The organism is Salibacterium aidingense DSM 18341 (assembly GCF_000429685.1).
Lineage (GTDB): Bacteria > Bacillota > Bacilli > Bacillales > Marinococcaceae > Salibacterium > Salibacterium aidingense.
The window spans coordinates 286,891-344,561 of record NZ_AUCI01000002.1 but is presented as its reverse complement, the minus strand read 5'-3'; the positions used below and the strand labels follow the sequence as shown (position 1 = coordinate 344,561).

Below are 57,671 nucleotides of genomic sequence, written 5' to 3'. Positions count from 1 at the left end.
CCTCCATTGTTTCATCATATCTTGATATGTTTGCCAGGGTTGTTCTGCTGATGTAATACTGCGGCCGACAACAATCGCATCGCTGCCGAGATTTCTCGCTTTGGCAGGGGTCACCACTCTTTTCTGATCATTTCTGTCCTGCTCCTTCATACGAATTCCCGGTGTTACTGCTTTCATGTTCCTGCCAGCATGCTCTTTTATAGCGGGAGCTTCCAGAGCAGAACAGACAATTCCCTGTAAACCGGCCTGTTTTGCATTTACAGCATAGTGTATAACCGTTTCTTCCAGCCCTGCTGGAATTCCAAGCTCCTCCTGCATCATTTTTTCTGTCGTACTTGTTAACTGAGTAACAGCAACACAATCGGGAACGGAATCCGCAGCGGGTGTTCCTGTTTCCAGCCCTTCCCTGGCCGCTTCCATCATCCTGATCCCTCCGGCTGCATGCACTGTAATCAAATCAACATTCAGCGCAGCCAGCTGCCGGGCCGCACTTTGAACAGTGCTGGGGATATCGTGAAGTTTTAAATCCAAAAAGATACGGTGTCCCTTCTCTTTCCACGCCTCTACCAAGGACGGGCCTTCCTGGTAAAACAACTCCATACCAACTTTTAAAAATAATGGAGTCCCGGTGAACGAGTCAAGAAAAGATTCGGCGGCCGTCCTGTCTTTAAAATCCATTGCGATAATAAGTGGTTTATTCAACGGAATGCACCTCTTTCGGCTGAAGATCATATAGATGGGTGTATTGCTCCTGTGCCAGCCATTTCTCCAGCCCCCGGCTTAATTCCGGACAAATAAACGGATTTGTGAAATTGGCGGTGCCGACTGCCACCGCATCCGCTCCGGCTATAATAAAATCGATAATGTCTTCTACATCGGAAATCCCGCCCATTCCTATGAGAGGCAGCTGCGTCTGTCTTCGTACTTCATGTATCATTCGTACAGCAATTGGTTTCACGGCAGGGCCGGATAAACCGCCTGCCTGATTCGCAAGCAGGGGTTTTCTGGACTTTCTGTCTATTTTCATCCCGGAAAGTGTATTTATGAGAGTTAATCCATCTGCACCGGCTCGTTCCACCGCCTTCGCGATGTCAGTAATGTCCGTTACATTGGGAGAAAGCTTGACGTAAACTGGCACGCTTGAAACAGCCTTTACCCGTTCAGTTAGTTCTGCTGCCAATGACGGGTCTGTCCCAAACGCGATCCCGCCCTCTTTTACATTGGGACACGAAATGTTCAGCTCAAGGGCATTCACTCTGCCTGTACCGGAAAGGTCGGCGGCTACTTCCTCATAATCTTCCATGGTCGTTCCGGCGATATTAGCAAGCAATGGTGTTTCAATGGATTTTAGTTTGGGCAGTTTTTCTGAAATAACCTTCTGCAGGCCCGGGTTTTGCAGGCCAATCGCATTCAGCATACCGGCTGCTGTCTCCGCTACTCGAGGCGTTTCATTTCCAAACCGCGGTTCTCGGGTTGTTGCTTTTAATGCAATTGCTCCAAGCTCATTCAGATCGTACAAACTGCCCATCTCTTCTCCAAAGCCAAAGCACCCGGAAGCCGGCATGATCGGATTTTTCATCGACAGTCCTGGTAGTTCCACCGCTATCCGGCTCATAAGACCACCTCTTTCCATGGGAATACCGGCCCGTCGCTGCAAACCTTGCGGTAATCACTTCCGTCAGGATCCTGACGGGTATGGCAGACACAGGCCAGACACACTCCAATACCGCATCCCATCCGTTCTTCTAAAGATATACATCCTTCTGCTTCCGGGTATTTCGTTTCCAGTGCTTTCAGCATTGGCACAGGACCACACGCAAATATACGATCAAAGGCAAGTTTTTCTTTTTCCATTACATCTGTCACAAAACCGGCCGTTCCATAACTTCCATCAGCGGTACTGACAAAAACTCTGCCGATGTCTCGAAACGGATCTTCGTAAAAGACAGTGCCTTTATCGGAGAACCCGATCACCGTCGTAACATCCACCCCTTTTTCTTTCAAGGCATGACCTGTATCATACAACGGCGGCACGCCGACCCCGCCTCCAGCAAGCAGCACCTTTTCTCCGGGAGAAACGTCGGAAACAGGGAACCCATGTCCCAGCGGACCGATCACATCAAGCGTACTGCCTTTGGAACAGGCAGAAAGAAGTCTGGTTCCTTCCCCTTCCGCCCGGTAAATCACGGTTAGGTATTCCTCGGCTTTGTTTGTTTTACAGATGCTGAGCGGCCTGCGCAGCAGGGGGAAAGGCTGAGGGGATGTATGAATATGCAGAAATTGTCCCGGTTCCGTAATATCTTGTACAAGAAGCCCTCCCAGTTTCATTTCAAATATATCACGGGCAATTTCCTTGTTTTCAAGGACTATCATATCTTCTTTTCTCATACAGTCACCTCATTGGTAACATTTGTTTTACGCTCTTGCATGGCAGGCATTGCTTCTGCAGAAAAGGTGAACATTTCCAATACCTTCAAGAGAGCATCGGCCGTATCCATCGAAGTCATACAAACCACTTCATTTTCCACCGCCTCCCTGCGGATGCGGAAACCGTCCCGCGCCGGCTGTTTTCCTTTTGTGAGTGTATTAATGACAAACTGAGCACTGCCTTCCCGAATAAGATCCAGCAAATTCGGGGATTCTTCCGATACTTTATTCACCGTGGACACAGGAACGTGATGTTTACGCAAATATGCTGCGGTCCCCTCTGTCGCAAGCAGTGTATAGCCAATTTCATGAAAACGGCGGGCAAGCGTCAGCGCTTCTTCTTTATCTTTGTCAGCAATCGTAAATAATACGGAGCCATGGGACGGAATATTCATACCGGAAGCGAGCAGTCCCTTATATAAAGCTTTCTCCAGTGAAGCGTCCCTTCCGATTACTTCCCCGGTTGATTTCATTTCCGGTCCAAGCGAAATATCGACACGCCGGAGCTTTGCAAACGAAAAAACTGGCACTTTAACCGAAACGTCTTGTTTTTCCGGGAGCATCCCATCGGCATACCCCTGCCGGACAAGGCTGTTTCCTGTCATTACTCTCGTTGCTATCGAAGCGATCGGAACCCCGGTAATTTTACTCAAGAAAGGAACCGTTCTGCTGGCTCTCGGATTCACTTCCAGGACATAGACTTCATTTTCGTGAATCACAAACTGAATGTTTAGAAGTCCTTTTATGTTTAATCCTTTCCCGATGGCAACAGTACGTTCCGTCAGTTTCCGTTTCAGGTCGTCCGACAGCGTCTGCGGCGGGTATACGGCAATGGAGTCCCCGGAATGTACCCCGGCACGTTCAATATGCTCCATAATTCCCGGTATGAATACGGTCTCTCCATCTGAAACAGCATCGACTTCCACTTCTTTTCCCACCATATACCGGTCAATCAAAACAGGGTGTTTTTCATTTACTTTCACGGCTCGGTCCATATATGATCGTAATTCTGATTCACTGTCGACGATTTCCATAGCGCGGCCGCCCAGCACATAAGAAGGACGGACAAGCACGGGATAATGAATCTCGGCAGCAATTTTTTCAGCTTCCTGTGTGGAGACTGCCGTTTTACCGAGCGGCTGCGGAATTCCAAGCTGCTGAAGGGTATATTCAAATTTATCTCTGTCCTCAGCTCTATCCATGTCTTCCAGTGTCGTACCAAGGATAGAAACGCCTCTCTCATGAAGGCCGTCGGCCAGGTTGACGGCCGTTTGCCCGCCGAACTGGACAATGACCCCTTCCGGCTGTTCCTGCTCCACAACATGCATGACATCTTCTACCGTTAACGGTTCGAAATACAATTTATCTGATACGCTGAAATCCGTAGATACTGTTTCCGGATTATTGTTCATTATAATTGCTTCATACCCCTCATCCTGCAGGGCCCAGACGGTATGAACCGTCGCATAATCAAACTCGATTCCCTGACCGATCCGGATGGGTCCCGAACCAAGCACAAGAACGGAAGGACGGCTGCTTCGCCCGCTTTCATTTTCCTGCTCATACGTGGAGTAATAGTACGGTGTTTCGGATTCAAATTCAGCTGCACAAGTATCCACCATTTTATAAACCGGCATCAGGTTTTTATGACGGCGGAATGCGTAAACCTCCTTCTCGCTCCAATTCCAGAGGGAAGCAATTTCTGTATCGGCTATTCCTATTTTTTTAGCAAACCAAAGCATTTCTGTATCGCCGGGATGATAAGAAAGCTCTTCCCGCATACGAACAATACCTAATAACTTTTCGAGGAAAAACGGATCAATGCCTGTCAATTTTTGTACATGTTCCACGGTCCATGCCCTTCGAAACGCCTCCCCAATGACGAATAGTCGTTCGTCTTCCGCTTTCTGGAGTTTTGTGGTTAACGTTTCATCACTGTAATCCCGGTAGACAGGAACGCAGAGATGGGATTTATCTATTTCCAGCGAACGGATGCCTTTCATGAGCGATTCTTCAAAATTACGGCCGATGGCCATTACTTCCCCGGTTGCTTTCATTTGCGTCCCCAGTTTACGGTTGGCTGCCTCAAATTTATCAAAAGGCCAGCGCGGGATTTTCGTCACAATGTAATCGAGCGCAGGCTCAAAGCTGGCATAGGTTGTACCGGTAATCGGGTTTTTCAGTTCATCCAGGCGGTACCCGGCGGCGATCTTGGCAGCCAGTTTGGCAATTGGATAACCGGTCGCCTTTGAAGCAAGGGCAGAGGACCGGCTGACGCGGGGGTTTACTTCAATAAGATAATACTCAAAGCTATATGGAGACAGAGCAAACTGCACGTTACAGCCGCCTTCTATTTCCAGGGAACGAATTACTTTTAGGGAAGAATTTCTCAGCATTTGATATTCTCTGTCTGACAACGTCTGGCTTGGAGCCGTTACAATGGAGTCACCGGTATGTATACCAACCGGGTCAACATTTTCCATATTACAGACGACAATGCATTCTCCCGAGGCGTCACGCATCACTTCATATTCCACTTCTTTAAAACCTGCAATACTCTTTTCAATCAAACACTGCGTCACCGGGCTGTATTTCAGTCCTGTTCCGACGGTTTCGGCAAGCTCCTGTGCATCGTGGACCAGGCCTCCGCCGGTTCCTCCCAATGTGTAGGCCGGCCTTACAATAACAGGAAATCCTATTTTTTCCACAAAACGTTCTGCTTCCTCCAAAGAATGAATGATGTCGCTTTCCGGTACAGGTTCCTGTAACTCCCGCATTAAGGAGCGGAACACTTCCCTGTCTTCTGCCTTTTCTATAGCTTCCAGTTCTGATCCGAGAAGCGATATCCGGTGTTCTTCCAGCACCCCTTCTTTATATAATTCCATCGCCATATTAAGTCCGGTCTGGCCTCCAAGTGTCGGCAGAAGAGCATCAGGCTTTTCCTTACGGATGACCCGTGTTACAAATTCGAGACTGATTGGTTCCATGTAAACTTTATCTGCCATTGTTGTATCTGTCATGATTGTGGCTGGGTTGGAATTAACTAGAATCACTTCGTATCCTTCTTCTTTTAACGCCTGGCAGGCTTGAGTTCCGGCATAATCGAATTCCGCTGCCTGGCCTATAATAATAGGTCCGGAGCCGATCACTAATATTTTCTGGATATCTGTTCGTTTTGGCATCGCTTTCTCTCCTTTAGACTTGAGGTGTTTTCGCCCGGTGTTTATCGATCATGGCGGTGAATTCGTCAAACAAATCGTTGGAATCTTCCGGGCCGGGAGATGCTTCCGGATGATACTGAACACTAAACGCAGGATAGTGATTATGGGCTACCCCCTCTACTGTCCCGTCGTTTACATTGACATGGGTCAACTGGAGATCCGTCCCCATCAACGAATCCCTGTCTATCGTATAGCCATGGTTTTGAGATGTCATATCAACTCTTCCGCTCCGCACATCTTTAACGGGATGATTGGCTCCACGGTGGCCGAATTTCAGCTTCGAAGAAGATGCTCCACAGGCGAGGCTGAGCAGCTGATGGCCAAGACAAATTCCGAAAATGGGAAGATGACCGATCAGTTTTTTCAGAGTCTCTACCGCTTCCGGCACATCCTCCGGATCTCCTGGTCCGTTACTCAGCATAACGCCATCCGGATTGAGTTTAAAAATGTCTTCTGCAAGGGAGTTGTATGGGAGAACAAAGACATCACAGCCGCGCTTGATCAGGTTACGGGCAATACCGTGTTTGGCTCCATAATCCATCAACACTACTCTCCGGCCCGTTCCGGGGGCATGATACGCATGCTGCGTCGATACTTTCTTTACCTTGTTGCGCGTGGGTTGAAAGGCCCGCAGTTCTTCCAGTATTTCTTTTTCCTCTTCCTGCTCCCCAAACAATCTTCCGTATAACGTACCGTGCTCTCGAATCATTCTTGTTAACATCCGTGTATCCACTCCTGCCAGAGCAGGGATGTCCTTTTCTTTCAACCATTCATCCAAATTCGCTGCGCTGCGGAAATTGCTTGGATGAGCTGCTGACTCTTTTACAATAAGTCCCCCGGCTGAAGGATTCAATGTTTCAAAATCATCCCGGTTAATACCGTAATTTCCTATTAAAGGGTAGGTAAGGGTAACAATCTGGTCACAGTAGGAAGGATCCGACAAAATTTCCTGATATCCAGTCATACTAGTATTGAAAACAACCTCTCCGGTTGTCTGCCGCAGACTTCCCAATGCCTCTCCTGTCAACACTATTCCGTTTTCAAGCATTAATTTACGTTTTCTCATCGCGGGTTTTGCTCCTTCCCTTTCAAATGCTGCATTTCTACTGTAAGCCGGCACAGTGCCCTTTTCCTATCGTTTCCATAACGTCCCTTTGTATTTTTCCAGTACATCCCATAAAACCGCCATCCGGACAAACACTCCGTTCTTCATTTGTTTAAAAATTCTGGAGCGAGGGGATTCAACGAGGGCATCTGCCAGTTCTACATTGCGGTTTATCGGGGCCGGGTGCATAATGATACTGTTTTTCTTCATTCGTGATGCTTTTTCTTCATTTAACCCATATCGTTCATGATATTTTTCAGGGCCGGCCACCATTTTCACGGCATGTCTCTCATGCTGAATTCTCAGCATCATCATAACGTCAGCCAGTTCCACGGCTTCATCCATCGGTACATAACGGGGCAGCATCTCCTCATTCATCCATTCTTTGGGTCCGCTCACGTATACATCTGCTCCCAGGCGCTCCAATACTTCCATGTTCGAGCGCGCCACCCTGCTGTGAAATATATCCCCGGCAATGACAACCTTAATATTTTCAAACGTTCCAAACTCCTGCTTTATAGTAAGAAGATCCAGGAAGGACTGGGTGGGATGATGACCGCATCCATCGCCTCCATTAATAATAGGAATGTGAATATGATCCCGCAGTTCATCAAAATACCTCTCTTTTCCGTGACGGATAACAATAACATCGGCCCCTATGCTTTCCAGCGTTTTCACAGTATCATATAAACTTTCTCCCTTTTTAACACTGGAGGTATCTGCTTCAAAATGAAGTAAATCAAGTCCTAAATTCCGCTCGGCTGCTTCAAAACTTATTTTTGTTCGAGTGCTCGGTTCAAAAAATAAATTAGCAGCATACAACCGTTGAAATGGATATTTTTCAGGATTATCAGCAAAACACTGCGCCTTGTGAAGCAGGTCATGAATTTCTTGTTTCCCCCAGTCTTCCATTGTGAGTACATGAGACAGTTGAAATCTTTTTCCTTCTTTTTGCTTCAACCCTGAGGCCATGCCTTTCTCCTCCTTTTTGTTATCAATCCACCGCCATGACAAAAGCCCCCCTGAGACTCTTCAGGGGGGCTGCCGGAATGTTTCCTCCGAATCACCCTTCCGAGTCTCTCTGTACTCTTCTTAAAGGATGGCATGTTAAGCTGCTTGGTCCTCTTTCATTTTTTCCTCAAGCGAGGCGAACATCGCCCCGTTACCAAATCCATACTGTTTTCCAGGAAGAACCCAGTTAAGAATGATTCCAATAATGGTGGACAAAGCCATTCCGGCAACTTCCAAATTTTCATTGATCTCAATAAAAGCTCCGCCGATACCGATAACAAGAATCACAGAAGCGATAATTAAATTGCGTTTAATCCCCAGATCTATTTGATTATCAATCAGCATGCGCATCCCCGACGAAGCAATGATGCCGAATAATAGTATCGACACCCCGCCCATGACGGCTCCCGGAATACTTGCAATCACTGCTTCTACTTTTCCGATAAATCCGAAAGCTATTGCCATTACAGCTGCCCCACCGATAACAAACACACTAAATACTTTCGTAATCGCAAGCACCCCAATATTTTCTCCATAGGTGGTATTTGGAGGTCCTCCAACGAGAGAAGCAATAATGGTCGCGGCTCCATCTCCCATAATAGATCGGTGAAGCCCCGGTTTTTTGACAAAATTGGTGCCTGTTACCTTGCTTAATACGAGCTGGTCACCAATATGTTCGGCCAAGGTGACAAGAGCAATCGGCGCCATAATAAGGATAATGCTCCAGGACCACTCCGGCTGAAAGGTAACAAACGGAACAACCAAATCCGGCACACGAACCCAGGGGGCTTCTGCGATTTGACGGAAATCAACCAGCCCCATAAAGGAGGCAGTCACGTAGCCTCCGGTGATGCCGAATAAGATAGGTATTAAATTGAAAAAACCTCGGAAAAAAACGGAGACAACAATCGTAATGAAAAGCGTAACCAAAGCTACATTGAAATGGAGCATGGGCTGCACATACTGACCGGTTTCCTCATTAAAATTCATTGCCATTTCGATGGCGGTACCGGCCAGTCCCAGACCAATCACCATGATAACCGGTCCTGTCACAATGGGAGGGAGCAGGTTCATCAGCCACTGAATCCCCGTTGCTTTTATCATAAGGGACGTCATTCCATACACGAGTCCGGCAGCAAAGGTTCCAATCATGACCCCTTCCGGTCCGCCCAGAGACATCGCAGCAATAACCGGCATGATAAATGCAAAAGACGATCCTAAATAGGCAGGAATCTGCCCTTTTGTTATGACAAGATACGCAAGCGTTCCAAGCCCGCTTGACAGTAAAGCGACAGCCGGACTCAATCCGGTTAATACGGGAACAAGAATCGTCGCACCAAACATCGCAAATAAATGCTGCAGGCTTAAAATGAACCATTGATTCCACGTCGGCTTTTCCTTTATGTGTAATTTCACCTGTTTATCTTCCATCTGTATCTCTCCCTGTATTTTGATGTTTCTGCCGGAAACGGGCAAAAAAAATCTTTGCCCTAATCGGCAAAGAGGTACAAATGACAAACAGGAAAAGATCTTTTTCCCCGCTTTTATTCATACCCCTTTTCAGTCTCACTGGACTGATTTAAAGTGGGTGCTATACTGTAATATTTCTGATAGTTACTTCATTCAAACTGTCCGTTTCGTTAAGTTTAACCGCGATAATTTCTCCTTTGGAGGTCGGAATGTTTTTTCCTATATAATCCGGCCTTATCGGCAGTTCCCGATGCCCCCTGTCAATAAGGACAGCAAGCTGTATCTGGGAAGGACGACCGAGATCCATTACCGCATCCATCGCAGCCCGAACGGTTCGGCCCGTATAAAGTACATCATCGACCAGAATAATATTTTTATCCTCTACATCAACCGGCAGATCCGTGCCTTTTAACTCAGGATCGGAACTTTGGGAATGATAGGTTAAATCATCACGGTAAAGCGTTATATCCGCTTCCCCGACTGGTATCGGACTGCCCTCAATTCTGGCAATATTTTCAGCGATGCGGTTGGCAATATGAATGCCTCTCGTTTTAATTCCGACAAGCACACAGTCCTCAATCCCCTTGTTTTTCTCAATGATCTCATGGGATATTCTTGTCAACGCACGCCGTATCGCCTGTTCATCCAACAATACTCTTCCTTCGTCATACACTTTTTTTCTTCACATCCTTTTTCCAGGTGATTCTTTCTCATAAAAAATCCTCCCGCCCGTAAGGGTGAGAGGATGGATAACCTGACATTCTACACACGTCGTCCGCGTAACGACCGCGTGTTCCTGCTCCTTCTCAGCCTCACGGGACTGTCTTTAAAGGAAAACCATATTGTTTGTATTGATTATGTCAGATTATGCGGAACGGGTCAATACCCTTTTCGAATATTATCCAGAATCTGCGTTAGTTCAAACGGCAGCGGGGCCTCCCAGGACATGGGCGTTCCTTCGGCCGGATGATAAAGGGCCAGCCTGCCGGCATGAAGCGCCTGGCCTGAAAGAGAAAGAGTTTTGGCCCGCCCGTATTTCGGATCGCCGGCAAGGGGGTGGCCGATATATGCTAGATGCACTCGAATCTGATGAGTTCTGCCCGTTTCCAGTTTACACTCGATAAAGGAATAATCCTTCCAGCGTTCGAGAACGTTGAAATGAGTAACCGCGTCCTTTGCATTTTTCTCCAGGACCGCCATCTTTTGTCTGTCTTTCGGATCCCTGCCAATAGGGGCTTCTATCGTTCCGGTATCATGCGGAATAGTGCCATGCACTATCGCTTTGTACACTCGTTCTATTTTTTTCTTCTGCATCTGTCTCTTCAGCTGAATGTGGGCTTCATCCCGTTTTGCTGCTACAAGCAGACCAGAAGTATCTTTATCTATGCGGTGTACAATACCCGGCCGCCATTCTCCATTGCATTGGGACAGCGAACCGCAATGGAACAGCAGCGCATTCACTAGCGTCCCGGACGTATGGCCCGGCGCCGGATGAACGACCATCCCTCTGGGTTTATTCACCACGATAATATCCTCATCTTCATAATAAATGTCCAGAGGGATGTCTTCCGCCGTTAATTCCTCAACTGGTTCTTCTTCCGGATACAGCACCACTGTATCACGGTCCCGGAGAACATAATTGCTTTTTACTGCTTCCCCGTTAACAATAATCCGGCCGTTTTTCGCCCAGTGTTGCAGCTTCGTCCTCGACCAGTCCTCCTGGCGGGTTACTAAAAATTTATCCACCCGTTGACCGGCTTCCTGTTCTGTTATACTCCACTTCAATTCATCCATTCGTTTTGTTCCTCTTTTCTTTCCATTCCTCTGCCGCCATTTTCAAAACCAGGATAAGGACCCCGATAACCAGTGCTGAATCCGCTACATTAAAAATCGGATAATTATAGGAAAAAATATAGACGTTTAGAAAATCTACGACTTCTCCAAACAGCAGGCGGTCAATAAAGTTGCCGAGCGCTCCTCCCAAAATCAAGGCGAGAGGAATACCATACCACTTACTATGTTTTCCGTATTTATTCAAATAATAAACAATGGCCGCCGCAACAATGACGGTAACAATGTAAAACAGCCACATTTGGTTCTGCAGCATTCCAAATGCAGCTCCAGCATTACGATGGGAGGTTAAATAAAAAAATCCCGGGATGATTTCTATGCTTTCGGCAATGTCCATGGAGCGGGCCACGAACCATTTTGTTATCTGGTCAACCGCCATCGTTAACAGAGCCAGTCCATAATATAATAATTTTTTCATTTCAATTGAACACCTGCTTTTCCGTCGTACCCAGCGACAATTTTGAATGAAGAGCCTGTCCGGATGGACCCATCTCCGGACAGGTTCGTGTCGTTATTCAGAAATTTCGATATGGCTGTAATGCTCCTTCACAATATCGGTGCATTTTTTACAAAGACCAGGATGAGCAGGGTCGGTTCCCACATCTTTTGTGACTGTCCAGCAGCGTTCGCACGTTTCCCCTTCTGCCGGCATTACTTCTACGGCTACGTGCTCGTACCGCTCTGCGGTTTCTGGAACTTCTTTCTCCGCAGCCAGTTCTGCTTTTGAAACGATGAACAACTGTTCCAGCTCATTTTCTCCAGACAGGAGACGCTGTACCGGTTCACTTGGGTAAATGGTTACCGCCGCTGTTAATGATTTGCCGATTTCCTTGCGGTTTCTTGCATTTTCCAGGGCTTTTAAAACTTCATCCCGGACTTCCATCAGCGTATCCCATTTATGACGAAGCTCTGTTCCACCGCTGACATCAACCGGTTCCGGCATATCTGTCAACTGCGGTGATTCAGCGTCCGTCCCCGGGATGAACTCCCACACTTCATCAGCAGTGTGCGGAATAATCGGCGAAGTTAATTGGACAAGCGCCATCAATGTATCATACATTACGGTTTGGACCGCCCGTCGTTTCGGATCGTTTTCCGGTTGAATGTATAGAGTATCTTTAGCAATATCCATATAAAACGAGCTTAGTTCAATCGTACAATAGTTATGAAGGGAATGATACACTTGAGCGAATTCATACTCATCATACCCGGATTTTGTTTTGTCAATAAGATCATTCAAACGAAGCATCATATAACGGTCGAGTTCCGAAAGCTGATCCCAAGGTACACGGTTTTGGGCAGGATCAAAGTCGCGGAGATTACCGAGAAGAAACCGGAACGTATTCCTCATTTTACGATATACTTCTGCCACCTGTTTTAATATGGCATCCGAAATACGAACATCAGCCTGGTAATCCACAGAGGCTACCCACATACGGAGAATATCCGCTCCCAGCTGTTTCATAACATTATTTGGAACCACTACATTGCCCAGTGATTTACTCATCTTACGGCCATCCCCATCCAGGGCAAAGCCGTGACTGATAATCATATCGTAAGGGGAGGCGCCGTTTGTGGCTACACTGGTTGAGAGAGAGGAATTGAACCAGCCTCTGTACTGATCAGAGCCTTCCAGATAAACATCAGCCGGCCGTCTGAGTTCTTCCCGTTCTTCCAGTACCGCTTCATGAGAAGAACCGCTGTCAAACCAGACGTCCATGATATCCATTTCTCTCGTGAACCGTCCATTCGGACTGCGTGCAGAGGTGTACCCCTCCGGCAGCAGATCTTTTGTATCCCATTCAAACCAGATATTGGACCCGTGCTCCCGAAATAAGCGGGAGACATGTTGAATGGTTTCATCTGTTACAATAGCACTGTCATCTTCTTCATAAAAGATAGGAATTGGCACTCCCCACGCCCGTTGTCTGGATATACACCAATCTCCACGGTCCCGGACCATATTATAAAGACGGGTCTCTCCCCATTTCGGCAGCCATGTTACCCGGCGGACCGCTTCAAGCAGATCATCCCGGACGTTCTCAATCGAGGCAAACCACTGCGCTGTCGCCCGGAAGATCACCGGTTTTTTCGTCCGCCAGTCATGCGGATAAGAGTGGGTAACAAATGTAAGCTTAAGCAAGGCATTTACCTCATCCAGCTTTTCCGTTATCGGTTTATTCGCGTTATCGTAAAATTCCCCTTCAAAACCGGGGGCTTCCTCCGTAAAATATCCCTTATCGTCTACCGGGCACAATGTTTCGAGCCCGTACTGCTGAGCTACCACGTAGTCATCTTCCCCGTGGCCGGGTGCGGTGTGGACACAGCCTGTTCCAGCATCCAACGTCACGTGATCCCCAAGAATAACCATCGAATCACGTCCGTAAATAGGATGCGACGCCGTCAAATGCTCCAACTGTCTGCCTTTCATTGTTTTAAGCACCTGCGGATTGTCCCATTCCAGTTCTTTTTCCAATTCTTCCACAAGATCGCGGGCCACGATGTACTTATCTTCCCGCACCTGGACCACACAATATTCCAGGTCTGGATGGAGTGCTATGGCAAGATTGGCCGGGATGGTCCACGGAGTTGTTGTCCAGATAATAAATTTTTCGTCCCCATCCAACATATGTTTCCCATCTTGTACTTCAAATGCCACATAAATGGAAGGCGATCGTTTATCGTGATACTCAATTTCTGCCTCCGCAAGAGCGGATTCAGAAGAAGGAGACCAAAACACCGGCTTTTTTCCCTTATAAATGTAGCCGCGTTTTGCCATCTCCCCAAAAACCTTAATCTGCTGGGCTTCATACTCTTTGGTCAGCGTAACATACGGATTATCCCAATCGCCCCGTACCCCAAGCCGTTTGAACTGTTCGCGCTGGCGGTCCAGCTGATCCAGGGCATATTCTTCGCAAGCCTTTCTGAATTCAGCAACGGACATCTTTTTACGATCCACTTTTTTATTTTTTGTTAACGCCGTTTCTATCGGAAGGCCGTGAGTATCCCAGCCGGGAACATACGGGGCATGAAACCCATTCATTGATTTGTAGCGAACAATGATGTCTTTTAAAATTTTATTCAAGGCATGCCCCATGTGAATGTCTCCATTTGCATATGGCGGTCCGTCATGGAGCACAAACAGCGGTCTTCCTTTCGTCCGCTCCTGTACCTTCTCGTACATTTTCTCTTCGTCCCACTGTTTCTGCCGGTCCGGCTCACGATTGGGAAGATTGCCCTTCATTGGAAATTGGGTTTTTGGCATTAACAACGTTTCTTTATAGCTCATCTTCTAACCTCCTGTTTTATCCACCTGTATAAAAAAACCTCCCCGCCCCCGGAAAGGGACGAGAAGGTTCTCGCGGTACCACCCTATTTGTATGACAAGATTACGTATGTATCCATCATCCTCTTTTACCGGTATAACGGCCGGCGGCCGCCGCCGCCTCCATCATTCGGCGCCGGGACTCCAGGGTGATGTCCTCTATGGGGCCGCTGCTGTGCTTTCACCATCCACAGCTCGCTGGTAGCGGCTGACCAAAAAAGTGCGTCCCTCTCAACATCTCATTTTTATTTTCTTTTGCTTTAAAAGTATAGAACAAAAAAGGCTTCTCAGTCAACCTGATCGGCATTTCCGGCATAAACGCTCTGCCGGTTTTCGCCCTCTTCCTGGTGGGTATCCACGACCCCGTCCCAGTCATCGTTATGAAGCATTTCCAACTGCGCTTCGATTAACATTTTAAAACGGGTCCGATACACGGAAGCCTGCTTTTTCAATTCTTCAATTTCAAGTTCTATCTTTCTTGATTTATTCAGGGCATCATTAATAATCCGGTCTGCATTTTTTTCTGCTTCTTTAATAATCAACTGTGATTCTTTCTTGGCATTCCGCTTTACTTCTTCTGCAGATTCCTGGGCCACCAAAATGGACTTATTGAGTGTTTCTTCAATGTTGGAAAAATGCTCCAGGCGTTCCTCGAGCTCGTTTACTTTTGAAAACAATTCATTTTTTTCCTGCATGACATTTTCATAATCCTTGATGACTTGATCAAGAAATTCGTTTACTTCATCTTCATCATATCCGCGGAATCCTCTTGTGAATTCTTTATTATGAATATCTAATGGCGTTAAAGGCAAACCGCCGCACCTCCTTCTATTTTCTCCATCCCTCTTCTTTGTTGTTTCGACAGCTTTTCCAATAATCCTGCTTTAAAAGCTTCAGGTATCTTTCTTTTTTCCATAAACAACTTTGCAGCGGTCCTTTTTTGTCTTTCCCAGACAATCCATTACTTTCCGTCTTCCCTGCCCGCGGACGGAAACATAGTCCCCTGTCTGCAGGACAAACGAAGGCTTATCCACCGTACGCCAATTTACTTTCACCCGGCCTTTTTCAATATAAGGCAGTGTTTTCCCGCGGGAAAGTTTGTACATCTCCGCCATCATCGCATCCAGCCGGAATGAAGAAACAGTCGTATGTATTTCCTCCCAGTCATCTTTTTCCTTCAGCATCTTATCAAAAGATATCGGTTCCGTTGCAATCGAGGCTTTTCCAATTTGGTTTAGGTTCATTTCAATAAAAAGAGCTGTATCACCGGCTGTGACGAATTGAAAAAACCCGTCCCCTTTTAAAATGTCTCCGTATTTTCCGCGTTTCAGCCCCAGCCCTGTAAGAGCTCCTAACACATCAGGATGCGAAAGGGTTATAAATTTTTCCGGATATGCGGCCTGGAAAAGACAAAGGTCAAAATCGTTTCTCGTGATCTCTTCATAAAAAGGATAAAGCACTGCCCGTTTACGCTCGCAGTACTCATTTCCTCCCCAAAAAGAAAGATATACGGTTTCGTCTCTGCCGACAACAGAAGCAAGAATATCCTGTTCTCTGGGATCTAGAAAATCGGTCAGTCTACGTTCATACGTCGTTTCTACTGTTTTTTTCCATTCCAGGGCCTGTTCTACAAAGGGATGTTCCTCTTTACGAAAATGCTCCAGCATAGACATACCTAGAAAAACAACGCCCGGACCCCGTAAGTTGCAAAATGCAGGGCTACGATCGCAACAATCGGGGATATATCAATCATCCCAAGAGGTGGAATAAGCCGGCGGAACGGTTCTAAATAGGGTTCCACAATGGAACCGAGCATTTGTCCGAAGGAGGATTCCCGGGCATTGGGAAACCAGGACAAAAGAATATAAATAATAATGAGATACGAATATATTTGCATCCCAAACAATAACAGACTGCCTATGGTACTCATATCAACACATTCTCCTTACATTTATTTACTGATCGGAATCATACAGAATTTCCGATATATCTCCGGAAACATCCACATTATCCGGGGTACAAAGGAAATTGTTTGTACCGATTTTCTGAATATCCCCGCCAATAGCATAAACAGTACCACTCAAAAAATCAACAATTCTTCTGGCCTGATTTGCCTCGACTCGTTGCACATTAATGATAACAGACTTGCGGTTTTTTAAGTGATCGGCAATCTCCTGAGCTTCCTCATACTGACGCGGTTCAAAAAGAATAACCTTGGAAGACTGCTGCACACTCTGCAGACTAACGACATTTTTACTTTTGCCGTCCCCCGCCGGCTCGGAATCGAGTCTCTCTTCAGAAACTTCATATTCCTGCTCCATTACATCATCTTCCAGCTCAAAAAACCGCTTGAATTTGGATTTGAAGCTCATTGGCTTCCCTCCTTGTCATACTGAAATCCAAAACCGGTCAAAATGATTCCTCTCCCACTAAACGGGTTCCGATACGGACAAACGTTGCTCCTTCTTCCACCGCGACAGGATAATCATTAGACATTCCCATTGACAAATGCAGACACGGAGCATGCGGATAGTCCCTATCCCTTATCTCATCCCGCAGATATCGGAGTTTCCTGAAAACAGGACGGGTCTTTTCCGTATCGCTTTCAAAGGGGGCCATTGTCATTAATCCAATAACAGTAACCGCAGGATAATCCTTAAGACGCTCTATAAAATCAAAGACTTCCTCAGGAGGCAGCCCTTCCTTTGACTGCTCCCCTGAAACATTAACCTGTAAAAAGCATTTCAGGGTTTTTCCCTCCGGGCACCTCTTCTGAAATTCTTTGGCAAGAGAAAGCCTGTCCAGGGAATGAAAATAATCGTATTTATCCACAATCTCTTTTACTTTTCTGGATTGAAGGGTCCCGATAAAATGCAGGGAGGCCCGGGCACTGCAGGCTTCCCATTTTTCAAGCGCTCCCTCCAGTCTATTTTCTCCTATGTGTTCAATACCTGCATCTACTGCTTCCAGTGCACGCGCCGCAGAAACATATTTAGTGACAGCTATAATATGGATATGAGACCGGTCTCTGCCGGAACGTACGCAGGCTGTCTGAATAGTCTGCTCAATCTGCTGCAGCTTCTCTTTTACATCCACGACAGGTCTTCCCCTTTCCTTATTTTTCTTGATGAAGACCGATAAATGCCATCATTCTGCCGGACTGTCCATGATCTCTCCGGTGGGAGAAAAAATTCTCCGCTTCGGTATATGTACAATGAGAACTTTTAAAAATGTTAGCAGATGGAATCCCGGCGTTTTCGAGCAGCAATCGGTTCATTTCCTTTACATCAAAATACCAGTGCTCCGGCCTGGAAGACTGCCATGGGGCAGGTGCCCCTTTCGGAAGAATAAGTTCCATTTTATTGATAACCTCTCTATCCACTTCATAAACCGCACCAGAAATTGCGGGGCCGATAACCACAAATATCTCTTCCGGATTTATTCGTTCATTCTGCTGCCACTGACGGACAAAACGGCCTCCTATATCAAGATACGTTCCTTTCCATCCGGCATGTGCCACTCCTGCACACTCCTGTGCCGGAGCATAAAACAAAAGCGGAACGCAGTCTGCGTAAAAACTTGCCAGCAGAATACCTTTAGAACGGGTATACATTCCGTCATACTCGCCTGCGTTCTGCTCCCGGTTAAAAGCACCGTAGCTCCGATAACTTTCGTCAATTTTCACAATGCCGGCTTTATGCACCTGTTCTGCGGCCACCCAGTCCTTCATGGAGAAACCGAGTTTTCCAGCCGCCCGCTGTCTGTTTTTTAAAACATTATCTCTGCTGTCCCCCACATGAAAAGCGGTGTTCAAGGAATCAAAGGGTGCTGTACTAACACCGCCGCAGCGTGAAGTGATTCCAGCAGTTATCCTCTCTGAAAAAATGTCCTTTCTGATTAAATAATGAGTTTCTTCCTGTCGATAAAATGGTTCCAGCTCCATTCATCTCTTCCTTTATCCAAAAATGCCGTTCTTTCAATGTATTTATTTTAACATATTTCTTGTTTTTGCAATAGAAAAGCTTTCCATTCGTCTGCGTTTGGGGTTACTCTGGATCGGGTTCGTACAAATTAACAAGAATAACGTCGGAACCTATCTTCACAATGTGTGTCCAAGGAACGATAAATTCGTTTTCTTTGTTAAAAAAGGCCATCATTTTGGCAGATCCTCCGACTATAATGGCTTCGACATGACCAGTATCACAATTAATATCTACATCTCCCACATGTCCCAGGCGTTTGCCGGTGTGCATATTAACAATATCTTTTGCCTGCAGTTCTGAAATTCTCATAGCTCTGGCTCCTTTTTTAGAAAAACCGACACTCCCGGCCCCTGGAGAAAATCCGGTTTTTCTTATGCTGATATCCAGTCCGTGTAACTTAGGCGTACTTCATTCTATGTTATTCAAAGCCTATTCATTTCCATTCTCATAAAAAAACCTTCGTCTTTTTTGACGAAGGCAGGGTATGTGTTTACATATTTGAGAATCTGTTCATTTGTGAAATAGCTGCTTTTTCCAGCCTGGAAACCTGAGCCTGGGAAATGCCGATTTCATCAGCGACTTCCATTTGCGTTTTCCCCTGAAAGAAGCGCATGTCTAGAATCATTTTCTCCCGGCCGCTCAATTGCACCATCGCTTCCTGCAGAGCAAGATGATCCGTCCATTTATGCGACTGTTCTTTATCATCACTGATTTGATCCATGACATAAATCGGATCTCCCCCGTCGTTATAGATTGGTTCAAACAAGGACACTGGATCTTGAATGGCATCAAGCGCAAACACAACGTCTTCTTTCGGCATATCTAATTTAGATGCAATTTCCTGCACAGTAGGTTCTTTCTCTCTTGCACGCTCTTCCATTAATTGATCTCTCATCTGCAAAGCCTTATACGCCGTATCACGCAAAGACCTGGATACTCGAATTGGGTTATTATCCCGCAGATACCGTCTTACTTCCCCAATGATCATTGGAACGGCGTAGGTGGAAAACCTCACATTCTGACTTAAATCAAAATTATCAATGGATTTCATTAATCCAATGCATCCTACTTGAAATAAATCATCCATGTGTTCCCCGCGATTATTAAAACGTTGTATAACGCTTAAAACAAGGCGTAAATTTCCATTCACCAAGTCTTCTCTAGCCATCTCATCGCCCGCCTGCATCTGTCTGAACAGTTCTCTCATTTCTTTGTTTTTAAGTACGGGAAGTTTCGACGTATCTACACCACAAATTTCTACTTTGCTGCGTGCCAAAGCTAGTCCCCCCAAGTCATGATGTCAAAATGAAGCAGTATACGCTTCGCTGCCTTTGTGTTTGCTGCACATGTTCAGTATGTCCGTTACAGGGAAAATTATGCAGAGCGGAAATCCCATAAAAAAAGAAGGCTGCCCTCACAGACAGCCTCCGCCTATCATAAAAAATTACACCATTTTATTAAATTCTTTCCGTAAACGCTTAATTATTCTTTTTTCCAGACGCGAAATATAGGACTGGGAAATTCCCAGTAAGTCCGCTACATCTTTTTGAGTTTTTTCCTGGTTTCCGGCAAGACCAAATCTCATTTCCATAATTTGTTTTTCACGTGGATTTAATATATCAAGAGATCTGCGCAGCAAACGCCTGTCTACCTTATCTTCAATTCCTTTTGTGATAATATTCTCGTCCGTGCCCAAAATATCTGACAGCAGGAGTTCATTTCCATCCCAATCAATGTTTAACGGTTCATCAAATGAAATTTCAGAACGGAGTTTATTTGTCCGGCGGAGATGCATTAATATTTCATTTTCAATACAACGGGACGCATAAGTAGCCAGCTTAATTTTCTTTTCGGGGTTAAAAGTGTTCACAGCTTTAATTAATCCAATCGTTCCTATGCTGATTAAATCTTCAATGTTTATACCTGTATTCTCAAATTTGCGGGCAATATATACCACCAGACGGAGGTTTCTTTCAATAAGAACAGAACGTGCCGTCTCATCATTTTCCGGCAGCAGACTGATAAAGTGTGCTTCTTCTTCTTTTGACAAAGGGGGAGGAAGGGCTTCGCTGCCTCCTATATAATATAGTTCGTCCGTCTTTATTCCAATTTTTTTTAAAAATTTGATCCACAGTAATGTCATTTTCACTTTACGCAACCAAATAACCTCCTGTTTCAAAAAAATTAAGCACTGTTCCCTTTAGATGACTGTAAAGCATCCACAGGAAAGATCATCTGAAAATCACCTGTACTGGATAAGGAGTGCGGATCCAGGCCTAAAAGGATGGTATCCAGTTTTTCCGTCCTTGTGCTCTGGTCCTCCTGCACCTCAATATAATCTGGTTTTACAGCAAACATCATTTTCATGTCATGACCGGCGGTGCGATAGGGTACTAGTTTCCATCTATTTTTCCATTTATTCACTTTTTCCAGTTCTTCAATTTTTTGATGACTGATCATATGTTTCCATTTTTCAAATTCTCCACGGGCTAATATCGGTTTTAACAACTGCAGCTCCATTACAATGACGGAGGTTCGTGTGACTGGATCTTTTAATTGATTTCCAGTATCCATTAAGGCCGCTGCTTTAAAGCGGTATTCCCCCAACACTACCGTAACTTCCGCCATTTTTCCCCGCCGCGCACTCCGGTGTTTCACTGCCGCATTCATGCCCTGCATAATAAGCCAGATCACAGGAAGCAGCAGTAATACAAATAAGTAGGGAAGGGGACTGTATAGCATAGACGCATAATCCTTTAAAAAAGCAGGCTCCTCTAAAAAAGAAAAACGCATCATATCCATACCTACGATAATACCTGCCATTAAAAAACTAACGACATAAAACATAAACAACTGCTGAAGAAATACAACCAGAGAAACAAATCCGAATCCGAGCCACACAATCAGCACAGAAAGGATGAATTTTCCGGCAGGATGCACCAGCCATCCTTCAAAAGGGGTAAGTACTATAAAAATGCTGCATGAGCTGAGAACCGCTGTTATCCAAAGTCTTTTCCAGGAAATACTCCTTTTCGTCAACCGGGCTGTTCCCGTTAATAAAATCAAATGGATAAGAACGTTCATTCCCCATAACAAATCAAGATAATAAACAGTCTTTCCCTCCTTCCTGTCTTGCTGAGAGAAAGTACTGCCTATTATATAGGTAATCTAGCTAAAAGTCTGTCAGTTCGTGACAGACTTTTCCACTTGTTTTCACTAATTTTGTCAGTTTATTGATGGAACGGAACGGATGGGAAGGGACAGAGGAAATAGAAAGGCAAGGGTGGGGGAATCAGGCGTTTCCCTGGTCTATCGTGAGTATGTATGTACGAAAAAAGTATTTGACCTTGTACGCTTAGCTTCTTAGAAAAAATATAGTCATCAAAAAAACTGACCCCGCGGGATATTTCTCCGCTTGGGTCAGTTTTGGTTCATATCATTTTCTTCTGCGGCGGTTGCGCAGGAAGGTGGGGATATCCAGCGCATCGTCTTCCTCTTCCTGTTCTCTCTCAGGCTCCGGTGGTTCTTCAGCCGCGGCCCTTTCCTGCTGAGGCTGGCTCATGCGGGGAGGAGTTTGAGAAGAAGCGGCTCTGCGCTGCTGTCCTCCGGACCTCGACGTACTTTGCTGATTTTTATCTTCATTGTCTTCAAACCCTGTAGCAATCACAGTAACAACAATTTCATCACTTAAGTTTTCATTGATCACGGACCCAAATATCATATTCACATCATGATCCGACGCCTCAGAGACGATCTCTGCGGCTTCATGCACTTCAAAGAGACTTAAATTGGTTCCGCCAGTGATGTTCATTAACACACCCTGGGCGCCATTTACGGATGTTTCAAGCAAAGGACTGGAAATAGATTTTTTAGCAGCTTCCACTGCTCTGTTTTCTCCGGTCGCAATGCCGATCCCCATCAATGCAGACCCTTTTTCACTCATAATTGTCTTCACATCTGCGAAATCAAGGTTAATCAAGCCGGGAACGGCAATTAAGTCTGAAATCCCCTGGACACCCTGCCGGAGAACATTATCTGCTTCCCGGAACGCTTCAAGCATCGGCGTATTTTTATCAACAATTTCAAGCAGACGATCGTTTGGAATAACGATAAGTGTATCCACTTTTTCCTTCAGAGCCCCGATGCCGGTAGACGCCTGGGTGGAACGTTTTTTTCCTTCAAACATAAACGGACGCGTCACGACACCAACTGTCAGGGCTCCAATTTCGCTGGCAACTTCTGCTATTACTGGTGCCGCCCCCGTACCGGTGCCGCCTCCCATTCCAGCCGTAATGAATACCATATCCGCGCCGGTAAGTGCTTCTTCGATCTGTTCTTTGCTTTCTTCTGCTGCTTTCTTTCCAATTTCAGGGTTGGCTCCCGCTCCCAGGCCTCTTGTTAATTTACCTCCAAGCTGAAGCTTGGTTTCGGCCTGGGATAACTGCAGCGCCTGGGCATCGGTGTTGACAGCTATGAATTCGACCCCCTGCAGGCCGTTTTCTATCATGCGGTTCACGGCATTAGAACCGCCGCCTCCTACTCCAATTACTTTAATCTGCGCCAGTGATTCCATATCCATTTCAAATTCCAACATTCAAGGTCCTCCTAATTCGTCAAATCTTTCATTAAACCTTGTCATTTCTAAATAAGCTTTTCCTGAATTACCCAGGGATGGGGCTTGCCTGCTTCCACCTGCTTATTCAAAAAACACTTTAAAGAAATTTTTCATTTTATCTTTCATGCCGGGATCGTCTGGATTTTTTTCTGTTTTCGTTTTCTTCGGCGGAGCTGACTTCTGCTCTAATTCCGCCGGTTTACCGGCAGACAGGGACGCTGCTGTCTCTTTACCTTGTATTTTTACATTTTGATGAGCAAACTCTATTAAACCAATACCAGTCGTATACAGTGGTTCCCTTACCCCGATATAATCCGGAACCGCCATTCTTACACCAAGACGGAGTACATCCCGGGCTAGTTCCAGGGAGCCTGGAATCATGATTGTGCCTCCTGTCAGCACATACCCTCCGGGCAGATCGGAAAAACCGAGCTTGTACACTTCATCATCCACCAATTCTAATATTTCTTCCAGCCTTGGTTCAATGATATGAGCAATTTCGTATTGAGAGTACTCTTCCATTGTTTCATTGCCTATCGTTGCCATTTCAAATGTTACTTCATCGGAAGCATCATCTATAAAAGCATGTCCATGCTCTTTTTTGATGCGCTCTGCTTCTTCCGAGGTGGTCCTGAGACCGACAGAAATATCATTCGTAATATGGTCGCCGCCGATATTAAGGACAGACATGGCCTGCATTTTTCCGTTTTGAAACACGGATACAGTTGTGGAACCGCCGCCAATGTCAATCAAGGCTACACCCAGCGCCTTTTCATCTTTGGAAACAGCCACTGAACCGGCCGCAAGGGGCTGCAGGCAGATATCTGCCACCTCCAGACCTGCTTTTTCGACACAGCGCAGTAAATTATGTAATGCTGTCTTCGCTCCAGTAATAATGGTACCTTCCATTTCCAGACGGACACCCAGCATACCGCGCGGGTCATTGATGCCATCCAGGCCATCTACAATAAACTGGGTTGGGATTACATCTATAATTTCTCTTTCCGGAGGAATGGAAAGGACCTGAGCAGCATCCATAACTCTTTCAATATCTTCATTTCTAATTTCACGATCAGGGCTGGATACAGCGACAACTCCGCTGCAGGTCTGCATGTCTATGTGATTTCCGTTCACACCAACTACAACCTGTTCAATATCTAGTCCAACCATCCGTTCCGCTTCACTTACTGCATTTTGAATCGATTTAACCGTTTCATCAATATCTACTATCGCACCTCTTTTTAAACCAGTAGACGGGGCGTTACCTACACCAATAACCTTTAAAGAGCCGCCGGACATTTCCCCGATTATAACCCGGACTCCGGACGTACCGATATCAAGGCTGACGTAAGTATCTTCGTTGTTCATGTATTGGCACCTCCCACTGCATGACTCAGCTGCATCTATTACGTTTATATTACCTGCAAGAATCCTTCTTTCTATCTTACCATGTGAAGTCCTGGTTCGTGTGAAAAATAGCAGAAAAATTAATTACGTTTTATTTTCACTGTTGTTACACTTCTACAGCATATAAAGAAAATCCTTTTCCATCTCAATAAAACATAGGTTTTTGTCAGTGTTTAATATCTTTAAAAAAGCTCCAGAGCTGCCTCCGTATAATGGCTATATTATGAAAAATCCTCACACCAAAAGCAAAAACGGGGGCTAAATATAAGTCTACACCAAGTTGGTCGCCCAGAAAAGCCAAAGTTACAGCTGCAGCCAGATTGATAATCAAGCCTGATAGGAAAAGAAAATCCGAAAATTCTCGTAGAAAGCTTGCTTTCACAGCACCCAGGAGCGCATCTATCATAACTAAAATCAAGAGGATAACATAAAGAGTATAGGCCCCCGGTATTTCCATACCGGATAAAAACCCAATCAATATTCCTGCCAAAAGGCCTAAAACCGGCAGCCACATCAGCTATCCTCCTCCAGCACTTCCATATACCTGACCCGCCTTACTTCTTCAAACGCAGGAATATGGATTTCTTCTTTAACTTTTGCACGCAGTTCCATGTTCTCAAAAGAAAAATATTCACTAGATTCCGATACCATTAACTCGTTATATAACGTATCGGCATTTTCAGCTAATACTTTTATTTGTACAGGCAGTCCCGGAAGCCTTTTTCCATTAATATGAGTAATGCCGTCAATCTCCCGGAATGGCGTTGTTTCCAAAACTCTTTGACCTTCCATGGAAATATCAGAGGCTCCAAACTGTTTTAATTCATTCACAAGCTGACGAAGTAACTCGGGACGTACAGATCTGTTTTCAAACGAGGAAGACGTGTTGCCGGAAGCAGCCGATGAAATCGTGACCTCGACACCCTGCCCTGATTTTTCAGTCATGCCGGCTTTTTCCTCAAGGTCTTCTACAGCCTGTTTCATGGCGTACTCACGGCTGTTTTTCTGCTCAGTACTGTATTCTTCCAGCAGTTTTTCATTTTCTCTTATCCGGTCATATAACTCTTGTCTTCGTTCCCGTTCTTCCTGAAGGGCCTTCTGTAATTGAAGAATATCACCGCTGTCTGAAGCCTTTGTAAAGGAAATATCCTCGATCCCGGTAACTGTATAATACCCGATGACAACAGCCAGGAGAAGGGCAGCAGTTTTTAATACAACCCGCAAGTTACTCACTCTCCTCACCTACAGCCTGCATCGTCACTCGGTTTTTCTTTTGAATCCGGACTTCGACATTATCATTCACAAGATTGTCTTTCACTCCTCCATTTAACTGCAGGGCAGCCTCAAGCTGGGAAGCATCCCCGATGGCCCTCACAACAAAAGGGGCGGAAGAAGTATGGTTATCTATGGTAATGACAGGGCCCATGCACTGAATATATGTATCCTTCGATATACGAAATCCGTTAATGGAAATGGCTTCTGCTCCTGCAAGCAGTAATTCATCCATTACCTGCTGTAAATGTCGTTCATGGACGATATAATCATTTGGATTCCCTTCGTCCGGGACAAACGTATGATCATCCAGCCGCACCGAAATTCCCGGCCCTTTAACAGGAACTTCACCAGTTAACATGCGGAGTTTTTCCAGGTCTTCTACCAGATTGAAAGAGGAGGCTTCATTTTCTGCAAGAGTTTCCTCCATTTCCCTGACACGGGACTGAAGGGAACGCCATTCCTCCGTCAACTCATAATTTTTTTCCTGCTCCTCCAGCACCGTTTCCCGCAGCCGGGTTTCCTCCAAGTAGTCCCCATTGCCCTCCTCGCTGCTCTGGTCCGCGGCAGTCTGGTACGTTAATGTAAGCAAAAATCCCAGCATAAACAATAGTCCGGTTAACCAACGAACGTTATTCTTCTTCAACATTCTCCTCCTCATCTTCTTCTGTTTTTTTCGCCGTTGACTCAAAATACGGACTCATCTTCATATGCAGGATACCTTCAGCCTCTTTATCCACCTCTTTTGCCACCGAAGGATAAGAAGACATATATTCGGCAAAATTCCGGATGCTCGATTCTACTTCGATTCCATCATTCATGTATAGGCGGATGGCATTCCCATCCTCTTCCGTCGGCTGATATATAACTTCAGAAATGCGGTTTAATACCCCTTCTCCCAACTTGCTTAATTCTTCTGCAAACGCGCGAAGCTTGTCCATATCCTGAAAACTTCTTAATACCGGCGCATCAGCAGGGAGTTCCTGATTTGTTTCTTCTTCCAGCACTTTTCCATTTTGTAATACCGGTACAAACGAGGTACCGTTTTCGACATAAGCCATGCGTGGATATTCTGTTACCTCCACACGTATAGTGGAGGGAAAGGTACGGCTGATGGAAACATTGTCAATTTCCTCAAAATCCATCACTTTTTCTTCTGCCTCGGATAAATCAGCACGCCATATGCTGACTCCTTCTTTGATACCTGTTTTTTCCGCAACCTCCATCGAATCGAGATGAACAGTGCCTTTGACTTGAATATTTCTAATATGACTTAAAGGAGACTGGAAATAAATAACGAGAAAAATAAGAATAAAAAAGATGGAGAGATACATAATTAAGCGTCTATTGGTTCTTTTTTTGCGTTTTTCCTTCATCGCTGGAATTTTGTCGTCCATGGTTACTACTTTCTTATCCGCCATCTTTTTTACCCTCCAATCCCCTTCTTGTGGTGCATCATGTCTTATTTCCTTTTTACAATTTCAACTTCGGTATTCATCGTTACCCCATAAAGGTCATAAATCGTATTCTTCACATGATTAATAATTCCCAGGACATCTGCCGCTTTTGCGTGATCGATATTAACAATGAAGTTGGCGTGCTGCTCTGATATTTGCGCTCCTCCATTGCGGTAGCCTTTCAACCCTGCTTTTTCTATTAATTCTCCTGCATGATTGGGAAGTGGGTTACGAAAAACACTGCCTGCACACGGATAATTCCACGGCTGGGTCTCGCGTCGGTAATTTTTATGTTTTTTCATCTCCTGGACAACTTCTTCTTTATTTCCCGGTTTAAGCTGTATAACAGCTTCAGCGCATATAGCTTTTTCTTTTTGGAGGCGGGACGTTCTGTAGGAGAATTCCAGCTCCTCGTTGGAAAGCCAGACCAGTCTTCCATCTGGATAAAGAACATGGGCCTTCACCAGAATTTGTGACATATCCGACCCGTGGGCCCCCGCATTCATAAATACGGCACCACCAACAGTACCGGGAATTCCTCCTGCAAATTCCAGTCCGGAATAACCGTCCTTACTTAAAATCGTCGCAAGCTTGATGAAAGAGAAGCCTCCCCCCGCCCGTATCCGGCCGCCGTCTCTTTCCATATATTCCATTTTTTGTCCAAGCTTAATAACGATACCTTCTATCCCCTCATCATCTACCAGTAAATTGGACCCTCTGCCTATTGCTCTCCATGGAAGATGGTATGGTTGGATAATCGCCATGGTTTTCTCAAGACTTTTTATACTATCGGGTTCAATAAAAATGTCAGCGGGCCCGCCTATTTTCCACGTAGTATGTTTAGATAGAGGTTCGTTCTCCACGACCCTGCCTATCTCTGCTGCCTGCAGTTCTTGGAGTAATTGTTTGGACATCATTTTCCCTCCTCTTCTAATCGGGGTGGTTTCATCATATCTTCCATTAAGCGGAAAATTTTTTCCGCTGCGCCGGGAGCAGCCAGGGTCAGGGCTGCTTCGTGCATCTTCTGCCATTTGGCATCATCTGATAGAATCCTGTCTGAATCCTGCAGGAGCACCTCTGCATTCCATTCGTTTTCCGTCCGTACTACAGCGGCACCTTTGCTGCTCAGCGACTTTGCATTTTTCTCCTGATGATTATTGGTGACGTAAGGGCTCGGAATTAAAATGGATGGAAGTCCAAGCGCGGTAATTTCAGCCAAGGTCGTAGCACCGGCTCTTGAAATTAAAAGATCAGCATAAGATAAAACTGCCGGCATATTGTGAATAAAGGGGTGGATAACGACGTTCCCGGGATTCCCCGCTCGTTCTACCTCTTCTATTACTTTATCATAATGAGCCGAACCGGTAACATATAAATACTGCCAGTTTCTATTTGCAGCTTCCGGCAGGGAATCCAGAAAAGCCTCATTTATGGGACGGGCTCCCCGGCTTCCTCCAACCACGACCACCGTTTTCTTATTCTCTTCTAATCCGAGTTCCTGAAGAGGACTGCGCGGTCTTTCCCCGGTTACTTCGGACGCCCTTGGGTTGCCGGTATATCTAACTTTTTCCGCAGGAAAATAAGCTGCCGAGTCTTCAAAAGAGACAGCTACTTTATCTACATACCTGCTTAAAAATTTATTTGTCAATCCCGGGACACTATTTTGTTCATGGATCAATGATGGAATATCAAGCTTGGAAGCGGCAAACACTACCGGACCGGCAACATAACCTCCCGTGCCGATTACGATATCCGCGCCAAACCCTTTCATGATTTGTTTGGCTCGGGCTGTTCCCCTCCAAAACCGCCAGATCGTCCTTATATTTTTCCAGGTCAGCTTCCGCTGAAAGCCGCTGATGTTTATCGTTTCAAACCGTATACCGGAACGAGGTACGATATCGCTTTCCAACCCATTTTCTGTACCGATATATATAAACTCACTTCCAGGTTCCAGGCGCTGAATTTCCTTCACCAAGGCCAGTGCCGGATAAATGTGGCCGCCTGTTCCGCCTCCAGTAACTACTACTTTCATAATACCCTCCATTATCCCCTGTTAATGATAATCCGTCCGATGTCTGGTAATGTTTAATAATATCCCGACAGCGGCCATTAGCAATGTTAACGACGAGCCCCCGTAACTTAAAAAGGGCAGCGTGATACCAGTCACAGGAAAGAGACCTGTCACTACTCCAATATTAATCAATACCTGCAGAAAAATCATTCCGCAAATCCCAGTGGCCAGCAGAGACCCATACATATCCGGCGCAGTCATGGCGGCAGTCAGCCCTCTCCACAACAAAATTCCGAATAAAAGAACGACAAACCCGGCCCCAATAAAACCAGCTTCTTCCGCCAAAATGGCGAAGATAAAATCGGTTTGTGGTTCCGGCAGATAATAATATTTCTGCCTGCTGTCGCCAAAGCCCAGTCCAAATAGTCCTCCAGGCCCAACTGCATACAAGGACTGTATAATCTGAAATCCCGTTTCCAGTGGATCAGACCAGGGATCCAAAAACGAAGTAATTCGCTGCATTCGATAGGGAGCTGACGCAATAAGCCCTATAAAACCGAGCAGACCCGCTCCAGCTAACGCAAAGAAATGTCTGATTCTCGCTCCTGCCACAAATAATAAAACGAAGCAGGTGCCAGCCATGACAGCTCCCGTACCCAAATCAGGCTGCATCATAATTAAAGCAAATGCCGCAAAGATTCTAAGGAGCGCCGGAAACAGCCCTCTTCTAAAATCTGTAATTCGTTTTTGGTAACGAGCCAGATAGTGGGCCAGATAAATTATCATTCCCAGTTTCATAAATTCGGCAGGCTGAATCGAAAAAGCACCTGCCCCAATCCAGCTCCTCGCTCCTCCCCGTACCATCCCGATTCCCGGTATCAATACCAAAACCAGGAAAATAAAGCAGAAAACCAGTACGAGCAGGGACCAACGCTGCCAAAACCAATAGTCTACCCGCATAAGGGCTGCCATAGCAGCAAAACCCGCCGTTGTAAATATAAATTGCCGCTTTAAAAAATAAAAAGGATCGTTTTGAGAAAATTCTCCTAAAGCAGAGCTCGCACTATATACCATAAATAGTCCAATGACCAGTAAACAAATAAGCGATGTGAGCAGGATTTTATCTACCGGCTGTATTTCTTTTCTCACAATGTCCACCTCTTTACATGGAAAGCTTCTTCTTCCAATGTATGCCGGACAAAGGTGAACATGCTTATCAAGAGGTGTCTGTTTTTAAATGAGACAGCTGAATGTTTTCTACAGCTTGAATAAAACGGTGACCCCTTTCTTCAAATGTCTTAAACTGGTCCCAGCTGGCACAGGCAGGAGATAGCAGCAGCACATCTTTTTCTCCTGAAAACTGAAAAGCTTCCCGGACTGCTTCTTCAAGGGTCTCCGTTTTCGTCCATTCCGATACGCCTGCTGCCATTGCCGCTTCTCCCAGTTTTCCCTTCGTTTCACCATAAAAAACAGCTGCTTTTACATGTTTCAGAGAAGGGATCAGATCATCAAAGGAATTTCCGCGGTCCAATCCTCCAGCGAGAAGAATAACCGGGGCTTGAAAGGCCTCTACAGCTTTTTGAGTGGATAAAATATTGGTCGACTTGGAATCATTATATACTTCTCTGTTAAAAAACGATCCTATAAACTGCAGCCGATGCGGAACACCATCAAAATGCAGAAGCACGTCTTCCACGGCAGCCAGGGCCGCTCCATGACTGACAGCCGCTGCCATCGCAGCGAGCATATTTTCTTGATTATGCCTTCCCGGCAGGGCGGCTTTATGTACTGGAAGAATCTGTTCTCCCTGATAACAGAAAAACCCGTTTTCTATATAAGCCCCATTCTTTGTTCTCCCATTCAACGAAAAGGGGATCAGGTTAGCGCGGGAATGTTCCACCATTTCGACTACAACGGGATCTTCCGCATTATAAACAACGGTGTCTTCCGGTCCCATATTGGCAATAATTTTAGCCTTGGAGCGTTCATAATCCTCGCGGCTCCCGTGGTAATCGAGGTGGGCATCAAAGATGTTCAGCAGGACAGCCGTGCGAGGATGAAATGTTTCGGTTCCTTTTAGTTGAAAGCTTGAAACTTCGGTTACCATTACTTCATTACTTTGAACGTTTGCCACTACCTCGCAGGCTACCTTTCCAATATTACCAGCTACATAAGAGGGGACGCTGGAAGACTGAAGCATTTCATAAACCAGCATGGTTGTGGTCGTTTTACCGTTGGAGCCAGTAATTGCAGCTATTTCCCCTTCACACACAATATCGGCCAGTTCGATTTCGGTTACTACGGGTAGGTTACGGTCTACGGCCGCTTTTACAATCGGGGTGTCATAGCGGATTCCTGGATTTTTCACCACATAATCCACCCCTTCATCTACTATGTTCAAAGGATGACCGCCTGAAAGGAGACGGATACCTAATTCTTGAAGCTCTTTTTCTTCCTGCGACCCGTTAAGGTCTTTTGCTTCATTCACTGTTACTCTGGCTCCAAGTCTTTTGAGAACTTTAGCAGCCGCCATTCCGCTTTTGGCAAGACCAATAACCAGTACATTTTTTCCATTAAACCATTGTTTATCTCTCATATCCACACCTCAATATAAATACCGACGACAGCACAAGCAGCTGCCGCAGCCCAGAAAGTTACAACCACACGCCATTCGGACCAGCCTGACAGTTCAAAATGGTGGTGAAGCGGGCTCATTTTAAATATTCTTCTCCCTCTCAGCTTAAATGATAAAACCTGCAGAATCACGGACAATGTTTCCGTAACAAACACGGCTCCCACTATAATTAAAATCAGCTCAAGCTTTGTGATAACGGCCAATGCAGCCAGCCCGCCTCCGAGGGCAAGGGAGCCGGTATCCCCCATGAAAACTTTTGCGGGATGGGCATTAAACACCAAAAATCCAAGAACAGAACCTGCAATCGTAGCTGAAAATACAGCAGCCTCTTCCATGCCGCTGTTCCAGGCGAGCACTGTAAAGGCCCCGAAGGCGACTGCCCCCGTCCCGGCAAGCAGTCCATCGAGACCGTCTGTTAAATTCACGGCATTGGAGGATCCTACAAGCATAATCAACACTAAAATCAAGTAGAACCAGCCAAAATCAACAGACCAGTTTGTTCCCGGCACCGCAACAGCTGTACTGAACCCCTGATTGTTTAAAACAAGAAAAAATACAATGGCAATCAGAAATTGACCGGCCAGTTTCTGTTTGGAAGTCAGGCCGAGGTTCCTTTTTTTTGTTATTTTTATATAATCATCTAAGAAGCCGACAATGCCAAATCCTATTGTTACCAATAAAAGCAGAAAGGCTTCGGTCGTCCAGGACATAAAAAACCCCTGCATAACGGCTGTGGTGAAGAGAATTGAGAGGAGTATCATGATCCCTCCCATTGTAGGAGTGCCTCCCTTTTTCATATGGGACTGCGGCCCTTCTACTCTTATACTCTGGCCGAATTTCAACCGTTTCAGTAGCGGAATAATAATCGGTGAAAGTAAAACCGTGAGTACAAATGCTGCAATTAATGCAGCAATAATTATCGAAACCATCCCTTAGCAGCCCCCTTTCCTATAACCCTGTTTTTGGATAGCTTTTGATGCTTCGAGGCGGTCATCAAAATCTAATACTTGATTTCCAACAACCTGATATGTTTCATGTCCTTTTCCCGCAATTAAAATAACATCATCAGGCCGGGCATTTTGTACAGCCCATTCTATTGCTTGCTGCCGGTCCAGTATGATCTTCACATTGGACTGTCCTTCCACTCCTGCAGCCATATGCTGTAATATAATCTGTGGATCCTCGGTACGCGGATTGTCCGAGGTGAATATGGCATAGTCTCCATATGCTGCCGCGATACGAGCCATCTCCGGTCGTTTGGCCTGATCTCTGTCCCCGCCGCATCCGACCACTACATATCTATTTCCTGCCGGCAGTTCTTTTAAGGTCTGAAGGACGTTTTCCAGACTGTCCGGCGTATGGGCATAATCGACAATGACGGCAAACGGCTGACCGTTGTCTACCGGTTCAAACCTGCCGGGAACACCCTGCACCTTTTCCAAAGCAGACACCACATCTTCTAATGGGATACCTTCAGCTGAACAAGCAGCAGCAGCGGCGAGCGCGTTATAGACACTAAAGCGTCCAACAAGAGCTAACTGCACCGTTTTATTTCCCCACGGGGTTACTATTTCAAAGGCGGTGCCTGCCGGTGCTGTTTTAATATTCTGCGCCTGGAGGTCGCAGGCATTTTCAATTCCATATGTAAGGACAGGAGCTGCTGTCATTCTTTCAAAATCAGCGGACGCAGGATCATCCCCGTTTAACACCGCCATTTGCCTTTCTCCATCATAAGTATTGCCAAGTTGAGAGAACAAGAGACTCTTGGCATATTTATAAGCTTCCATTGTTCCGTGATAATCCAGATGTTCCGGACTCAAATTTGTAAACACAGCCGTATTGAACGCCGCTCCCCTTACACGCCCAAGATCAAGAGCATGGGAGGACACTTCCATAATACACGTGTTTACCTCTGCAGCTGCCATTTTGTTAAATAATTGCTGTAACAGAAGGGACTCGGGAGTAGTGTTTTTCGTATCCGATACTTGTTCTCCTATTTTTGTATACATAGTGCCAATCAGGCCTGTTCTCTTCCCATTCTGTTTTAGAATTTCTTCAATCAAATGAGTGACCGTTGTTTTCCCGTTTGTCCCTGTCACCCCTATCAACCGAAAATTACGGGTGGGGTGGTTGTAAAACAAGCTGGCCATCAACGCCATAGCCCGCTTTGTATCTTTGACAATCACCTGTGGGACATTCAGTCCAAGATCTGTTTCCGAAACCACAGCGCAGGCTCCGTTGGACACTGCCTGTTCCGCATAGTCGTGGCCGTCCACCGTATATCCTTTAATACAAAAAAACAGCCCCCCCGTCTTCACCTCGCGGGAGTCCATATGCAGAGAACTGATGGCAGGATTATCTGCGGTTGTTATTTCTTTAACGGGCAGATATGTTGTTAAATTACGCAAATTTTTCATTTTGATTCTCTCCTGAAACGATAGTAAACAAGCATCTTCGACTCCGGAATGTTGATCGTTCGGTTATGCTTATTATATTCATCTATTCTGCCAGCAGACATTAAATCCACCGGCAGAATAGAGCACTTTATCTATTTTAATCGGAAGAATTCGATTTGTCATCCAGATAAAGCCTGATTGTTCCCCCTTCTCTTATTTTTTCTCCTGCTTTCGGGGACTGAGCGATGACCACATTCCCTTCTCCTTCCTTTTCAATTTGAAAAGGATAGTAGGCTTCATGTAACTCTTTCAGGCTTTTCCCGGTAACGTCAGGTGTTTCCACCAGCACTTCGTCATCCCAGTTCCGTTCTTTTTCCAGTTGATCCTGCTGTTTTTCTACTCCCATGACGGACAAGCTGTCGGAAATAATGTTTCCGACAATGGGAGCAGCAACGATTCCCCCAAACTGCAGTGTATCTTTTGGATTATCTATCGCGGTGTATACGACGATTTCCGGGTCATTAGCAGGGGCAAAGCCGATAAACGATACGATATGATTATTTTCTAAATACTTGCCATCTACCGCTTTTTGCGCCGTTCCCGTCTTCCCGCCAATGCGGTAGCCGTCGACAAAAGCCCCGCGCCCCGTTCCTTTGGCCACCACATGTTCCAGAGCATTCCGCACTTCGTCCGATGTTTCTTCTGATATCACTTGCTGCCTCATGGTAGGGGTGTTTGCTTCGATCACCGTCCCACTATCAGCTTCCAGCCATTCCTTCGCTAGATAGGGCTCATATAAATATCCGCCATTTACTGCAGCAGCCACAGCTGTCACCTGCTGAAGAGGAGTGACAGAGACACCCTGTCCAAATGCAGTTGTAGCCAATTCCAACGGTCCTACATTTTCTCTGTCAAATAAAATACCGGTTCCTTCCCCCTGAAGGTCGATCCCTGTTTTTTTACCAAACCCAAAGTTTTCAATGTAATCGAACAAAGTATCTTTCCCCAGTCTTTCTCCTAATGCAACAAAACCGGGGTTACAGGAGTTTTGAACAACTTCCAGAAATGTCTGTTCTCCGTGGCCGCCTTTTTTCCAGCAGTGTAATTTCGTGCCGCTTACTTCGATATACCCCGGATCGTTAAAATGGTCATTTTCCAGGTCCACTTTTCCTTCTTCAAGCGCTGCAGCCAACGTGATAATTTTGAAAGTCGACCCCGGTTCATACTGAGACCATACTGGTTTATTCTGGTTGTAGACTTCTGCCGGAATATCTCTAAACTCTTCCGGATGAAAATCCGGCCGGCTGCTCATTCCAAGAATCTCCCCGGAATCCGGGTCCATTGCAATAGCCAGTGCCCCGTCTGGATTATAGGTGGCCTCTGCAATATCCAATTCCCGTTCAATAATAGTCTGCACTTTCGCATCGATCGTCAAACTTAAATCCTCGCCGGGGGTCGGTTCTTCATATTCATCGGCCATTCCTTCCAATTTTCTTCCTTTAGCATCGGAGAAAAAAGAAACTCTTCCGGCTTCTCCTTTTAATTTGTCATCATAGTATTGTTCGAGACCGGTTAACCCCTGATTATCAATTCCTGCAAATCCAAGCACATGAGAAAGGTATTTTCCCTTTGGATAATGGCGTTTATTGTCTTCTGCGATATAAATGCCCTCAATCTCCAAATCCCTTACTTCTTTTGCTTTTTCTTTACTTATTTTACGTCCCTCCGGAGACAGACGAACCAGAGATTGGTTTTTTGTTAGCCATTCATATACTTTGTCTTCCCCGGCACCAAGCACATCTGCCAATTGTTCTGCAGACTGCTCCGGGTCTTCAATCTGCCGGGGTGCTGCAATCACAGATGGAGCACTGACATTGGTGGCCAGTACTTCGCCATTTCTGTCCAAAATTTCTCCGCGTTCTGCTTCAAATGGAACATCCCTGCTCCATGAATCTCTCGCTAATTCAGACAGCCAGTCCCCCATCGAAAATTGAACAAATCCGAGGCGGAGCAGAAGCACCACAATAGCCACAGCTCCAACTGCCAGCACAAAAAACAGCCTTTTTCTAACGGTAACGAACGATACGCGCATGTCCGAGCCACCACCATAAGATTATAAATTTTCTATAATAACCTTATGCTTGTTCACCCTTATTAAGAACACACCGCGCTGTCTTTACTCCCGCTGCTGGTGCTCCTGTGTTTGTTCTCCTTCCTCTCCGCCTGTATTTTCTCTGTTTGCTGAGCCTGTTTCTTCAGAGCGTTTCAATTCTACTGTTAAATAGCCTTCTTCATGAATGGCAGCCCCCGGTTCTAAACTCTGTTTCGTTACATATCCAGAACCCAGATGGTCCAGCTTCAGATCCGTAAAGGTACTCAATCGTTTCACATCACGCAGGGACCATCCTGTTACATCCGGCATTTCGATGTTTCCTTTTGTCCGCAGAAATACTTTTTCCCCAATAATTAGCGGTTCGCCTGCGGCCGGGTATTGAGCTTCAATCGTATTGCCTGCACCTAATATAATCGGTTTTAATCCGTTTTCTTCCAACTTGGTCACCGCTTCTTCCACCTGCTTGCCGCGATAATCTTCTGCTTCCATTCCTTCTTCTTCATAGACCTGCTCTTCTGCAACGTCATCCGGGGAAAGATTCAAATACGAAAGACTTTGTTTCATCACGGGATTAAAGATTTGGGAAACCGGAGCAGAACCAGCCTCTGTCTCTTCTAATTCAGGGCGGTCCACGGCAACATAGACAATAATACTTGGATCCTCCACCGGCGCCATTCCGATAAAGGAAAAAATATTTTGGTCCTCCCCGCTCAAATAACCAGGGCCATTTGGATCATTTATTTGTGCCGTTCCGGTTTTTCCCGCCACATCGATGCCTTCAATTTGAAAAGGCTGTCCTGTCCCATCTTCGGAAGTGACGACCTGTTCCATCTTTTCTCTGGTGAGCGCTGCGGTTTCTTCACTGATGGGGCTTCCGGAAGATTCAGGCACCGCTTCGTAGGAATACTGCTCCTCTGTCCCGCTGTATATTTTATCTACGATATAGGGCTTCATCATTTTCCCATCATTCGCCACAGCTGTTGCTGCCTGAATCAGTTGGATTGGAGTGACAGCACTGGACTGGCCGAACCCGGTAATAGCGGTGTTCAGCTCGTTCGCTTCTGCCAAAATACTGTCTGCTTCATTTGGTAGGTCAATTCCCGTCGGCTCGGAAAACCCGAATTTCTTCATGTATTGAAAAAACCGTTTTGGACCAAGCTGTTCCAGGGCTACTTTAGCAAAGGCAACATTGGAGGAGCGGATAAAGCCTTCATCGTACGTAATCCTTCCCCAGCCTCTGCTGTTGTTGTGATCCCCTATCGTTCTTGAGCCGACATCATAAGTCCCTGACTCGTATTCGCCGCTTCCATTGTAGACTTCTTCCTCCAACGCAGCAGCCAGCGTAAACATTTTCATTGTGGACCCCGGTTCAAACCGGTCGGATACTGCATAATTTGTGTAATTGGTAATAGACTCATATTCATTGGGGTTAAAGCTGGGGCGGTTTCCCATACCAAGAATTTCACCAGTTTCAGCATTTGCAACGATGGCCGTCATTTTGTTTGGATTGTATTGTTCTTCTACTTCTGTCATGGCCTGCTCCAAAGCTGTCTGGATATTGGAATCGATGGTCAGATATACATCCTCTCCATTTTTTGGCTCATCGATCTGTTCATTAACGTTCCACAGCGGTATTCCCTGTCGGTTCCGCCGATAGGTAAGCGAACCGTCGGCCGGGGACAGTTCTTTGTTCAATTCCAGTTCCAGACCCATTTTCGCTTCACTCATGTCCTTTTCCGTATAACCTAGAACATGGGAGGCAAACTTCTGATTAGGGTAATATCTTTTTGGCTCTGTCCGAAAATAAATACCTTTCAGCCCCAGTTCCTCAATCTCCTGTTTTTGTGATAAGCTTAAGTATTTTGAACCGGATCCCAGCTCAATTTGAAACTTATCTTCTTCCAATCCGGTCTGAAACATCTCTTGTAATTCCGCTGCATCCAATCCAATAAACGGTGCCAATTTCTCTGCGGTCTCCTCCGGATTTTCTACATGTCCTTCATATTCTTTGTCCAGAACGGCAAATGCAGTATAAGACTGAACTTCTTCTGCCAGGGCCTGTCCTTCCCGATCATAAATACTTCCGCGCTCCCCGTGAAGCGTCTGCGTTGTCGTCCAGCGGGATTCTGCCATAGCCTGCAGATCCTGCCCGTTCACTTCCTTGGTTACCTGTACATACACTACTCTTCCGGCAAATACCAGAAAAAAAAGGAAAACAAGAGTTAATAGCATTAACGCCCGTTTTATAATATTTTTTCGTTTTTGAGCCATCTTCTCACCGCCTATTTTCTCATGTACCGGCTTTAAAAACATAACAAGGGCGGCAAATTCGCGCCGCCCCCTTGTATCTGGTTGTTTCCTGCCTTAAGGTGTTGCGCTCTGAATCACTCTTACCTGTTCATCATCCAGTTCCATGCCCAACTCTTCTTTTGCGTAATACATAATACGATCCGGAGCACTTAATTCGGCAACCTCCAGTTCAAGGCTGCGGTTTGTCTCCGTCTGTTCATTTATGGATTGATTGAGGCTTGCTATTTCCCGCTGTTGTGTATAAATATTGGCATAGTTGGAAATGAGGATAAAAGCCGCGATAACGACAGCCAGCACCATCGAAAAAACAAGGATTTTTTCTCCTTTAGTGACTTTTCCCGGAATATGATGGGTCTGCACCTGTTTATGTAGAGTTTGTCTTTCCTGCTTTTGACGCTGGATTTGTTGTGCCAGATTATCCAAATACGTTTCCCCCTAACATTTTTCCGCGATTCGCAGTTTCGCTGAATGAGCGCGGTTATTGTTTTTTAGCTCCTGTTGTTCCGGTGTAATTGGTTTTTTTGTGATCAATGTAAACGAAGGTTTACTTCCTTCCGGTACAACCGGCAGGCCTTTCGGAAGATCCGGGAGACTGCTTTTTTCTTTAAAAATCCTTTTGCAAAGCTTGTCTTCCAGCGAATGAAACGTAATAACACTTATACGACCGCCCCGGTTCAGCAAATCACAGGCGTCTGTTAATGCCTTTTCAAACACATTCAGTTCATCATTAACTGCTATCCGAAGTGCCTGAAACGTCCGTTTGGAAGGGTGCCCGCCGCTTCTTCGGGCCGGGGCGGGGATGGCTTCCTTTATCAGCTCTGTCAGTTCGAAGGTCGTTTCTACAGGAGCTGTTTTTCGTGCCATTTCTATCTTACGGGCAATTTGCTTTGCAAACTTTTCTTCCCCGTACCGAGCAATAATCGAGTAGAGTTCTTGAAAACTCCATTCATTAACGACTGTTTTTGCCGTTAGCTGCTGGCGGGGGTCCATTCTCATGTCCAGCGGTGCGTCAAACCGATAACTGAATCCTCTTTCCGCCTCGTCAAACTGCGGGGAGGACACTCCCAAATCAAACAGCACGCCGTCTACTCCCTGTATCGATCTTCCGGCCAGCTCTTCTTTTAACCTTGTAAAATTCTCATGTATAAATGTCACATGGTCTCCAAAAGGGACGAGTCGTTCTTTTCCGTAAGACAAGGCCGTTTCATCCTGTTCAAAAGCAAACAGATGACCGCTGTATTCCAGCTTCTGCAATATTCTTTCACTGTGTCCGCCCGCTCCGAGCGTACAGTCCACGTAGGTTCCGCCTTGTTTTACAGCGAGGCCGTCCACCGCCTCCTTTAATAAAACAGTATCATGCGAAAAAGACTCCAAAAACGGCTCCCTCCTTCCTTTGGGCAGGTGGTAAGCATGTATGAAAACAATCAGAAATCAAAATCCACAATATTTTCCGCGATCTCGGAAAACGATTGCTGGGATTCTTGGAAATACTCTTCCCATTTTTCTTTACTCCAGATTTCAACTCTTGTTGAAACACCAATGACTACACATTCTTTTTGAATACCTGCATAGTGGCGCAATGTGGAGGGGAGACTTACTCTTCCCTGTTTATCCAGTTCACATTCAGCCGCTCCTGAAAAGAAGAAACGGGTAAAGGCTCTGGCATCTTTTTTCGTAAATGGAAGAGATTTGAGCTTACTTTCCAGCCGTTCCCATTCCTCCATCGGGTAAATGAACAAGCATTCATCCATTCCACGGGTGACAACAAATGTTTCTCCCAACCCCTCTCTAAAGCGGGACGGGACGATCATTCTTCCTTTGTCATCCACATTATGATGATGCTCGCCCATGAACATTACGCAACCATCCTCCTCCACTTTCTATCTATAACTTACCACATTCCCCCACTTTATACCACGTTTTATTTTAATTTTTTACCGACAAAAAAAGTTTCCTTCGATTTGAAGGAAACTTGCAATATCAGTCATTAGTTGCACTTATATTCTTACATTTTACATTTTTATCACATACTGTTTTCCACATCCGGGGGGAAGGTTAGCCATAAGGTTCGAGATAAAACTACCTCCATACTCATTAAGGAAAAATAATATATTATATATTCGTTCCTGAGGCTGATGATATGGCCGAAGAAGCTGCTCCAGCTTTTTTATCTTCTGAATGCGACATTCTTCCCGATTTTCCTGGTATCTATCCATCTTGTTGGCAAATGTTGAAACATTGTCTTTTATGATTTTCCAGTTAGTTTCACCAAAACTTTTCTCTGAAGGAGCAATTTTCTCCCACTCCTCCTGCATCCGGGCGTGATAAGGTTCCAGCTGCTGCAGCAGTTCCTCCGCCAGCATCTTCCCGTCTACCTGCTTCGCGGTGTTCCGCAACTCTTCCATATACTTTTCCGCCCCGTATTTCAGTACTTCCCTCAGGGAAAGAGATTCTTTATGGGCAATCGTTTGGGCTGTCCGGGGGATAATGACAGCTTCCATTCTTGGAAGTACAGGGGGAAGATGCAGGTCAAATTGATGAAACAGCGGCTGCAGAAGCGACCAGTAATTAATTTCTCCAGGTCCTCCTGCATAAGCAAGAACAGGAAGGATGGTTTCTTGAATAAGCGGCCTGGTTAATGCGGTCGAGCTAAAGCGCTCCGGGTGAGCCATAGCTTCTTTCTCCAGAAATCCTTTATCAAACCGGTGCTCCCCTTGCTTATCTGTGAATTCACCATTCTGCCCTTCGTATAACATCACCCTTTTTTGATAAGGATGATAGAATAACTGAGCGCTCTCTTCGTTAAATCCTTCCGGCGTACCATATACGGAGTTATCTCTACGGTCCATTCCCGCTTTCACAGCTTTCCTGCACCAGTGATTTTGACTGATGATCTGGTGAAATGTATCGGTTTGCAGTGGACGCAGAGCCTGATCACCGGCATCAAGCATGATGAGCCCGGTATCCCGAAATAACCAGCGCATCCATTCGGCAAAAAAATCCGTAATGGAACCTGATCGTTCGACCAGGTGATGGAAGCTGTCATACAAAGATTTGGTATGAGATGATTCCCGCAGACAGCCTACTGCTTTTTTCCACCAATCCTCCAAAGCGGTTTTTTGTACAGGCTGATCAGACATCGGCCGGCCGGGTTCAAAAAACCCTTTGTATGTGATTTTCTGGGGGGCTTTGTGCCCTGGCAGATAAATATGATTGATTTCTTCCCAGTCATGGTCTTCCCCAGCTATCCAGAATATTGGAATAACCGGTTTATTTAGCAGCTTTTCTTTTTCCTTCGCTTCTTTCACCACTGTTATTGCTTTTGTCACTGTATACAAAGGACCTGACAGCAGGCCGGCCTGCTGTCCTGTTACAACAGCTGCAGTTTCTGGATCCCTTAACTTTTTCAGTTCCTGAACCGCATTGTCACCGTATGCCAGTTTTTGGTTATATGTATGTAGAATTTGATACAATGTTTCCCTTGGATATGTCCGATCCATAATATCAGTATAACGCCGCTTCATTTCCTCCGGCGAGCCTCCATAATCAAAAAAAGAGCGGGCCTGTGTTTTGTTTTCTATATAATCCTGAACAAATGTATGTCTCTGTGAAAAATCTTCGTCCCATACTTCCATTTCGCTCCAACCCTTTCTACTGCTGTTTCCGAGTTTCTATCTGGTTATCAGATTATCATGAACCATTATCCAATAAAAGCAGAAAGCAGGGAAAGCCCCCAGCCGTACCCGGCCAGAATAATATATCCTGCGAGGAAGAGAAAGAATGTAAAACGCCATATCCCCTTGATTAACCGCATAAATTCTACGTCCTGTCCCGAGCGGTAATGGATAATGGTAAAAAATACTGCTGTTGTAAGAATGATAAGAAGTAGAAGCCAAAAATAGGATTCTCCCCATATTTCCATTACCAGTAAATGCACCGCTGTGATAAACAAAATGGTTGTTGTATCAGCCGCCGTACGTATCGCTTTCCCCTTATTTTTCGTAACTTTTGCCACCATAATATAAACCAGATACCAGGCTAGCAGAGGAAGTGTAAGCAGGGCGGCGCCAATAAGGATGAGTAGATTGCTCAACCAGCATTCCCCACCTTTCATAAAATTGTTTGTCATTCGTAGCATAAAGGAGTTCAAACGTGGAAGCAATGGCTGATTATGTTAGAATATTAGAAGTATTACGCCTATTCTATAACAGAAGATCATCCACCAAAAACACAAATGGATATAGTACAATGGTATTAACAGGATAGGTGAGGAGGATGAACATGTCAAAATATGAAGTGAAGCGCTTACGTGTAAATTATAAGACGTTAGAAGAATTTCAGAATTTTAAAGAAGTCGGTGTGCAGGAATTATCCATGAAGGAAGAACTCGAGGAGAACATCATCGAAAACGACAGCGAATCTCCTTTTTATGGTATTTATTACGGAGACCGCCTAGTGGCGCGCATGTGCCTGTATAAGATAGACAGTAAGTTTGACTTTTATTTCGACCCTCCGCAGGACTATTTAGAACTGTGGAAGCTTGAAGTCCTCGAACCTTACAGAAACCGCGGTTTTGGCGAAACGTTAGTAAATTATGCAAAGTCATTTAATCTTCCTGTAAAAACAAATGCAAGACAACGGTCAGATTACTTCTGGGAGAAAATGGGCTTTGAAAATGTGACATACCATCCCGAAAGAGACCGTGGGGAAAATCCATATGTTTGGTACCCGGCCGGCGTCCAGGAACAAGAACAGCAGCCTTCCGAAACGGATATGACAATGGAATAGCGAAAGAATGGGCAGGCTCTTCATAACAAACGCTCAGATGACTGGATCATCTGAGCGTTTCGTTTATTAACTGCTTTCTTCCATTTCTTCTTCTGCCAGATAAGGGAGAGCTCCTTCAGACAGCGCTCTCGCTTTTTCCATTACATCCAGTAGGGCTTTATAATCTTCCCGCAGTCTTTTAAAATCCTTTTTCACCTGATGTAACTCTTCTTCCAGCTTTTTGTTTTCATGCTGCAGTTCTTTCTTTTTATTCTCCAGGGTATTGTTGACTTCAGCCTCTTTTTCCTCCATATACTGAGAAAGCTTGGTTAAAAAGGAAATCGTGTCCTGCAGCTGGTTTTTCATCTCTGCTGTGTGAGGACTGAAGTTTTCTTCCTCATTCGAAAGTCCGGGATCTTTGATGTTTGAAAGTGGTATGTCCGGCTGCTGCTCTTCCTCCCGGGCCAGCAGCCCTTTATCTGTACTCTTGTGCTTATGCGTTCGTGCCATTTCAATCGCACTTTCATATTTTTTTCTAATACAAGCATTCCACCTGAAACCGCAGGCTGCTGCGGTCCGCGATAATTTTTCCCCGGCCTCCTGAAAAGCGGATAGTTGAGTACTGCCTTCTCTAACATGGCGCAGCACAATTTCAGCAAGAGTGATATCTTCATCTGCAGACCACGCATCCTGTCGAGATAATGCCATATGAAATCCCTCCGTTCTTTTTCTTTATTTCTATGAATGATAACTAGAAGATAGAATCGCTCTATCAAATGATTATGTCCTTTTATTAAAAATTTTATTCTTTTAAAAGAAAAAAGAATCGAAGCAATATCTCAAGAAAGCACCCTGTCTTCCATCACAAAAAAGCTGTTCAGGAAAAGAATCTCTCTTCCTGAACAGCTTTCAAGTTCACCTATTAACTTTTTTCCACCACAGTTTCTCCTTTATAAGAACCGCAATTCCTGCAGACACGGTGGGATAGTTTCATTTCCCCGCAATCCGGGCATTTAACCATACCTTTTACAGTAAGTTTATGATGTGTGCGACGTTTGTTTTTACGGGTTTTAGACGTACGTCTAGGTTGTACTGCCATGTGTCACACCTCCTTTTAGAGTAAATACATTTTCAATGGAGAAAAGGAGAAATACGCGCCGGCATATCTCCTATCCTTGCTTATTTGTCAAAATACTTGGCCAAGTCAGCCATTCTCGGATCGACCTTCTCCTCTTCCTCCTGGTTCTTCCCTGCTGCTTCTTCTGTCGTAATGACTTCCCAGTCCTTCCCATGCTGCGGGGCTGGTGAATCATGATCACTTACATTATCTGCAAAAACCTGTATAGGAAGTTCCACTAAGATATTCTCTTCAATATAAGGGAGAAGATCCACATATCCATTTTCCGGTTCATGTAAATGAATATCTTCTTCATCCACAGGAGTACCGTCCAGTCGGAAGCTTTCTGTCATAGGAATATCAAAAGGATAATTTACGTCCGCTAATGTGCGGGAACAAGGTAAGACCATCGATCCTTTCAGACGGACATGGAAAGTGACTGTATCACCTGTGAAATCGCCTCTGCCGGACACCTGAACCGGACTGATGTCCCGAATTTCACGGTCCCGTTCTATCAATTCCCTGACATCAACGGAAGCGTCCATTTCCAGCCCTTCTTCTTTTTTCGCTAGAAGTTGTTGAATACTCCATCTCATTGGGTATCACCTCTGGGCAACAAGAGTAATTATATCCACCATGCCTTTATTTGTCAATATTTTTTCTTTACATTATACTGGAGGAACAAGAGAATTTCTATATCTTAACATGTCTTTTTCATCGAGAAAAGATTCTTTTTTTGATAATACTTTTTCAGGACGAGAAGGAGAGAATAGCTTTATGAAAGCTGTCGGTCTGATTGTTGAATATAACCCCTTTCACAACGGGCATTTATATCATTTAAACGCTTCCAGAGAGGCAGCAGATGCCGAGGTGGTTATTTGTGTAATGAGCGGATATTTTTTGCAGCGCGGAGAGCCTGCGCTTTTGCCAAGGCGGGAGCGAACAAAGATGGCCCTTCGCTCGGGAGCCGATTTAGTAGTGGAACTTCCTTATATATTTTCCAGCCAGCATGCGGACTGGTTTGCCAGGGGTGCTGTATCTGTTCTTGAACAGCTCGGCACGGACACCATCTGTTTCGGGAGCGAACAGGGAGATATTAAACCCTTTTTAAAATTGCTGGAATTTCTGCAAACCCGGCGGGAAGAATACAGCTCTTACATAAAGTCTTTTAGTAAACAGGGATTCAGTTACCCGAAAGCTGCTTCCATGGCTTTTCAGCAGCTCGCTCCGGACCGGGAATTACCCGATCTTACGAAGCCTAATAATATACTTGGTTTTCATTACATACAGGCTATCCACGATCTGCAGAGCTCTATCCAGCCGGAAACGGTTCGACGGATGCAGGCCGGCTATCATGACGAAACACTGTCTTCGTCCGCGATATCCAGTGCTACAAGCATCCGCCGCCGGCTGATTGAAGAGAAGCAGCCTGTGCATACGGTGCAGGAGGCTGTTCCGGAAGCCTCCTTTCAGGTGATGGAATCTTTTATAAACGATGGCTCTTTTTTTTATGACTGGGAAAAATACTATCCCTATTTACAGGCCAAAGCGCTTACCCTTTCCCCCTCTCTGCTGTCTGAATTGTACGAGGCAGAAGAAGGCATTCACCATCGCTTTCAATCTTTCATCAAAACAGAAAACTCTTTCCATGCTTTCATGAGTGCATTGAAAACAAAACGCTATACGTGGACCAGGCTCCAGCGTTTTGCCGTGCAGGTGTTGACCGGAACGTTTAAAAAAGAAGCCGGAGCGGCCCTTGCTTCCAATGGAGCGGATCACATCCGTATACTCGGAATGAACCCGCAGGGACAGGCGTATTTAAACCGTGTAAAAAAACAGTGTGCGCTTCCTTTGTTTTCTAAACTTCCCAAGCACAAAACACTCCAGCAGCAGCTCGATGAAAAAGCAGCTATGGCCTATTATCTCCCGCTTCCCCCTGCCTCAAGAAAAAAAAGATGGCGGCAGGAATATGAGCAGCCGCCTATTATTTTGAAGGAGCGGACGTAGAAGTGTCTAGGACGTTTCCTGCCGGTTTTCTAAATATGTGATCGCTTCTTCAATATGTGTCACCGGTACGATTTCCATTTCTGCATCGATTTCTTCTGCTGTCTCCACTGCTGTATCATAATTCGAAGGAGCGGCGCTGTCGCTGTCCGGGGCGAAGAAAATATCAACATTGGAATGTTCGGCAGCTATTATCTTTTGACCGATACCTCCAATGCGCCCTACGTTTCCTTCGTCGTCCATTGTCCCGGTTCCGGCAACATCCAGTCCTCTGGTCAAATCCTGCTCCGTTAACTGATTGTATATTTCCAATGAAAACATAAGGCCTGCCGAAGGTCCTCCAATCGCCCCCGATTCAATCTGTACCTCAGGGGTGAACTGAACGTCACGTTCTGTATAGGGATACAGAAGACCTAGGCCGGCTCTTCCCGAACTGTCCAGATCCTTCGGGAAGGGATCTATTGTGACGGTTTCCTTTCTTTGTTTTTCATTTCGTTTAACCGTTAGTTCCACCTCAGTCCCTGCTCCCATATCCTCCAGCCGTGCATTCATTTCTTCCAGCGTCTTCACCGACTCTCCGTTTAATTCTGTAATTAAGTCATTTTCCTGCAGGTGATCCTCTGCGTCCATTCCTTCAATCAGCTGGGAGACTTTCACCCCATGATAGGTGACTTCGTATTCTTGTCCCGCCTCTTTATATGCTGCAATTTTTGCTGCTTCCTGGGAGCTGTCCATTAACATTTCCTGCCGGTGAAAATATTCTTCATCTGTCTCTCCTTCACGCAGGAAGTCTTCTGTGGGCGTGACGTCCCGGTAGGAGGAAAATTGGGACCAGATATACAAGGGAATATTGGCCCGTCTTTGCCGAATGGTCGTTAAATAAAATTCTCCGTGTTCTTTGTATCCACCTTCCACCGTTATCATTCCATCAAGAGAAGCAGCCTCTCCAGGCTGAGAATAGTAATACGGAAGCGGGATTTGATTAAGAGCAAGAATCAACACCAACCCGATGAGAATGATCCAGCTGCGTTTCATGCCGCCACGTTTCGTGTTTTTCATAATGCCTCTCCTTCCACTCATTTGTATGTCTTTTTTCTATCTATTTTTATGGTCTAAATCTAAGCGATGGATACATATCCATGTAGGAGGAAAGGCCAGTCCGCATTTCTCCTGTCAACATTATTTTATTTTAACATGAGCGGCCGGCCCATTGCTTTTTATATTTCCTGTGGATTTTGCTGAGGAGGCGCACGATAGTGAAACAAAAAGAAATAATTATGTTAAGCTGCGCTCTTTGCGCAAGTTTTTTTGCCGCTTGTCTGATTATATACCCAAAAGAGATTCTTGATGCATCGAAAAATGGTTTGCAAATGTGGAGTCAAACGGTATTTCCTTCTCTTTTCCCTTTTTTCGTGACAGCAGAACTTCTGATCGCTTTTGGGGTTGTACGTTTTATGGGTGTCCTGCTGGATCCTGTGATGAGACCGGTCTTCAAAGTGCCCGGCAGCGGTGGATTTGTATGGGCAATGGGGTTTATAGCAGGGTTTCCTTCTGGAGCTAAATTCACCGTTAAACTAAGAAAACAAAATAAATTAAGCAGAGAAGAGGCCGAACGACTAGTAAGTTTCACCAATTCTTCGAATCCCCTTTTTATATGCGGCGCTGTCGCAGTTGGTTTTTTTCACGATGCAGCGCTCGGTTTACTGCTTGCTTTTTCCCACTATTCGGCGAATACACTGGTTGGAATCGCTATGCGTTTTTATTCCGCCCCCGGCTCTCATCCCTCCGTTTCTTCGTCTTCTTCCTTATCGTTTTCAGCAGCGGTGGAAGCCTTGCTTGACGAACAAAAAAAGGACAAACGCCCCTTTGGAAAAAAACTGGGGGACGCAGTGGTATCGTCTATTCATACACTGTTAATGATAGGCGGATTTATCTGTTTATTTTCTGTATTGTACCGCGTTTTACATGTAACAGACATCATTAATTTTCTCGCCTGGTTTCCCGGGATGTTTCTTTCTATTCTATCTTTTGGACAGGAACTGGCCTTGCCATGGCTGTCCGGTTTTTTTGAAATCACCGTTGGCAGCAAGCTGGTTAGTGATCTTTCTTCGGTCTCCATGTTTGAAAAAGCACTTATCACTTCTTTCATCCTCGGGTTCAGCGGCCTCTCCGTCCATGCCCAGGTTGCCAGCCTGCTGGCGGAAACAGACATTCGTTATGCTCCTTTTTTTATGGCAAGATGGCTGCATGGCATCCTTGCCGTTCTCATCACCTATGCCGCCTGGGAACCATTGTATCTGCTCCGCCAGGAAACACCAGTTGGGACAGGAACAGCCTACGACTCTGGAGCGGAAGCCATTTGGTACACCGCGGAACACTTGTTCTCTAACCTGGGAGGAATCATGACAATCGCCTGTTTAGGCATTTATTTGCTATGTTTACATACCTCATCCAGAAAATCATAAAGAAAGGAAGGGGGACAAAACTATTTCAAAACAAAAATTTCCGAACGAATCATAGTCGTTCGGAAATTTTATGCGTCTTTCTATCGCGGCGTCAAAATACTTCGCTTTCACCCCAAGGCACAAGGGCGGCATCTCCTCCAACTTCCATTCTTTTGTCCCAGCCCTCGGTAAACAATATGCTACCTATCAGATGGAGACGATCCGTATTTTTCATATAAATACTTGGGGACAGGAGGCGGAACCAGGTCTCCCACATCCGCTTCGTATTTCGCCACTTCTTTTACTATACTGGAACTTAAATAGGAATATTGATTATTCGTCATCATAAAAAAGGTCTCTAATTCTGGATCAAGCTTTCGGTTGATGGAAGCAGCCTGCATCTCGTATTCAAAATCGGTCACAGCCCGAAGCCCCCGTACGATCGTTTTAGCCTGCTTGTGACGGACATAGTCGACCAGCAGGCCGTTAAAAGAATCGATTTCAATATTTGGAATATATTCAATCGATTCTTTTAGCATCTGTACTCTCTCGTCCACCGTGAATAAAGGCTCTTTGTTCCGGTTATGTAATACAGCGACAATTACTTTATTAAACACTTTTGAACTTCTTTCAATGATGTCGACATGCCCATTTGTTACAGGGTCAAAACTTCCAGGGTAAACCGCTACACTAGCCACGGCCTGCTCCCTCCTTCATTCTTTAATATAAAGCGAAACATTGGTGTCCCCATAGTTTTCCATCGTCAGCCTGTTTAATTCACCGATTTGTTCCGGGAGCCTAATGGAAGCGTGATGCTCGCAGACAATCGTTCCAGTCTGTGGTACCAGTCCTTTGTCAGAAATGCTTTCCAATAATGAGGGGAGTACGTTAACAGCATAGGGAGGGTCCAGGAAAATAAACGTAAATTTCTTATTGCGCTTATCCAGTGCGTTCAGAGCGCGTCCGGCCTCGTTACAGTAAACTTCCGTGTCTTCTTGAATTCCCACGCTTTTCAGGTTTTGTTTTATCACTTTCACTGCCTGGGGATTTTTATCTACAAAAACAGCATGTTCCGCTCCCCGGCTGAGCGCTTCAATACCAAGATTGCCTGTCCCGGCATACAAATCAAGCACAGCCCCGCCCTCAAAATAGGGCCCTATACGGTGGAACAAGGCCTCTTTTACTTTATCAGCGGTAGGCCTGGTTTTCATCCCTTGTACCGGTTTTAACGGCCTGCTTTTATATTTTCCAGAAATCACGCGCATGCTTGTTATATCCTTTCCTCTATATGGTTTTTATCCTACCACAAAATACGGCACAGGCAAATAATTCTCGCGATAAGGGGAGTTTTTTCGCAGATCATGTATAAAACGCAGAAAGGCCGTACATACTGACAAACAGCAGCATGAATCCATGTTGCTGACAACCGCGGAGAAGGCTTACGTTTCCCCATAAGTTCTTCCTCCGGTTTCTCCTCTCCCATGGCCCGTAAAATGCGGGCAGGGCTGTTCCTTTAACCCTGAGGAACAGCCTTTTTTTGTTCTGTGGTGAATCTAAGTAGCGTTACTGCGTATTTTTTAATTGCGGCACCACTCTTTTTTTCATAATAATTACCCCCGTAAACAGTAACAGTGCCGAAAGGAGAAACAAACTCCTGATTCCCGTTATTCCAGCAATCAGGCCTCCTGCCATAGGGCCAAGCATGTTGCCGAGAAATAAAAAGCTGTTGGAAAAACCATAGGTTCTGCTTTCCATTCCCTCCGGTGCCAGCCTGCGTATTAAAGTGTTGGCCGCCGGCAATAGACCGCCAAGACACAGCCCGGTAAAGAACCTCATGATAATCAACTGCCACAGGCCGGTTACAAAAGCCTGGGGGATAGAAAACACAGCCGCTCCAATTAACGCCCCGAACAGCACGTACTGAGGGCCTTTAGAATCACTTAATTTTCCCAGTTTAGGAGAAGCCAGCATGTTTGCAAATCCCATCGAGGATACAGCCAGCCCGGCAAAAAAAGCACTGTTCATTCCGCCGCTTAAGTCTTCGACAAACAGAGAAACGAGTGGATTAATCCCTACCAGGCCAAATTGTATAACGAAAATAATAGCGTAAATATACGGAATCGGCTGTATGGATGCGATCGTTTTGAAATCCTGCCGGGTACTTGTTTTTTCTTCATTTTCCGGGGGTGTGAACTCCTCCTTCACAAAAAATAGGACAGTGAGCGCTGCAACGGCAATGGCCACTCCGGTAATGTTAAATATCATACGGAATCCAATAATTTCTGCCATCACTCCGCCAAAAAGCGGACCGCAAATACTGCCTGCTACAGCGCCGGCCTGTAATATACCAAGCGCCCGTCCTACATATTCTTTAGGGGTATTCGTTGAAATGAGTGCGATAGAGGCCGGATTAAAACCCGAAATCGTCCCGTTCAATAGCCGAAAAAAGAAAAGGCTCCACGGACCGGTGGCAAAGCCCATCAAAATCATGACTAAAGCCATTCCAAACCCGGAACGAAGCACCATTAATCGTCTGCCGCGCCGGTCTGCCAGCCGCCCCCAGAATGGAGAAACAAGAAAGGCACTAAAAAAATTAATACCAAAAATAAGTCCTGCCCATGTGCTTACTTTTGCAGGATCGGTCACTCCAAGTTCCTGCAGATAAAGCGGCAGGAATGGAACAATCATGGTCATCGCAGCCATTACGATAAAAATAGAAGCTGTAAGTATATATAAATTTTTCTTCCAGTCCATCATGAAAGAATCCCTTCTTTCTACACTGTCATTCTATTACAATTCGGGTTTCGAAACAATTCCACCACCTGTATACGAGCCGTGCCCCGGCAAAGAAGACATTGCGACAACGACCAAAGGAAGTTGGAGGAGATGTCGCCCTTGTGCCCTGTGGGTGAAAGCGGAGAATGTTGACGCTTTGATAATCAGAGGATACACAAAAATTCCCGAACGATTTAGAAATCGTTCGGGAACTTAATCTTTTAATGATTTGTCTCAGCCTTTTTAAATACCAACATTGTAGTCATAGGCATTTTCTTTTGGCGTGCTTGGTTTGCTGAATTCTGTGCGGATTTCCGGTTTCCTGGAACGCTCCGTTTTTTCCACAAATGATAAATTTTCTATTTTTTGGATGACTTCGTCCACATCCGAAAGATTGCAATATAAAACAGCATATTTCATGCTTTTTGACACATAATATACGACTCCGTATTTGCGCAGATGGCGTACTTGTTTTGTGGAACGGAGCCAGACTGCGATCCCTGTGCGGTCTACATGCATACGTCTGTCTCCTTTATATTAAGCGTTTTTTTCAGTCTAGCATGAGACTCGCGAAACGGCAACAGAAAGAATTTCCCGCTTTATTTTTTATAAAATTGTTTTCCTGCGGCCCGTTCCACTACTCCCGGCGCCAGCGAATATATCCAGGAAACAGCAGCCATCCACCACGGCAGATTTAGTTCCCTTCGCGGATGATCGATTAGTTTTATGATTTTATAGGACAACGCTGATGGATCCAGGAAAAACTTTTCCACGGTTTTTTCATATCCCCCCTCGGGGTCAGCCTTACGGATAAAAGGCGTTCGCACGGGGCCTGTGTTAACTGTCGTTACCCTTATAGAATAATCGGCAGCCTCAAGGCGAAGGGCATTGCTGAACCCTATTACCGCATGTTTGCTCGCTCCATATATCGAAGCTTTCGGTGTTGCCATACGCCCCGCCTGGGAACCGATATTTATGATGAGTCCCTCTCTGCGCATTTTCATCCCGGGAAGGACAGCGCGCACCATGTAAAAGAGACCCAGTACATTTACTTTCAGCATTTGTTCTGCTTCTTCTGCAGATAGTTTATCTACGGGGGCAAACACGCCGACTCCTGCATTATTGATGAGGACATCCATTTGATCAAACCGCTGCTCTATATCGTTAACCGCATTCTCACATTCTTCCGGATCTGTAACATCCACTGGATAGATAGCACACTTTTGTCCTTGTGCTTGTAATTCGCTTCGAAGTTCCTGTAAAGCTGGCAAAGATCTTGCCATAAGAATGGGATAATGACCCTGTTCAGCCGCCCTTCGAGCTAATTCTTTTCCGATACCACTGGAAGCCCCTGTGATCACGATGTGTTTAGACCGCTCCCTCATAAGCCTCCCCCTTTCGTTCACGGTTATGGGCTGTTATGATTTTATCAGGTAAAGGACTTGACAAACCATTTCTATGTTTCAGATAATAATATATACAAAACGTGACGACAATGTACAGCTGTGAAAGGGAATAGTAAGCAGCCGGCCTTCCGTTCAGAGAGCAGTGCTCCCCGGCTGAAAAGCATTGCAGGGAAGGCCGGCTGTTGAACCCGCCCTGGAGCTGCCGGGGAAATAACCCGGCCGTTATCCTTCGATACAGGAACATAGAGCGGGATGGGAAACAGATGTGTTTTTCATCTAACGAAGGTGGTACCGCGGAATGTGACATTCTTCCGTCCTTTTTCTTAAAGGGCGGAAGAATTTTTTTGAAGATAAGCACGTATGAATTTTGGGCGTTTTCTAGATCCAGCGCCCAGGCGCTCGGAGGTCCGCACGAGGGCTTACAGGATGCAGGGTCAGTTCGGTGTTGCTTCAGGACGAGGCGGTTTTAACCGAACTTTCTCATTCAGGGCGCTTGCGCTTTTCTTAAATAAAAGACCAGGTGATCAAAGTGAAAAAAGAGCGAGTTATTATAAAAATTGGAAGCAGTTCGTTAACCAATGCCGGCGGGGAATTAAGCCGGGAAAAATTACAGGAATATGTAGATGCCATTGCCGGCCTGTATAAAGAAGGACATCAAGTCGTCCTTATTTCCTCCGGCGCCGTAGCGGCTGGATTTTCAGGGTTAAAATACCCGTCCCGTCCGGTCACCCTTGCTGGAAAGCAGGCCGCCGCCGCCGTCGGGCAGGGATTACTAATGCAGGCTTACACCGAAGCATTTAATGAGTATCACATAGAAACCGGACAAATTCTATTAACCCGCGACAATTTTTCCAATAAGCACCAGTACCAGAACGCCTACTCCACTATAACAGAATTGCTGCGACGTGGTGTTCTTCCTATTATCAATGAAAATGACACCATCGCTGTGGATGAGTTAACTTTTGGAGATAATGATATGTTATCTGCTCTGGTCGGTGGTTTAATCCACGCCGATTGTTTAATCATCATCACGGACATTAATGGAATTTATGATTCCAACCCGGCTACAACCCCTTATGCAAAACGTTACCACTTCTTGTCTGAAATACAGGAAGAACAATTTAAGGAAGCCGGGGCAAGCGCCAGCAAAGTAGGCACGGGAGGAATGAAATCAAAACTTCAGGCTGCTCACACTGGATTGTCCTTGGGATTGCGGGCTTTTATCGGCATTGCTGAAGGGCCTTCCTCTTTTCAGGATATTCTCGCTGGAAAAGGAGACGGCACGTATATTGGCTTTCCCGGCCGTTTCATTTTAAACAGCAAAAAACAGTGGCTGGCCATACATTCCCTTCCCACTGGTGAAATTATTATTGATGACGGGGCAAAAAAAGCTCTGCTGCAAAAAGGAAAAAGCCTCCTGCCGGCTGGAATCGTAGAGGTTTCCGGAAGGTTTGAAAGCGGAGGTGTGGTCGAGGTCAAGGACATGAAGGGACAAATGATAGGTAAAGGACAAGTCAATATGTCAGCAGAAGAACTTATGCGGATTAAAGGCAAGTCGACACATGAAACTGCTGATATGACAGTAACTGAAAGAGCAGAAGTCATTCACAGGGATGAATGGGTGCCTGCGGAAAAGGAGAGGATGTAAAAATGGGAATCATTCTGGAACAAGGAAAAAAAGCAAAAGAAGCGGCAGAAAAGGTGTCATTATTGACGACAAAGGAAAAGAATGATCTGCTTACAGCTATGGCCGAACAACTGGAGTCAGATAAACGTTATATCCTGGCCGAAAATGAGAAAGATCTGCAGGCAGGAGAAAAAAACGGGCTTTCCCAAGCCCTCATGGACAGACTCCGTTTGTCCGAAACAAGAATCCACAGTATGGCAGAAGGGTTCCGTCATGTGAAGAGTCTCAAAGATCCAATTGGAGAAGAAATTGAATCCTGGAAGCGTCCCAATGGACTGCGCATTCAAAAGGCGAGAGTTCCGCTCGGCGTTGTGGGAATCATTTATGAAGCCCGCCCAAACGTTACAGCCGATGCAGCTGCTTTATGTCTTAAAACGGGGAATGCTGCGTTTTTACGCGGAAGTTCATCGGCCTATTACTCTAATGAAGCTATTGTTACTTCCATCCATACGGCCCTTAACAAGCAGGGTATTCCAACGGACGCTGTTCAATTAGCCAAAGACACTTCAAGAGAAGCAGCTTCGGAATTGTTTACCATGAATGATTATCTGGATGTACTTATACCACGTGGCGGGTCCGGGCTTATTCAAACTGTTGTTCAGGAGTCTTCGGTTCCGGTACTTGAAACAGGAGTAGGAAACTGCCATGTTTTCATTGATGAAACGGCGGAAAAAGAAATGGGCATTAACATTGCAGTGAATGCAAAAACACAACGTCCTTCTGTCTGCAATGCGGCAGAAACGATTCTTGTACAGGAACAATGGGCAGAACAGAACGGAAAAGAGCTGATAGCGGCCCTGGTTGAACACGGGGTCGAAGTGCGGGGAGATGAAAACATACAAGCTCTTCATTCAAGGGTGAAGGAAGCTTCTCCATCTGACTGGGAAGAGGAATACCTGGATCTAACCGCGGCAGTAAAGACAGTCAAAGATACGGAGGAAGCCGTCCGGCATATTAAGCAATACGGTACTGGGCATTCGGAAGCTATAGTCACTGAGACCCCGTTTCATAAAGAAATGTTTTATCGTAACCTGGACGCTGCGGTGCTCTATCACAATGCATCCACTCGATTCACAGATGGCTTTGAATTTGGCTTTGGAGCTGAAATCGGGGTAAGTACCCAAAAACTTCACGCCCGCGGCCCGATGGGGCTGGAAGCTTTAACTTCTTTTAAATACCTCATTGAAGGAACTGGACAGATAAAAGAATAGGAGGGCAACTATGATAGAGGATCATCATATCGCATTTATCGGCGCTGGTTCCATGGCGGCCTCCATTATAGGCGGGCTTCTGGCTGAAGAACGCATAACGGCGGCCAACATCACTGCCACCAACCATTCGAATACTCAACGGTTAACTCAGCTTGAGGAAGAATACGGAATACGTACTGTTTCCAGCACAGCGGATGCGGTAAAAGAAGCTGATATTATTGTGCTGGCAGTGAAACCAAAACACATGAAGGAAGCAGCAGCAGCAATAAAGCCAGAGCTGACAGAAGACAAATTAGTTATGTCTGTCCTTGCTGGAATAAAAACATCTTATATCGAAGAACAGCTGGATTTTCCTGTTCCTGTTATACGAGCTATGCCAAATACTTCCGCTCAAGTGGGAGAATCGGCCACTGCACTCAGCAAGGGTACACACGCTGTTTTGCATCACCTTGACCTGGCCTCTTCCTTATTTTCCGCGATTGGGACAGTTACCGTTTTTGAAGAAAACCATTTGGATGCGGTGACTGGGATATCCGGAAGTGGACCTGCTTATTTCTATTATTTTGTGGAGGCAATGGAACAAGCTGCAGCGGAAGCTGGGCTGCCGGAAGAAGAAGCTCATGCTTTAATCATTCAAACAATATATGGGGCCGCTTCCCGCCTTCGTAAATCCAACCAATCCCCCCGTTCCTTGTATAATGAAGTAATGAGTCCAGGCGGCACCACCGAAGCCGCCTTCCAGGTACTCGAAAAGCATCACATACAGGAATTGTTTCAAGAAAGTATTCAAACAGCTATTTCACAATCAAAAACACTCGGAAGAAAATATGACAACTCTTTTTCTTATTGAACCGTATAGCTGTATCTGGACGTGGCCATTTTCAGCCCTGCGGACAACGAAATGCCGCCGCCTTCCAATTCCTTAAGATATTCCTGCCCCGCCTTTCAATTCGACCCCCGCTGTATTTTTCCATAAAAATCCCCCAAACGTTCATTTTTCTCTCTAACCTTTGGGGGACGGCCCCTTCACGGGAGGGGGGCGTTCAGAATCTTTTGGCCCTTGCAGGCTTTGCCAGTCTCGTTTCACTTTTTGGACACGAATTTTCCATACTATTATCTTTTTTCTCCCCCCATCATCTAGTAAAATTTAATAGCGGCAGTACTGTAAAAAAGAAAGGAGAGCACAGTCATACATATGGAAAGTAAGCCTCTGGAACGCTGGCGGACCACCATTTCTTTGATCGTTGATCACCCCTTTTTTATCAATACTATCATGGTTGTTATATTAATCAATGCCGTTATTGTTGGTTTAGAGACATTTCCGGCGATTTACCAAAATAATGAATTTGCGTTTTATGCAGCTGACCGAGTTCTGCTATGGATTTTCACTATTGAAATTGTCGCTCGTCTGGCTGGCTCACGTCCTGTATTTTCTTACTTTAAAAGTTCATGGAATTGGTTTGACTTTATCATTGTTTTATCCGGGCATGTGTTTGCCGGAGCTCATTTTGTCACCGTCCTCCGGGTGCTTCGGGTACTGCGGGTGCTCCGTGCCATATCATTTATTCCCTCGCTTCGCAGGCTGGTCGATGCACTTTTAATGACTATCCCTGCGTTAGGCAATATATTAATTCTCATGGGGATCATTTTT

General features: G+C 45.5%; 56 protein-coding genes and 2 other annotated features (2 of these 58 only partly in view). Of the genes, 7 read left to right on the top strand and 49 right to left on the bottom strand.

The window, feature by feature from the left end:
* The 40 genes from pyrF to G475_RS0103795 all read right to left on the bottom strand — a co-directional run.
* On the bottom strand, positions 1–702 hold the 5' portion of the coding sequence (gene pyrF, locus G475_RS0103995) for an orotidine-5'-phosphate decarboxylase (RefSeq protein ID WP_026700172.1). Its footprint begins 12 nt before the window's first position; the window shows 702 of its 714 coding nt (coding positions 1–702); the start codon lies at positions 700–702; its stop codon lies beyond the left edge, outside the window.
* On the bottom strand, positions 695–1,615 hold the full coding sequence (locus tag G475_RS0103990; RefSeq protein WP_026700171.1) for a dihydroorotate dehydrogenase: 921 nt from the start codon (positions 1,613–1,615) through the stop codon (positions 695–697). Before G475_RS0103990 ends, pyrF begins: the two co-directional genes overlap by 8 nt.
* Positions 1,612–2,388: a dihydroorotate dehydrogenase electron transfer subunit gene (locus G475_RS0103985; protein ID WP_026700170.1), complete on the bottom strand. Its 777-nt coding sequence runs from the start codon at positions 2,386–2,388 to the stop codon at positions 1,612–1,614. The genes G475_RS0103990 and G475_RS0103985 overlap by 4 nt, the downstream gene beginning before the upstream one ends.
* The gene (gene carB / locus G475_RS0103980) at positions 2,385–5,609 is read right to left on the bottom strand and encodes a carbamoyl-phosphate synthase large subunit (RefSeq protein ID WP_026700169.1); all 3,225 of its coding nucleotides are present in this window, start codon (positions 5,607–5,609) and stop codon (positions 2,385–2,387) included. The genes G475_RS0103985 and carB overlap by 4 nt, the downstream gene beginning before the upstream one ends.
* 13 nt (positions 5,610–5,622) lie before the next feature.
* Complete coding sequence (locus G475_RS0103975) at positions 5,623–6,714, bottom strand: carbamoyl phosphate synthase small subunit (protein ID WP_026700168.1); 1,092 nt, start codon at positions 6,712–6,714, stop codon at positions 5,623–5,625.
* Between the two features lie 66 nt (positions 6,715–6,780).
* On the bottom strand, positions 6,781–7,683 hold the full coding sequence (locus tag G475_RS0103970; protein ID WP_026700167.1) for an aspartate carbamoyltransferase catalytic subunit: 903 nt from the start codon (positions 7,681–7,683) through the stop codon (positions 6,781–6,783).
* Positions 7,684–7,860: 177 nt separating this feature from the next.
* Positions 7,861–9,195: a uracil-xanthine permease family protein gene (locus G475_RS0103965; RefSeq protein WP_026700166.1), complete on the bottom strand. Its 1,335-nt coding sequence runs from the start codon at positions 9,193–9,195 to the stop codon at positions 7,861–7,863.
* 160 nt (positions 9,196–9,355) lie between these two features.
* Entirely contained in the window at positions 9,356–9,907 is a 552-nt protein-coding gene (gene pyrR / locus G475_RS0103955; RefSeq protein ID WP_035710097.1) for a bifunctional pyr operon transcriptional regulator/uracil phosphoribosyltransferase PyrR, read from the bottom strand.
* Positions 9,908–10,113: 206 nt separating this feature from the next.
* Positions 10,114–11,028 carry an RluA family pseudouridine synthase gene (locus G475_RS0103950; protein ID WP_026700164.1) on the bottom strand — a complete coding sequence of 305 codons (915 nt, stop codon included), beginning with the start codon at positions 11,026–11,028 and terminating at the stop codon, positions 10,114–10,116.
* On the bottom strand, positions 11,021–11,503 hold the full coding sequence (gene lspA / locus G475_RS0103945; protein WP_035710091.1) for a signal peptidase II: 483 nt from the start codon (positions 11,501–11,503) through the stop codon (positions 11,021–11,023). Before lspA ends, G475_RS0103950 begins: the two co-directional genes overlap by 8 nt.
* Positions 11,504–11,596: 93 nt before the next feature.
* A complete protein-coding gene (ileS, locus tag G475_RS0103940; protein WP_026700162.1) occupies positions 11,597–14,374 on the bottom strand; it encodes an isoleucine--tRNA ligase in 2,778 nt (925 codons plus the stop codon).
* A 51-nt stretch (positions 14,375–14,425) separates the two neighbouring features.
* Positions 14,426–14,654 (bottom strand) — a binding site (T-box leader).
* Between the two features lie 43 nt (positions 14,655–14,697).
* Positions 14,698–15,222, bottom strand: a complete 525-nt coding sequence (locus G475_RS0103935) for a DivIVA domain-containing protein (RefSeq protein WP_026700161.1) — start codon at positions 15,220–15,222, stop codon at positions 14,698–14,700.
* An 81-nt stretch (positions 15,223–15,303) separates the two neighbouring features.
* The gene (locus G475_RS0103930) at positions 15,304–16,083 is read right to left on the bottom strand and encodes a YlmH family RNA-binding protein (RefSeq protein ID WP_026700160.1); all 780 of its coding nucleotides are present in this window, start codon (positions 16,081–16,083) and stop codon (positions 15,304–15,306) included.
* A 2-nt stretch (positions 16,084–16,085) separates the two neighbouring features.
* The gene (locus G475_RS0103925) at positions 16,086–16,340 is read right to left on the bottom strand and encodes a YggT family protein (protein ID WP_026700159.1); all 255 of its coding nucleotides are present in this window, start codon (positions 16,338–16,340) and stop codon (positions 16,086–16,088) included.
* A gap of 25 nt (positions 16,341–16,365) precedes the next feature.
* On the bottom strand, positions 16,366–16,782 hold the full coding sequence (locus G475_RS0103920; protein WP_026700158.1) for a cell division protein SepF: 417 nt from the start codon (positions 16,780–16,782) through the stop codon (positions 16,366–16,368).
* A gap of 37 nt (positions 16,783–16,819) precedes the next feature.
* Positions 16,820–17,506 carry a YggS family pyridoxal phosphate-dependent enzyme gene (locus tag G475_RS0103915; RefSeq protein ID WP_026700157.1) on the bottom strand — a complete coding sequence of 229 codons (687 nt, stop codon included), beginning with the start codon at positions 17,504–17,506 and terminating at the stop codon, positions 16,820–16,822.
* 19 nt (positions 17,507–17,525) lie between these two features.
* On the bottom strand, positions 17,526–18,353 hold the full coding sequence (gene pgeF, locus G475_RS0103910; protein WP_026700156.1) for a peptidoglycan editing factor PgeF: 828 nt from the start codon (positions 18,351–18,353) through the stop codon (positions 17,526–17,528).
* A 103-nt stretch (positions 18,354–18,456) separates the two neighbouring features.
* Entirely contained in the window at positions 18,457–18,702 is a 246-nt protein-coding gene (locus tag G475_RS0103905; RefSeq protein ID WP_026700155.1) for a YlmC/YmxH family sporulation protein, read from the bottom strand.
* 181 nt (positions 18,703–18,883) lie between these two features.
* On the bottom strand, positions 18,884–19,669 hold the full coding sequence (gene sigG, locus G475_RS0103900; protein ID WP_026700154.1) for an RNA polymerase sporulation sigma factor SigG: 786 nt from the start codon (positions 19,667–19,669) through the stop codon (positions 18,884–18,886).
* Between the two features lie 168 nt (positions 19,670–19,837).
* Positions 19,838–20,536 (bottom strand): RNA polymerase sporulation sigma factor SigE, encoded by a 699-nt coding sequence (gene sigE, locus G475_RS0103895; protein WP_407636187.1) that lies wholly within the window; start codon positions 20,534–20,536, stop codon positions 19,838–19,840.
* A gap of 41 nt (positions 20,537–20,577) precedes the next feature.
* On the bottom strand, positions 20,578–21,549 hold the full coding sequence (locus tag G475_RS0103890) for a sigma-E processing peptidase SpoIIGA (protein ID WP_267880097.1): 972 nt from the start codon (positions 21,547–21,549) through the stop codon (positions 20,578–20,580).
* Between the two features lie 280 nt (positions 21,550–21,829).
* On the bottom strand, positions 21,830–22,987 hold the full coding sequence (gene ftsZ, locus G475_RS0103885) for a cell division protein FtsZ (RefSeq protein ID WP_026700151.1): 1,158 nt from the start codon (positions 22,985–22,987) through the stop codon (positions 21,830–21,832).
* Positions 22,988–23,089: 102 nt separating this feature from the next.
* Positions 23,090–24,376 carry a cell division protein FtsA gene (gene ftsA / locus G475_RS0103880; RefSeq protein WP_026700150.1) on the bottom strand — a complete coding sequence of 429 codons (1,287 nt, stop codon included), beginning with the start codon at positions 24,374–24,376 and terminating at the stop codon, positions 23,090–23,092.
* A gap of 205 nt (positions 24,377–24,581) precedes the next feature.
* Positions 24,582–24,929 (bottom strand): small basic family protein, encoded by a 348-nt coding sequence (locus G475_RS0103875; RefSeq protein WP_026700149.1) that lies wholly within the window; start codon positions 24,927–24,929, stop codon positions 24,582–24,584.
* Positions 24,929–25,639, bottom strand: coding sequence for a DUF881 domain-containing protein (locus G475_RS0103870; RefSeq protein WP_026700148.1), 711 nt, complete (start codon positions 25,637–25,639; stop codon positions 24,929–24,931). The genes G475_RS0103875 and G475_RS0103870 overlap by 1 nt, the downstream gene beginning before the upstream one ends.
* A 1-nt stretch (position 25,640) precedes the next feature.
* On the bottom strand, positions 25,641–26,333 hold the full coding sequence (locus tag G475_RS0103865; protein WP_035710085.1) for a DUF881 domain-containing protein: 693 nt from the start codon (positions 26,331–26,333) through the stop codon (positions 25,641–25,643).
* Positions 26,320–27,108, bottom strand: a complete 789-nt coding sequence (locus G475_RS0103860; protein WP_026700146.1) for a cell division protein FtsQ/DivIB — start codon at positions 27,106–27,108, stop codon at positions 26,320–26,322. The genes G475_RS0103865 and G475_RS0103860 overlap by 14 nt, the downstream gene beginning before the upstream one ends.
* Before the next feature lie 41 nt (positions 27,109–27,149).
* Entirely contained in the window at positions 27,150–28,058 is a 909-nt protein-coding gene (gene murB / locus G475_RS0103855) for a UDP-N-acetylmuramate dehydrogenase (RefSeq protein ID WP_035710083.1), read from the bottom strand.
* A complete protein-coding gene (gene murG / locus G475_RS0103850; protein WP_026700144.1) occupies positions 28,058–29,176 on the bottom strand; it encodes an undecaprenyldiphospho-muramoylpentapeptide beta-N-acetylglucosaminyltransferase in 1,119 nt (372 codons plus the stop codon). Before murG ends, murB begins: the two co-directional genes overlap by 1 nt.
* Positions 29,177–29,197: 21 nt before the next feature.
* Positions 29,198–30,307, bottom strand: a complete 1,110-nt coding sequence (gene spoVE, locus G475_RS0103845) for a stage V sporulation protein E (RefSeq protein ID WP_026700143.1) — start codon at positions 30,305–30,307, stop codon at positions 29,198–29,200.
* Positions 30,308–30,371: 64 nt separating this feature from the next.
* Entirely contained in the window at positions 30,372–31,751 is a 1,380-nt protein-coding gene (gene murD / locus G475_RS0103840; protein WP_026700142.1) for a UDP-N-acetylmuramoyl-L-alanine--D-glutamate ligase, read from the bottom strand.
* The gene (gene mraY / locus G475_RS0103835) at positions 31,748–32,719 is read right to left on the bottom strand and encodes a phospho-N-acetylmuramoyl-pentapeptide-transferase (RefSeq protein ID WP_026700141.1); all 972 of its coding nucleotides are present in this window, start codon (positions 32,717–32,719) and stop codon (positions 31,748–31,750) included. Before mraY ends, murD begins: the two co-directional genes overlap by 4 nt.
* 3 nt (positions 32,720–32,722) lie before the next feature.
* Positions 32,723–34,207, bottom strand: a complete 1,485-nt coding sequence (locus G475_RS0103830; RefSeq protein WP_051302142.1) for a UDP-N-acetylmuramoyl-L-alanyl-D-glutamate--2,6-diaminopimelate ligase — start codon at positions 34,205–34,207, stop codon at positions 32,723–32,725.
* Positions 34,208–34,343: 136 nt separating this feature from the next.
* On the bottom strand, positions 34,344–36,278 hold the full coding sequence (locus G475_RS0103825) for a stage V sporulation protein D (RefSeq protein ID WP_026700139.1): 1,935 nt from the start codon (positions 36,276–36,278) through the stop codon (positions 34,344–34,346).
* An 84-nt stretch (positions 36,279–36,362) separates the two neighbouring features.
* Complete coding sequence (locus tag G475_RS0103820; RefSeq protein ID WP_035710185.1) at positions 36,363–38,570, bottom strand: penicillin-binding protein; 2,208 nt, start codon at positions 38,568–38,570, stop codon at positions 36,363–36,365.
* A gap of 93 nt (positions 38,571–38,663) precedes the next feature.
* Positions 38,664–39,032 carry a cell division protein FtsL gene (gene ftsL, locus G475_RS0103815; RefSeq protein WP_026700137.1) on the bottom strand — a complete coding sequence of 123 codons (369 nt, stop codon included), beginning with the start codon at positions 39,030–39,032 and terminating at the stop codon, positions 38,664–38,666.
* Between the two features lie 12 nt (positions 39,033–39,044).
* Positions 39,045–39,983, bottom strand: a complete 939-nt coding sequence (rsmH, locus tag G475_RS0103810; RefSeq protein WP_026700136.1) for a 16S rRNA (cytosine(1402)-N(4))-methyltransferase RsmH — start codon at positions 39,981–39,983, stop codon at positions 39,045–39,047.
* 50 nt (positions 39,984–40,033) lie between these two features.
* The gene (gene mraZ, locus G475_RS0103805; protein ID WP_026700135.1) at positions 40,034–40,465 is read right to left on the bottom strand and encodes a division/cell wall cluster transcriptional repressor MraZ; all 432 of its coding nucleotides are present in this window, start codon (positions 40,463–40,465) and stop codon (positions 40,034–40,036) included.
* 156 nt (positions 40,466–40,621) lie between these two features.
* Positions 40,622–42,244 (bottom strand): bacillithiol biosynthesis cysteine-adding enzyme BshC, encoded by a 1,623-nt coding sequence (gene bshC, locus G475_RS0103800; RefSeq protein ID WP_026700134.1) that lies wholly within the window; start codon positions 42,242–42,244, stop codon positions 40,622–40,624.
* A 65-nt stretch (positions 42,245–42,309) separates the two neighbouring features.
* On the bottom strand, positions 42,310–42,702 hold the full coding sequence (locus G475_RS0103795) for a DUF3397 domain-containing protein (protein ID WP_026700133.1): 393 nt from the start codon (positions 42,700–42,702) through the stop codon (positions 42,310–42,312).
* 188 nt (positions 42,703–42,890) lie between these two features.
* On the opposite strand from G475_RS0103795, the gene G475_RS0103790 reads away from it, so the two are divergent.
* On the top strand, positions 42,891–43,397 hold the full coding sequence (locus G475_RS0103790; RefSeq protein WP_026700132.1) for an N-acetyltransferase: 507 nt from the start codon (positions 42,891–42,893) through the stop codon (positions 43,395–43,397).
* A 66-nt stretch (positions 43,398–43,463) separates the two neighbouring features.
* On the opposite strand, the gene G475_RS24185 is transcribed toward G475_RS0103790, so the two are convergent.
* From G475_RS24185 to G475_RS0103775, 3 genes are all read right to left on the bottom strand, one after another.
* Positions 43,464–44,084, bottom strand: coding sequence for a hypothetical protein (locus tag G475_RS24185; RefSeq protein WP_051302137.1), 621 nt, complete (start codon positions 44,082–44,084; stop codon positions 43,464–43,466).
* 214 nt (positions 44,085–44,298) lie between these two features.
* Positions 44,299–44,475: a 50S ribosomal protein L32 gene (gene rpmF, locus G475_RS0103780; protein ID WP_026700131.1), complete on the bottom strand. Its 177-nt coding sequence runs from the start codon at positions 44,473–44,475 to the stop codon at positions 44,299–44,301.
* An 80-nt stretch (positions 44,476–44,555) separates the two neighbouring features.
* Entirely contained in the window at positions 44,556–45,089 is a 534-nt protein-coding gene (locus G475_RS0103775; protein WP_026700130.1) for a YceD family protein, read from the bottom strand.
* A gap of 181 nt (positions 45,090–45,270) precedes the next feature.
* On the opposite strand from G475_RS0103775, the gene G475_RS0103770 reads away from it, so the two are divergent.
* A complete protein-coding gene (locus tag G475_RS0103770) occupies positions 45,271–46,500 on the top strand; it encodes a nucleotidyltransferase (protein WP_026700129.1) in 1,230 nt (409 codons plus the stop codon).
* A gap of 6 nt (positions 46,501–46,506) precedes the next feature.
* On the opposite strand, the gene G475_RS0103765 is transcribed toward G475_RS0103770, so the two are convergent.
* Positions 46,507–47,556: a SepM family pheromone-processing serine protease gene (locus tag G475_RS0103765; protein WP_051302135.1), complete on the bottom strand. Its 1,050-nt coding sequence runs from the start codon at positions 47,554–47,556 to the stop codon at positions 46,507–46,509.
* A gap of 197 nt (positions 47,557–47,753) precedes the next feature.
* Between G475_RS0103765 and ylbJ the strand changes: the two genes are divergently transcribed.
* Complete coding sequence (ylbJ, locus tag G475_RS0103760; RefSeq protein WP_051302134.1) at positions 47,754–48,962, top strand: sporulation integral membrane protein YlbJ; 1,209 nt, start codon at positions 47,754–47,756, stop codon at positions 48,960–48,962.
* A 179-nt stretch (positions 48,963–49,141) separates the two neighbouring features.
* Here ylbJ and coaD read toward each other — a convergent pair whose 3' ends face one another.
* The 5 genes from coaD to G475_RS0103730 form a co-directional block, all read right to left on the bottom strand.
* Positions 49,142–49,639 carry a pantetheine-phosphate adenylyltransferase gene (coaD, locus tag G475_RS0103750; RefSeq protein WP_026700126.1) on the bottom strand — a complete coding sequence of 166 codons (498 nt, stop codon included), beginning with the start codon at positions 49,637–49,639 and terminating at the stop codon, positions 49,142–49,144.
* A gap of 15 nt (positions 49,640–49,654) precedes the next feature.
* Positions 49,655–50,206, bottom strand: coding sequence for a 16S rRNA (guanine(966)-N(2))-methyltransferase RsmD (gene rsmD / locus G475_RS0103745; RefSeq protein WP_026700125.1), 552 nt, complete (start codon positions 50,204–50,206; stop codon positions 49,655–49,657).
* Positions 50,207–50,504: 298 nt separating this feature from the next.
* Entirely contained in the window at positions 50,505–51,698 is a 1,194-nt protein-coding gene (locus G475_RS0103740) for an MFS transporter (RefSeq protein ID WP_026700124.1), read from the bottom strand.
* Between the two features lie 261 nt (positions 51,699–51,959).
* Entirely contained in the window at positions 51,960–52,235 is a 276-nt protein-coding gene (locus G475_RS0103735) for a YlbG family protein (RefSeq protein ID WP_026700123.1), read from the bottom strand.
* Between the two features lie 80 nt (positions 52,236–52,315).
* Positions 52,316–53,101 (bottom strand): SDR family NAD(P)-dependent oxidoreductase, encoded by a 786-nt coding sequence (locus G475_RS0103730; protein ID WP_026700122.1) that lies wholly within the window; start codon positions 53,099–53,101, stop codon positions 52,316–52,318.
* A 111-nt stretch (positions 53,102–53,212) separates the two neighbouring features.
* Positions 53,213–53,444: a binding site (T-box leader), on the top strand.
* Between the two features lie 207 nt (positions 53,445–53,651).
* On the opposite strand from G475_RS0103730, the gene proB reads away from it, so the two are divergent.
* From proB to G475_RS0103705, 4 genes are all read left to right on the top strand, one after another.
* Complete coding sequence (gene proB / locus G475_RS0103720) at positions 53,652–54,770, top strand: glutamate 5-kinase (RefSeq protein WP_026700120.1); 1,119 nt, start codon at positions 53,652–53,654, stop codon at positions 54,768–54,770.
* Positions 54,771–54,772: 2 nt separating this feature from the next.
* Positions 54,773–56,020: a glutamate-5-semialdehyde dehydrogenase gene (locus tag G475_RS0103715; RefSeq protein WP_026700119.1), complete on the top strand. Its 1,248-nt coding sequence runs from the start codon at positions 54,773–54,775 to the stop codon at positions 56,018–56,020.
* A gap of 10 nt (positions 56,021–56,030) precedes the next feature.
* A complete protein-coding gene (proC, locus tag G475_RS0103710; RefSeq protein ID WP_026700118.1) occupies positions 56,031–56,870 on the top strand; it encodes a pyrroline-5-carboxylate reductase in 840 nt (279 codons plus the stop codon).
* A 345-nt stretch (positions 56,871–57,215) separates the two neighbouring features.
* Positions 57,216–57,671, top strand: partial view of an ion transporter gene (locus tag G475_RS0103705; protein WP_026700117.1) — the 5' portion only. Its footprint extends 372 nt past the window's final position; only the first 456 of its 828 coding nucleotides appear in the window; its start codon is at positions 57,216–57,218; its stop codon lies beyond the right edge, outside the window.

Bases quoted from the DNA above. Each gene is read 5' to 3' on its own strand.
- G475_RS0103990 (WP_026700171.1), bottom strand. From the start codon at position 1,615: ATGAGCCGGATAGCGGTGGAACTACCAGGACTGTCGATGAAAAATCCG.
- G475_RS0103985 (WP_026700170.1), bottom strand. From the start codon at position 2,388: ATGAGAAAAGAAGATATGATAGTCCTTGAAAACAAGGAAATTGCCCGT.
- carB (WP_026700169.1), bottom strand. From the start codon at position 5,609: ATGCCAAAACGAACAGATATCCAGAAAATATTAGTGATCGGCTCCGGA.
- G475_RS0103975 (WP_026700168.1), bottom strand. From the start codon at position 6,714: ATGAGAAAACGTAAATTAATGCTTGAAAACGGAATAGTGTTGACAGGA.
- G475_RS0103965 (WP_026700166.1), bottom strand. From the start codon at position 9,195: ATGGAAGATAAACAGGTGAAATTACACATAAAGGAAAAGCCGACGTGG.
- G475_RS0103950 (WP_026700164.1), bottom strand. From the start codon at position 11,028: ATGGATGAATTGAAGTGGAGTATAACAGAACAGGAAGCCGGTCAACGG.
- lspA (WP_035710091.1), bottom strand. From the start codon at position 11,503: ATGAAAAAATTATTATATTATGGACTGGCTCTGTTAACGATGGCGGTT.
- ileS (WP_026700162.1), bottom strand. From the start codon at position 14,374: ATGAGCTATAAAGAAACGTTGTTAATGCCAAAAACCCAATTTCCAATG.
- G475_RS0103930 (WP_026700160.1), bottom strand. From the start codon at position 16,083: ATGTCTATGCTGGAGCATTTTCGTAAAGAGGAACATCCCTTTGTAGAA.
- G475_RS0103925 (WP_026700159.1), bottom strand. From the start codon at position 16,340: ATGAGTACCATAGGCAGTCTGTTATTGTTTGGGATGCAAATATATTCG.
- G475_RS0103920 (WP_026700158.1), bottom strand. From the start codon at position 16,782: ATGAGCTTCAAATCCAAATTCAAGCGGTTTTTTGAGCTGGAAGATGAT.
- pgeF (WP_026700156.1), bottom strand. From the start codon at position 18,353: ATGGAGCTGGAACCATTTTATCGACAGGAAGAAACTCATTATTTAATC.
- G475_RS0103905 (WP_026700155.1), bottom strand. From the start codon at position 18,702: ATGAGAATTTCAGAACTGCAGGCAAAAGATATTGTTAATATGCACACC.
- sigE (WP_407636187.1), bottom strand. From the start codon at position 20,536: ATGACATTACTGTGGATCAAATTTTTAAAAAAAATTGGAATAAAGACG.
- ftsZ (WP_026700151.1), bottom strand. From the start codon at position 22,987: ATGTTGGAATTTGAAATGGATATGGAATCACTGGCGCAGATTAAAGTA.
- ftsA (WP_026700150.1), bottom strand. From the start codon at position 24,376: ATGAACAACGAAGATACTTACGTCAGCCTTGATATCGGTACGTCCGGA.
- G475_RS0103875 (WP_026700149.1), bottom strand. From the start codon at position 24,929: ATGTGGCTGCCGGTTTTAGGCCTTTTGGCAGGAATATTGATTGGGTTT.
- G475_RS0103860 (WP_026700146.1), bottom strand. From the start codon at position 27,108: ATGGCGGATAAGAAAGTAGTAACCATGGACGACAAAATTCCAGCGATG.
- murB (WP_035710083.1), bottom strand. From the start codon at position 28,058: ATGTCCAAACAATTACTCCAAGAACTGCAGGCAGCAGAGATAGGCAGG.
- murG (WP_026700144.1), bottom strand. From the start codon at position 29,176: ATGAAAGTAGTAGTTACTGGAGGCGGAACAGGCGGCCACATTTATCCG.
- murD (WP_026700142.1), bottom strand. From the start codon at position 31,751: ATGAGAGATAAACAATGGTTTAATGGAAAAAATGTACTGGTTATTGGT.
- mraY (WP_026700141.1), bottom strand. From the start codon at position 32,719: ATGGTTTCGATAATTATTGCTGCATTAATTGCAGCATTTGTACTCACG.
- G475_RS0103830 (WP_051302142.1), bottom strand. From the start codon at position 34,207: ATGAAAAATTTGCGTAATTTAACAACATATCTGCCCGTTAAAGAAATA.
- G475_RS0103825 (WP_026700139.1), bottom strand. From the start codon at position 36,278: ATGCGCGTATCGTTCGTTACCGTTAGAAAAAGGCTGTTTTTTGTGCTG.
- G475_RS0103820 (WP_035710185.1), bottom strand. From the start codon at position 38,570: ATGGCTCAAAAACGAAAAAATATTATAAAACGGGCGTTAATGCTATTA.
- mraZ (WP_026700135.1), bottom strand. From the start codon at position 40,465: ATGTTCATGGGCGAGCATCATCATAATGTGGATGACAAAGGAAGAATG.
- bshC (WP_026700134.1), bottom strand. From the start codon at position 42,244: ATGGAAGTATGGGACGAAGATTTTTCACAGAGACATACATTTGTTCAG.
- G475_RS0103790 (WP_026700132.1), top strand. From the start codon at position 42,891: ATGTCAAAATATGAAGTGAAGCGCTTACGTGTAAATTATAAGACGTTA.
- G475_RS24185 (WP_051302137.1), bottom strand. From the start codon at position 44,084: ATGGCATTATCTCGACAGGATGCGTGGTCTGCAGATGAAGATATCACT.
- rpmF (WP_026700131.1), bottom strand. From the start codon at position 44,475: ATGGCAGTACAACCTAGACGTACGTCTAAAACCCGTAAAAACAAACGT.
- G475_RS0103775 (WP_026700130.1), bottom strand. From the start codon at position 45,089: ATGAGATGGAGTATTCAACAACTTCTAGCGAAAAAAGAAGAAGGGCTG.
- G475_RS0103770 (WP_026700129.1), top strand. From the start codon at position 45,271: ATGAAAGCTGTCGGTCTGATTGTTGAATATAACCCCTTTCACAACGGG.
- G475_RS0103765 (WP_051302135.1), bottom strand. From the start codon at position 47,556: ATGAAAAACACGAAACGTGGCGGCATGAAACGCAGCTGGATCATTCTC.
- rsmD (WP_026700125.1), bottom strand. From the start codon at position 50,206: ATGCGCGTGATTTCTGGAAAATATAAAAGCAGGCCGTTAAAACCGGTA.
- G475_RS0103740 (WP_026700124.1), bottom strand. From the start codon at position 51,698: ATGATGGACTGGAAGAAAAATTTATATATACTTACAGCTTCTATTTTT.
- G475_RS0103735 (WP_026700123.1), bottom strand. From the start codon at position 52,235: ATGCATGTAGACCGCACAGGGATCGCAGTCTGGCTCCGTTCCACAAAA.
- G475_RS0103730 (WP_026700122.1), bottom strand. From the start codon at position 53,101: ATGAGGGAGCGGTCTAAACACATCGTGATCACAGGGGCTTCCAGTGGT.
- G475_RS0103715 (WP_026700119.1), top strand. From the start codon at position 54,773: ATGGGAATCATTCTGGAACAAGGAAAAAAAGCAAAAGAAGCGGCAGAA.
- proC (WP_026700118.1), top strand. From the start codon at position 56,031: ATGATAGAGGATCATCATATCGCATTTATCGGCGCTGGTTCCATGGCG.